The organism is Duganella sp. GW822-FHT06D06 (genome assembly GCF_058799615.1).
In genome coordinates, this window is sequence record NZ_JBXALQ010000021.1 from 57,000 (window position 1) to 112,498 (window position 55,499).

General features: G+C 64.2%; 51 protein-coding genes, 2 tRNA genes and 3 pseudogenes (1 of these 56 only partly in view). 20 read left to right on the top strand and 36 right to left on the bottom strand.

What is annotated here, in order from left to right; genetic code table 11:
- Both AC1RMD_RS27360 and AC1RMD_RS27365 read right to left on the bottom strand, forming a co-directional pair.
- Positions 1 to 138, bottom strand: the 5' portion of a protein-coding gene (locus AC1RMD_RS27360; protein ID WP_492931351.1) for a hypothetical protein. The gene continues 1,422 nt to the left of window position 1, outside the view; the window shows 138 of its 1,560 coding nt (coding positions 1-138); the start codon lies at positions 136 to 138; its stop codon lies beyond the left edge, outside the window.
- 100 nt (positions 139 to 238) lie between these two features.
- A complete protein-coding gene (locus tag AC1RMD_RS27365) occupies positions 239 to 736 on the bottom strand; it encodes an Lrp/AsnC ligand binding domain-containing protein (protein ID WP_492931353.1) in 498 nt (165 codons plus the stop codon).
- A gap of 101 nt (positions 737 to 837) precedes the next feature.
- Between AC1RMD_RS27365 and AC1RMD_RS27370 the strand changes: the two genes are divergently transcribed.
- The 4 genes from AC1RMD_RS27370 to AC1RMD_RS27385 all read left to right on the top strand — a co-directional run bounded on the left by AC1RMD_RS27370 (position 838) and on the right by AC1RMD_RS27385 (position 4,820).
- Positions 838 to 2,121, top strand: coding sequence for a D-amino acid dehydrogenase (locus AC1RMD_RS27370; protein ID WP_492931355.1), 1,284 nt, complete (start codon positions 838 to 840; stop codon positions 2,119 to 2,121).
- A gap of 172 nt (positions 2,122 to 2,293) precedes the next feature.
- Entirely contained in the window at positions 2,294 to 3,133 is an 840-nt protein-coding gene (locus AC1RMD_RS27375; RefSeq protein ID WP_492931357.1) for an HDOD domain-containing protein, read from the top strand.
- A 130-nt stretch (positions 3,134 to 3,263) separates the two neighbouring features.
- The gene (locus AC1RMD_RS27380; protein WP_492931359.1) at positions 3,264 to 4,289 is read left to right on the top strand and encodes a transporter; all 1,026 of its coding nucleotides are present in this window, start codon (positions 3,264 to 3,266) and stop codon (positions 4,287 to 4,289) included.
- Between the two features lie 12 nt (positions 4,290 to 4,301).
- Positions 4,302 to 4,820: a hypothetical protein gene (locus AC1RMD_RS27385; RefSeq protein WP_492931361.1), complete on the top strand. Its 519-nt coding sequence runs from the start codon at positions 4,302 to 4,304 to the stop codon at positions 4,818 to 4,820.
- Positions 4,821 to 4,834: 14 nt separating this feature from the next.
- Here the strand turns inward: AC1RMD_RS27385 and AC1RMD_RS27390 are convergent, their stop codons facing one another.
- From AC1RMD_RS27390 to AC1RMD_RS27400, 3 genes are all read right to left on the bottom strand, one after another.
- Positions 4,835 to 5,905: a S41 family peptidase gene (locus tag AC1RMD_RS27390; RefSeq protein ID WP_492931363.1), complete on the bottom strand. Its 1,071-nt coding sequence runs from the start codon at positions 5,903 to 5,905 to the stop codon at positions 4,835 to 4,837.
- A gap of 89 nt (positions 5,906 to 5,994) precedes the next feature.
- Positions 5,995 to 6,747, bottom strand: coding sequence for a LytR/AlgR family response regulator transcription factor (locus AC1RMD_RS27395; protein ID WP_492931365.1), 753 nt, complete (start codon positions 6,745 to 6,747; stop codon positions 5,995 to 5,997).
- Positions 6,747 to 8,078, bottom strand: a complete 1,332-nt coding sequence (locus AC1RMD_RS27400) for a sensor histidine kinase (RefSeq protein WP_492931367.1) — start codon at positions 8,076 to 8,078, stop codon at positions 6,747 to 6,749. The genes AC1RMD_RS27395 and AC1RMD_RS27400 overlap by 1 nt, the downstream gene beginning before the upstream one ends.
- Before the next feature lie 346 nt (positions 8,079 to 8,424).
- On the opposite strand from AC1RMD_RS27400, the gene AC1RMD_RS27405 reads away from it, so the two are divergent.
- On the top strand, positions 8,425 to 8,826 hold the full coding sequence (locus AC1RMD_RS27405) for a DUF2750 domain-containing protein (RefSeq protein WP_492931478.1): 402 nt from the start codon (positions 8,425 to 8,427) through the stop codon (positions 8,824 to 8,826).
- Positions 8,827 to 9,133: 307 nt separating this feature from the next.
- On the top strand, positions 9,134 to 9,643 hold the full coding sequence (locus AC1RMD_RS27410) for a hypothetical protein (protein ID WP_492931369.1): 510 nt from the start codon (positions 9,134 to 9,136) through the stop codon (positions 9,641 to 9,643).
- Positions 9,644 to 10,090: 447 nt separating this feature from the next.
- Here the strand turns inward: AC1RMD_RS27410 and AC1RMD_RS27415 are convergent, their stop codons facing one another.
- Positions 10,091 to 10,612: a hypothetical protein gene (locus AC1RMD_RS27415; protein WP_492931371.1), complete on the bottom strand. Its 522-nt coding sequence runs from the start codon at positions 10,610 to 10,612 to the stop codon at positions 10,091 to 10,093.
- 81 nt (positions 10,613 to 10,693) lie between these two features.
- Here AC1RMD_RS27415 and AC1RMD_RS27420 point away from each other — a divergent pair, with 81 nt between their 5' ends.
- The 4 genes from AC1RMD_RS27420 (at position 10,694) to AC1RMD_RS27435 (ending at position 13,491) form a co-directional block, all read left to right on the top strand.
- Positions 10,694 to 10,912, top strand: coding sequence for a DUF6500 family protein (locus tag AC1RMD_RS27420; RefSeq protein WP_492931373.1), 219 nt, complete (start codon positions 10,694 to 10,696; stop codon positions 10,910 to 10,912).
- A gap of 5 nt (positions 10,913 to 10,917) precedes the next feature.
- A complete protein-coding gene (locus AC1RMD_RS27425; RefSeq protein WP_492931375.1) occupies positions 10,918 to 11,571 on the top strand; it encodes a VOC family protein in 654 nt (217 codons plus the stop codon).
- 76 nt (positions 11,572 to 11,647) lie between these two features.
- The gene (locus AC1RMD_RS27430) at positions 11,648 to 12,874 is read left to right on the top strand and encodes an MFS transporter (protein ID WP_492931377.1); all 1,227 of its coding nucleotides are present in this window, start codon (positions 11,648 to 11,650) and stop codon (positions 12,872 to 12,874) included.
- Positions 12,871 to 13,491 (top strand): helix-turn-helix transcriptional regulator, encoded by a 621-nt coding sequence (locus AC1RMD_RS27435; protein WP_492931379.1) that lies wholly within the window; start codon positions 12,871 to 12,873, stop codon positions 13,489 to 13,491. The genes AC1RMD_RS27430 and AC1RMD_RS27435 overlap by 4 nt, the downstream gene beginning before the upstream one ends.
- On the opposite strand, the gene AC1RMD_RS27440 is transcribed toward AC1RMD_RS27435, so the two are convergent.
- Genes AC1RMD_RS27440 through AC1RMD_RS27450 form a run of 3 tightly spaced genes read right to left on the bottom strand, consistent with a single transcriptional unit; the run spans position 13,478 to position 17,833 of the window.
- Positions 13,478 to 16,138, bottom strand: coding sequence for a bifunctional diguanylate cyclase/phosphodiesterase (locus AC1RMD_RS27440; protein WP_492931381.1), 2,661 nt, complete (start codon positions 16,136 to 16,138; stop codon positions 13,478 to 13,480). The two genes, AC1RMD_RS27435 and AC1RMD_RS27440, sit on opposite strands and share 14 nt — an antisense overlap.
- Positions 16,135 to 16,560, bottom strand: coding sequence for a type 2 periplasmic-binding domain-containing protein (locus AC1RMD_RS27445; RefSeq protein ID WP_492931383.1), 426 nt, complete (start codon positions 16,558 to 16,560; stop codon positions 16,135 to 16,137). Before AC1RMD_RS27445 ends, AC1RMD_RS27440 begins: the two co-directional genes overlap by 4 nt.
- A 10-nt stretch (positions 16,561 to 16,570) precedes the next feature.
- The gene (locus AC1RMD_RS27450) at positions 16,571 to 17,833 is read right to left on the bottom strand and encodes a porin (protein ID WP_492931385.1); all 1,263 of its coding nucleotides are present in this window, start codon (positions 17,831 to 17,833) and stop codon (positions 16,571 to 16,573) included.
- 411 nt (positions 17,834 to 18,244) lie between these two features.
- Between AC1RMD_RS27450 and fur the strand changes: the two genes are divergently transcribed.
- On the top strand, positions 18,245 to 18,697 hold the full coding sequence (gene fur / locus AC1RMD_RS27455) for a ferric iron uptake transcriptional regulator (RefSeq protein ID WP_492931387.1): 453 nt from the start codon (positions 18,245 to 18,247) through the stop codon (positions 18,695 to 18,697).
- Here the strand turns inward: fur and AC1RMD_RS27460 are convergent.
- Positions 18,660 to 19,577 (bottom strand): LysR family transcriptional regulator, encoded by a 918-nt coding sequence (locus AC1RMD_RS27460; RefSeq protein WP_492931389.1) that lies wholly within the window; start codon positions 19,575 to 19,577, stop codon positions 18,660 to 18,662. The two genes, fur and AC1RMD_RS27460, sit on opposite strands and share 38 nt — an antisense overlap.
- 125 nt (positions 19,578 to 19,702) lie before the next feature.
- Between AC1RMD_RS27460 and AC1RMD_RS27465 the strand changes: the two genes are divergently transcribed.
- The gene (locus tag AC1RMD_RS27465) at positions 19,703 to 20,707 is read left to right on the top strand and encodes a zinc-dependent alcohol dehydrogenase family protein (RefSeq protein ID WP_492931391.1); all 1,005 of its coding nucleotides are present in this window, start codon (positions 19,703 to 19,705) and stop codon (positions 20,705 to 20,707) included.
- On the opposite strand, the gene AC1RMD_RS27470 is transcribed toward AC1RMD_RS27465, so the two are convergent.
- Positions 20,704 to 21,375: a FecR family protein gene (locus tag AC1RMD_RS27470; RefSeq protein ID WP_492931393.1), complete on the bottom strand. Its 672-nt coding sequence runs from the start codon at positions 21,373 to 21,375 to the stop codon at positions 20,704 to 20,706. The genes AC1RMD_RS27465 and AC1RMD_RS27470 overlap by 4 nt on opposite strands.
- A 131-nt stretch (positions 21,376 to 21,506) precedes the next feature.
- Here AC1RMD_RS27470 and AC1RMD_RS27475 point away from each other — a divergent pair, with 131 nt between their 5' ends.
- The 3 genes from AC1RMD_RS27475 to AC1RMD_RS27485 all read left to right on the top strand — a co-directional run bounded on the left by AC1RMD_RS27475 (position 21,507) and on the right by AC1RMD_RS27485 (position 28,103).
- The gene (locus AC1RMD_RS27475; protein ID WP_492931395.1) at positions 21,507 to 22,391 is read left to right on the top strand and encodes a LysR family transcriptional regulator; all 885 of its coding nucleotides are present in this window, start codon (positions 21,507 to 21,509) and stop codon (positions 22,389 to 22,391) included.
- Between the two features lie 113 nt (positions 22,392 to 22,504).
- Positions 22,505 to 23,596: a Gfo/Idh/MocA family protein gene (locus tag AC1RMD_RS27480; protein ID WP_492931397.1), complete on the top strand. Its 1,092-nt coding sequence runs from the start codon at positions 22,505 to 22,507 to the stop codon at positions 23,594 to 23,596.
- Between the two features lie 70 nt (positions 23,597 to 23,666).
- The gene (locus AC1RMD_RS27485) at positions 23,667 to 28,103 is read left to right on the top strand and encodes a DEAD/DEAH box helicase (protein ID WP_492931399.1); all 4,437 of its coding nucleotides are present in this window, start codon (positions 23,667 to 23,669) and stop codon (positions 28,101 to 28,103) included.
- 1 nt (position 28,104) lies between these two features.
- Here AC1RMD_RS27485 and AC1RMD_RS27490 read toward each other — a convergent pair whose 3' ends face one another.
- The gene (locus tag AC1RMD_RS27490; protein WP_492931401.1) at positions 28,105 to 28,677 is read right to left on the bottom strand and encodes a type 1 glutamine amidotransferase family protein; all 573 of its coding nucleotides are present in this window, start codon (positions 28,675 to 28,677) and stop codon (positions 28,105 to 28,107) included.
- Positions 28,678 to 28,840: 163 nt separating this feature from the next.
- Here AC1RMD_RS27490 and AC1RMD_RS27495 point away from each other — a divergent pair, with 163 nt between their 5' ends.
- Positions 28,841 to 29,053 carry a ParD-like family protein gene (locus tag AC1RMD_RS27495; protein ID WP_116989873.1) on the top strand — a complete coding sequence of 71 codons (213 nt, stop codon included), beginning with the start codon at positions 28,841 to 28,843 and terminating at the stop codon, positions 29,051 to 29,053.
- Complete coding sequence (gene map / locus AC1RMD_RS27500) at positions 29,050 to 29,817, top strand: type I methionyl aminopeptidase (RefSeq protein ID WP_492931403.1); 768 nt, start codon at positions 29,050 to 29,052, stop codon at positions 29,815 to 29,817. The genes AC1RMD_RS27495 and map overlap by 4 nt, the downstream gene beginning before the upstream one ends.
- 3 nt (positions 29,818 to 29,820) lie before the next feature.
- Here map and AC1RMD_RS27505 read toward each other — a convergent pair whose 3' ends face one another.
- From AC1RMD_RS27505 to AC1RMD_RS27560, 12 genes are all read right to left on the bottom strand, one after another.
- Positions 29,821 to 31,152 (bottom strand): sigma-54-dependent transcriptional regulator, encoded by a 1,332-nt coding sequence (locus tag AC1RMD_RS27505; protein ID WP_492931405.1) that lies wholly within the window; start codon positions 31,150 to 31,152, stop codon positions 29,821 to 29,823.
- Positions 31,149 to 33,023: a sensor histidine kinase gene (locus tag AC1RMD_RS27510; RefSeq protein ID WP_492931406.1), complete on the bottom strand. Its 1,875-nt coding sequence runs from the start codon at positions 33,021 to 33,023 to the stop codon at positions 31,149 to 31,151. Before AC1RMD_RS27510 ends, AC1RMD_RS27505 begins: the two co-directional genes overlap by 4 nt.
- A gap of 38 nt (positions 33,024 to 33,061) precedes the next feature.
- Positions 33,062 to 34,054 carry a porin gene (locus tag AC1RMD_RS27515; protein WP_492931408.1) on the bottom strand — a complete coding sequence of 331 codons (993 nt, stop codon included), beginning with the start codon at positions 34,052 to 34,054 and terminating at the stop codon, positions 33,062 to 33,064.
- 22 nt (positions 34,055 to 34,076) lie between these two features.
- Positions 34,077 to 35,348 carry a dicarboxylate/amino acid:cation symporter gene (locus tag AC1RMD_RS27520; RefSeq protein ID WP_492931410.1) on the bottom strand — a complete coding sequence of 424 codons (1,272 nt, stop codon included), beginning with the start codon at positions 35,346 to 35,348 and terminating at the stop codon, positions 34,077 to 34,079.
- Between the two features lie 215 nt (positions 35,349 to 35,563).
- Positions 35,564 to 36,463, bottom strand: a complete 900-nt coding sequence (locus AC1RMD_RS27525) for a sulfurtransferase (protein WP_492931412.1) — start codon at positions 36,461 to 36,463, stop codon at positions 35,564 to 35,566.
- A 62-nt stretch (positions 36,464 to 36,525) separates the two neighbouring features.
- On the bottom strand, positions 36,526 to 36,684 hold the full coding sequence (locus AC1RMD_RS27530) for a hypothetical protein (RefSeq protein WP_492931414.1): 159 nt from the start codon (positions 36,682 to 36,684) through the stop codon (positions 36,526 to 36,528).
- Between the two features lie 128 nt (positions 36,685 to 36,812).
- Positions 36,813 to 37,724 carry an alcohol dehydrogenase catalytic domain-containing protein gene (locus AC1RMD_RS27535; RefSeq protein WP_492931416.1) on the bottom strand — a complete coding sequence of 304 codons (912 nt, stop codon included), beginning with the start codon at positions 37,722 to 37,724 and terminating at the stop codon, positions 36,813 to 36,815.
- A gap of 173 nt (positions 37,725 to 37,897) precedes the next feature.
- Entirely contained in the window at positions 37,898 to 38,254 is a 357-nt protein-coding gene (locus AC1RMD_RS27540; protein ID WP_492931418.1) for a carboxymuconolactone decarboxylase family protein, read from the bottom strand.
- 20 nt (positions 38,255 to 38,274) lie between these two features.
- Positions 38,275 to 38,466, bottom strand: coding sequence for a YgaP family membrane protein (locus AC1RMD_RS27545; RefSeq protein ID WP_492931420.1), 192 nt, complete (start codon positions 38,464 to 38,466; stop codon positions 38,275 to 38,277).
- Positions 38,467 to 38,555: 89 nt separating this feature from the next.
- Complete coding sequence (locus AC1RMD_RS27550; protein ID WP_492931422.1) at positions 38,556 to 39,350, bottom strand: sulfite exporter TauE/SafE family protein; 795 nt, start codon at positions 39,348 to 39,350, stop codon at positions 38,556 to 38,558.
- A 17-nt stretch (positions 39,351 to 39,367) separates the two neighbouring features.
- Entirely contained in the window at positions 39,368 to 41,032 is a 1,665-nt protein-coding gene (locus AC1RMD_RS27555) for a bifunctional protein tyrosine phosphatase family protein/NAD(P)/FAD-dependent oxidoreductase (protein ID WP_492931424.1), read from the bottom strand.
- 28 nt (positions 41,033 to 41,060) lie between these two features.
- Entirely contained in the window at positions 41,061 to 41,936 is an 876-nt protein-coding gene (locus AC1RMD_RS27560; protein WP_492931426.1) for an MBL fold metallo-hydrolase, read from the bottom strand.
- Positions 41,937 to 42,117: 181 nt separating this feature from the next.
- Here AC1RMD_RS27560 and AC1RMD_RS27565 point away from each other — a divergent pair, with 181 nt between their 5' ends.
- The 3 genes from AC1RMD_RS27565 (at position 42,118) to AC1RMD_RS27575 (ending at position 47,519) form a co-directional block, all read left to right on the top strand.
- Complete coding sequence (locus AC1RMD_RS27565; protein ID WP_492931428.1) at positions 42,118 to 43,413, top strand: sigma-54 interaction domain-containing protein; 1,296 nt, start codon at positions 42,118 to 42,120, stop codon at positions 43,411 to 43,413.
- Positions 43,414 to 43,812: 399 nt separating this feature from the next.
- Positions 43,813 to 46,215: a TonB-dependent receptor plug domain-containing protein gene (locus AC1RMD_RS27570; RefSeq protein WP_492931430.1), complete on the top strand. Its 2,403-nt coding sequence runs from the start codon at positions 43,813 to 43,815 to the stop codon at positions 46,213 to 46,215.
- Positions 46,212 to 47,519, top strand: coding sequence for an aminotransferase class V-fold PLP-dependent enzyme (locus tag AC1RMD_RS27575; RefSeq protein WP_492931432.1), 1,308 nt, complete (start codon positions 46,212 to 46,214; stop codon positions 47,517 to 47,519). Before AC1RMD_RS27570 ends, AC1RMD_RS27575 begins: the two co-directional genes overlap by 4 nt.
- A gap of 89 nt (positions 47,520 to 47,608) precedes the next feature.
- Here AC1RMD_RS27575 and AC1RMD_RS27580 read toward each other — a convergent pair.
- From AC1RMD_RS27580 to cysS, 12 genes and pseudogenes are all read right to left on the bottom strand, one after another.
- Positions 47,609 to 47,698: pseudogene (locus tag AC1RMD_RS27580) on the bottom strand (DUF4172 domain-containing protein); the annotation flags it as partial.
- Positions 47,679 to 47,981, bottom strand: coding sequence for a hypothetical protein (locus tag AC1RMD_RS27585; RefSeq protein WP_492931484.1), 303 nt, complete (start codon positions 47,979 to 47,981; stop codon positions 47,679 to 47,681). The pseudogene AC1RMD_RS27580 and the gene AC1RMD_RS27585, both read right to left, overlap by 20 nt.
- Positions 47,884 to 48,444 (bottom strand): tyrosine-type recombinase/integrase, encoded by a 561-nt coding sequence (locus AC1RMD_RS27590; RefSeq protein WP_492931480.1) that lies wholly within the window; start codon positions 48,442 to 48,444, stop codon positions 47,884 to 47,886. The genes AC1RMD_RS27585 and AC1RMD_RS27590 overlap by 98 nt, the downstream gene beginning before the upstream one ends.
- Positions 48,350 to 48,607, bottom strand: a pseudogene (locus AC1RMD_RS27595) (phage integrase central domain-containing protein); the annotation flags it as partial. The gene AC1RMD_RS27590 and the pseudogene AC1RMD_RS27595, both read right to left, overlap by 95 nt.
- Positions 48,608 to 48,611: 4 nt before the next feature.
- A pseudogene (locus AC1RMD_RS27600) lies at positions 48,612 to 48,794 on the bottom strand (Arm DNA-binding domain-containing protein); the annotation flags it as partial.
- An 88-nt stretch (positions 48,795 to 48,882) separates the two neighbouring features.
- Positions 48,883 to 48,975 (bottom strand) — tRNA-Ser (locus AC1RMD_RS27605).
- A 267-nt stretch (positions 48,976 to 49,242) separates the two neighbouring features.
- Positions 49,243 to 49,335: transfer RNA gene (locus AC1RMD_RS27610), tRNA-Ser, on the bottom strand.
- Between the two features lie 114 nt (positions 49,336 to 49,449).
- The gene (locus AC1RMD_RS27615; protein ID WP_492931434.1) at positions 49,450 to 50,697 is read right to left on the bottom strand and encodes an aspartate kinase; all 1,248 of its coding nucleotides are present in this window, start codon (positions 50,695 to 50,697) and stop codon (positions 49,450 to 49,452) included.
- Between the two features lie 143 nt (positions 50,698 to 50,840).
- A complete protein-coding gene (gene tilS, locus AC1RMD_RS27620; RefSeq protein ID WP_492931436.1) occupies positions 50,841 to 52,250 on the bottom strand; it encodes a tRNA lysidine(34) synthetase TilS in 1,410 nt (469 codons plus the stop codon).
- A gap of 61 nt (positions 52,251 to 52,311) precedes the next feature.
- Positions 52,312 to 53,286, bottom strand: coding sequence for an acetyl-CoA carboxylase carboxyltransferase subunit alpha (locus tag AC1RMD_RS27625; RefSeq protein ID WP_020706147.1), 975 nt, complete (start codon positions 53,284 to 53,286; stop codon positions 52,312 to 52,314).
- Between the two features lie 64 nt (positions 53,287 to 53,350).
- Positions 53,351 to 54,010 carry a DNA-3-methyladenine glycosylase family protein gene (locus AC1RMD_RS27630; RefSeq protein ID WP_492931438.1) on the bottom strand — a complete coding sequence of 220 codons (660 nt, stop codon included), beginning with the start codon at positions 54,008 to 54,010 and terminating at the stop codon, positions 53,351 to 53,353.
- Positions 54,010 to 55,401, bottom strand: coding sequence for a cysteine--tRNA ligase (gene cysS, locus AC1RMD_RS27635; RefSeq protein ID WP_492931440.1), 1,392 nt, complete (start codon positions 55,399 to 55,401; stop codon positions 54,010 to 54,012). Before cysS ends, AC1RMD_RS27630 begins: the two co-directional genes overlap by 1 nt.
- Positions 55,402 to 55,499 lie beyond the last annotated feature (98 nt).

Consider the following 55,499-nt stretch of genomic DNA (forward strand, 5'->3'; position numbering starts at 1 on the left):
GCTGCCTTCGTTGCCCGCGATGGCGCCCACGGCGCGCGCGTAGGCCGAGCTGAAACTCTGGTCGGAGGACATATGCTCGTCCAGCGAGCGCACGCTGACCACATGGGTATCGCCTGGAGTACCGTGCTGATTGTTCACACTTGCTCCGCTTCGTAAATAATGCTGTTATTGCATTTTAACTGAAGCGGCGCGATCACTGCGTTAGCTGGCGAACGGCCAGGAGCGGTTCTTGTCCAGCTCAACCCGGCACCACCTCGGTAGACAAGATCAACGTCTCCTTGATCTCCTCCATCACGACATAACTTTTCGACTGCGCCGCCCCCGGCAAACTGAGCAGCATGTCGCCCAGCAGCTTGCGGTACTCGGCCATCTCATGAATGCGCGCCTTGATCAGGTAATCGAAATCGCCCGACACCAGATGACACTCCTGCACCTCCGGTATGCGCAGCACCTCGCGCCGGAATTGCTCGAACACCGGCCCCGACTTCTGGTTCAGCGTGATCTCCACGAACACCAGCAACTTCGCCCCCAAGGCCTGCGGATCGATGCGCGCGTGGTAGCCGGTGATCACCCCATCCCGCTCCATGCGCTTGACCCGCTCGATGGCCGGCGTGATCGACAAGCCGACCTGCTCGCTCAGATCCTTCATCGAGATCCGCCCATCCTCCTGGAGGATGCGCATTATCTTTCTGTCCAGTTTGTCGAGGCTGCGGACTGATTCTTTTTGAATTCTCATGAAAATCCACTGAATATATCAAGTTATACAGTAACAAATGCTAGTGATACAAGCATACCATAGCGGAATATCTGGTATGACTAAATAATCGGGAGACTGTAATGCGGGTTGTGATCTTGGGTAGCGGTGTAATCGGCGTCACCAGCGCCTACTATCTGGCGCAAGCCGGCCACGACGTGACCGTGCTCGACCGCCAGCCCGGTCCCGCGCTGGAAACCAGCTTCGCCAACGCCGGCCAGATCTCCCCCGGCTACGCCTCCCCCTGGGCCGCGCCCGGCATCCCGCTCAAGGCGATGAAATGGATGCTGCAACGCCACGCCCCGCTGTCGATCACCCCGGACGGCACGCTGTTCCAGCTGCAATGGATGTGGCAGATGCTGCAGAACTGCAGCGCCGAACGCTACGCCGTCAACAAGGAACGCATGGTGCGCCTGGCCGAATACAGCCGCGACTGCTTCAAAGCCCTGCGCGCCGCCACCGGCATCGAATACGAAGGCCGCCAGCAAGGCACGACCCAGCTGTTCCGCACCCAGAAACAACTGGACGACGCCGCCAAGGACATCCAGGTGCTGCAGGAAACCGGCGTGCCCTACGAGCTGCTGAACCGCGAACAACTGGTCGCCGCCGAACCCGGCCTGGACCAGAACAAGCTGGTCGGCGGCCTGCGCCTGCCCAACGATGAAACCGGCGATTGCCAGCTGTTCACCACCCGCCTGACCGCGATGGCCGAGCAACTGGGCGTGAAGTTCCGCTACGGCGTCGACATCAGCGGCCTGGTCACGGCCGGCGAGGAAATCAAAGGCGTGCAGTGCGGCACCGAGCTGGTGACGGCCGACTCCTACGTGGTCGCGCTGGGCGCCTACTCGACCACGCTGCTGAAGGACCTGGTCAAGATCCCGGTCTACCCGCTGAAGGGCTACTCGATCACCGTGCCGATCGTGGACGCCGCCTCCGCGCCGGTCTCGACCATTCTGGACGAAACCTACAAGATCGCCGTGACCCGCTTCGACGACCGCATCCGCGTCGGCGGCATGGCCGAAATCGCCGGCTTCAACCTGGCGCTGAACCCGCGCCGCCGCGAAACGCTGGAAATGGTGGTCAACGACCTGTTCCCCGGCGCCGGCGACACCGCCTCCGCCACCTTCTGGACCGGCCTGCGTCCGATGACGCCGGACGGCACGCCGGTGGTGGGCCGCACCGGCCTGCGCAACCTGTTCGTCAACACCGGCCACGGCACGCTGGGCTGGACCATGTCGTGCGGCTCGGCCCAGCTGCTGTCCGACCTGATATCGGCCCGCCGCCCGGCCATCCTGTCGGACGACCTGTCGGTCAGCCGCTACCACCGCGACAGCGCCACCCGCCGTCCGCAGTTCGCCAACGCTTGATTCCAAGCTCAGCTTTACCCCGCGTGCGACGCCTGTGACGGCGCCGCACGCGGCTCCCGCCCACCGTCCGATCCCCGCCGAACGCCCCACAGTGTGGCATTGCCGCCTCCTCCGGGCCCCGCAAGCCAAGATGGCGTTGAGATTGGGGCCGCGCATGCGTATAATTTTGATCATGAATAAACTAGAAGCATTTGGCCATATCGCGGCGCTGGCCATCCGTGGTGAACTGGTCTTTCCGACCAGTGTAAATGCGGCACTCCGCGTTCAACTCGCGCTCGACGATCCGGAATGCCCGGTCGACAAGGCCATCAGCCTGGTGCTGGCGGAGCCCATCCTGGCCGCGCGCACCGTGGCCATCGCCAATTCCGCGATGTTCAACCGCTCCGGCGCGCCGATGATCACCAACGTGCGCGGCGCCATCATGCGCATCGGCTACCAGAACCTGTTCGCGCTGGCCGCCGCCATGGTGGTGCGCCAGTTCGGCGCCAAGATCGCCGACCCGGAACTGCGCTACAAGGCGGAAAAGCTGTGGGACCACACCATCGCCGTGGCGGCGCTGTCGCGCATCATCGCGCGCCAGGTCACCGGCGTGAATCCGGACACCGCGCTGTTCGCCGCCATCGTGCACGAAGTGGGCGGCTTCTACCTGCTGTCGCGCGCCGACGAATTCCCCGGCCTGTTGGAAGAAGACCCCGAGAACTGGCATTCGGCCAGCGAGGAAATCATCACCCGTGAAGTGATGCGCAAGCTGTGCATCCCCGAGCCGGTGGCCGAAGCCATCGAAGGCCTGCGCGACAGCTTCATGTCGATCCCGCCGGACACGCTGCTCGACACCCTGCTGCTGGCCAACCACCTGACGCCGGTGAAGTCGCCGTTGCAGGAAGCCCAGCGCGACCTGCCGCCGCACTCCGATTCGGCCATCGACCTGTTCATCGACGAAGACAAGCTCGAAGCCATGCTGGCCGAAGCCAAGATCGACGCCATCGAGATGAACAACGCGCTGCTGGTCTGACGTTCAGATCAACGGTTAGCGTAGCCGGAGTGGAACGGCTTGCGGCGTGCCTTCTCCGGCCGAGGATATATCACCCTACCGTAGCGTAATTTGCTATCCTGATGCCCGCGACCATCACGGAGAATCTTGAATGCAGAATGCGCCACTGTCCTACGGTTCCGACTCATCGGGTCTGGTCTGCGGCTACCTGTTCGGCCGCGCTCCTGACTGCAAGGGCCTGCCGCTGGACGCCGACGCCGCATGCCGCTGGCTGGCCGAGCGCGAACAGCATCCGCAGGAATTCATCTGGCTGCACTACAACCTGGCCAACACCGCCAGCGAAAAATGGCTGCACGAGCACACCGCGCTGCCGGAAGAATTCTACGAAAGCCTGCACGAAGGCCCGCGCTCAACCCGCATCGAGATGGCCGACAACACGCTGATCGCCGTGGTCAACGACGTGCTGCACGATTTTTCGTTCGAACCGTCCGACATCTCCACGCTGTGGTTGAGCGTCGACCAGCAGATCGTCATCAGCGCGCGGCGCAAGCCGTTGAAGGCGGTCGATGGATTGCGCAACGCCGTGCGCAACGGCGAGCCGATACGCTCGTCGGTGGAGCTGCTGATCCACCTGCTGCGCGACCAGGCCGATGCGCTGATCAAGATCGTCCGCAACGCCATCAGCACCGTCGACGAGATCGAAGACAATCTGCTGGCCGGCAAACTGAAGACCAAGCGCGCCAGCCTGGGCGCGCTGCGGCGCGTGCTGGTGCGCTTGCAGCGCCTGCTGGCGCCGGAACCGGCGGCGCTGTTCCGATTGCTGCAACGGCCGCCGGCCTGGGTGGCCGAACTGGACGCCCAGGAACTGCGCGAGTCGACCGAGGAATTCTCGATGGTGCTGGCGGACATGGCGTCGCTGCAGGAGCGCATCAAGCTGATCCAGGAAGAGATTGCGGCGCTGGTCAACGAAGGCAATAACCGCAGCCTGTTCGTGCTGACCATCGTCACCGTGCTGGCCCTGCCAATCAACATCATCGCCGGCCTGATGGGCATGAACGTCGGCGGCGTGCCGCTGGCGCAGGACCCGGAAGGCTTCTGGGTGGTGGTGATGATCGTCGCCAGCTTCACAGTGATCGCCGGCTGGCTGGCATTCCGCCGCCAGCGCGACGTGTTATAAGGTGTAAATTCCATGCATAGACTCAACAATCGCTTCAACTACCTGCGCAGAATGGAAGCCCTGGCTGCCGTCGTGCTGCCGATTATTTTCATCCTGGATTGGCGCAAGTCTGCAACGGGTGTGCATTGGCCGCTGGGGCTGGCAGCGCTGCTCTCGGTCAGCTATCTGCTGGCGCAAGGCTCCCTGTATTGGCTGCTGAAACACCGCGCCCTGTCGGCGTCGGCACCATTGCCGAGCTATTTTGACAGGCTGTTCAACGCATTCAAGGCATCCAATCTTGTGCTGTTTGGCGGCGTCGCGCTCGGATTCACTGTCCAGATCGTGGGCGCCGGGTGGAGCGTGCAATTGGCATGGCCCCTCGGGATTTTCCTGTTCGCCGTGCTTGAGCACATCAACTATTACCACTATCAGCTCATGTACGACACTACCGCGTCGGTGCGCTATGTGCTGCGCAACCGCCGCCTTCGCAAAGCCGCACTCGGTGTCGACTTGAATCGGCGCGCCGGCCGCAGCGTCGCGTTGGCCGATTGAATCCACACAGAGTTTTATAAAGCCGTTTCCAACTCGGCGAGCTTTTTCTCAAGCATAGCCCGCTCCTTCGGGTTGCTGGTTTTTGGCAGCAGCTGCCGCAGGGCCAGTGCATTTGCTTTAGTCAGAGCCTTATCCGAAGCGACGGCGACATCAGGTTTAACGCCAGTCCCTTCCCAATCGCCTTTAGTGATCAGGTTGATCGAGCGTCCTACCGGTATCACGGCGACCAGGTTCGGATCGATACGGAACGGTTGGATCGGATGGGCACCGCCTCCGGTGGTTTCACCAACCACAGTGATGCGCTTGATAACTTGGAGGTTGTACGTAAAGTCTTCGGCTGCCGAGAAAGTTTCGCCGCTGGTTAATACATAGACCGGCTTGTCTGCGCCAAAGCGCGCTCCGGGAACGGCTGGATCGCTCCAGAAAGAAGTGGTTTCATTCTCAGCCCGGAAGTATATGTCCGACAGATGAACCTTCTTATCGCCCAGCAGGTAACTTGCCACATGCGCGACCATGCGCGGGTCGCCGCCCCGGTTGTCACGCAGGTCAATGATCATCGCGTTGCCATTGGCCGCCAAACTCATGGCGGCTGTAGCGGCTGCCTTGCCGATATCCGCTTCAAAGAACCCGTTGAACTTGACGTACATAATATTGCCGGGCAGGCGTTCTACCTTTTCAAAGGAGAAATTCAGGTATTGCCCCACTTCGGTCATGCGCTGTCGCATCTCGGCAGGCATGGATTGGTTGAGAGAGGGTCGAGGGCGATCCGGTTGCGCATTGGGGACGTAGCGGATGCTCAGGTGTTTGTCCGGGTGGGAAGCCTGGATATGGGTCGTCAGCAAGCCTGCGAATTCCGCATCCGTCGCAACCTTCTCGTAGTCGCCCTTGAGCAAATGATCGCGGACGGCGGCGGCCATCTTGTTGCCTTCGTCAGCGTAGACATATTTGTCGGACAGGCGTTGGGCTAACAGGTCTACGGCAGCGGCCTTGTCTGCCGCGCTCAACGACCGCGACTGTTGCGCCGTTGCGGCGGGCCGCTGTTCTTGTGCGCCTGCGGTGGGGAGGGCGATGACGCTGAGGACCAAGACTGCTGCGGGAAGGAGGTGTCGCATGAGGATGTGGCTCCATAAAAAAGAATAAATCACAAGGTGCAAACGCAGCGTAGCCAGCCCAACTACATCTGGCGGAACTGCCTGGTAAAAGCTTCACTGACAGTCAAGCGTTCGGTCCGGCCTCGCATGATCACCTCCAGGCCGGCGCCGCCGCGCCCCCCGTTTTCACTGCGTTCGATCCGGTCGACAGCCTGGAGGTTGACGATGGCGCTGCGGTGGATTTGCGCGAACAGCTGCGGGTCCAGCTGCTCGAGCAGGGACTTGATAGGCAGCCGAATCAGCGCATCGCCTTTCTCCGTCACCACCCGTGTGTACTTTTCGTCCGACTGGAAGTACAGCACTTCGCTCACCATCACCAGCCGTACCGTATTGCCGCTCGAAGCCTTGATCCACTTGAGGTACACCGGCGCGCTCTCCTGCTCGAACAGCTTTTCCCACACGGCCGGCGGCGGGCTTGCGGTCGCGCGCGACTTCAGGCGGCGGATCGTCTGCAGCAGGCGTGCGGTCGTCAAAGGCTTGACCAGGTAGTCGGACGCGCCGGCATCGAAAGCGGCCAGGGCATAGTCCGCGTAGGCCGTAACGAACACCACCTGGCAGGACTCGGGGATATGGCGCGCCACCTCCATGCCGTTCAGGCCGGGCATCTGGATGTCCAGGAACACGATGTCCGGTTTCAGTGCATCGATGCCCGCTATCGCGTCGATGCCGTTGGCGGCTTGGCCTGCGATCTCCAGCTCGGGCCACAGGACGCACAGCTGGTCCGTCAACTCCGCCCGCAGCAGAGGCTCGTCTTCGACGATCAGGGCGCGCGGCATCAGGCGCGGTTTCCTGCCACAGGCACCGTCAGCACGGCGCGCACTCCTTGTCCGTCGCCGGGCTCCACGAACAGGCTGGCCTCGCGCCCGTACAGCAACAGCAGGCGCTCTGTGATATTCGCCAGCCCCGTGCCCTGCCCGGCCTGTTCGGTCAAGCCGACACCGTCGTCGACCACGGACACGCTCAGCAGCTCCCCCTCCCCCTTGCTCTTAGACCTTGCGCCGATGGTGATCAGGCCCGGTCGGCTGGCCCGCTCCAAGCCGTGTTTGACGGCGTTTTCCACCAGCGAGATCAGCATCGCCGGCGGGAACGGCAGGCTGCGCAAGTCCTCGTCCACGTCAACTGCGAAGCGCAGGCGCACGCCCATGCGGATGCGCATCACCGCCAGGTAGTCGCTAACAAGATCCATTTCTCGTCCCAGGGTCGAGGACACCGAGCGCATATCCGGCAGCGCGTTCTGCAGGTAGCCGACCAGGTGGTCGAGCATGTCCTGCGCGGCATGCTGGTCGGTGCGGATCAGGTACTTCAGATTGGCCAGGGTATTGAACAGGAAGTGCGGCTCGACCTGGGCCTGCAAGGCCGACAGGCGCGCCTGCAGCGAGGTGCGTTCCAGCTCGCGTTCACGCCGAGCCGCATCCAGTGCGTTTGCATGGCGTGCGAGGTGCTGACGCAGCTGGACGCAAACCATCTCTGCGGCCTTCAGCGACTCGCCCTGCTGGATCGCGAACCAGGCCAGGCCCGGGCGGCAGCGCAGCTCGACGCGGCAGCTGGGACCCAAATCGGGCGACACCCTCACCTCGACATGGCGCCCCAACGCCAGCGGGCGCCAACGGGCCAGCACGATCCGGCCCTTGAAAGGGTCGTGGAAGAACGCCGGCGGGCCGGAGTAGCCGAGCGCCGTGCCGAGCGCGAGTCCCGACAAGGATTCGGTGCACAGGTCGAAGGTCGTATAGGGATTGAACGGCGCATCGATGCGGCGCGTCACCGAGGAAGCCATCGCCTCGGCGCACAACGCCTTGCCCTCCTCGCCCAGCCGGGCAAGAAAGCTGCGGGCGATTCCGCTCGACGTCAGCGCGAACCAGGCCATCACCGCCAGCACGCCGCCGCCGACCATGTACGGATTCAGCTTGCGAACCTCGAATTCGCCCGACGCAGCCGTGCCGAAGTTCAGCCAGAGCGGCAGCAGCGCGATCGCCAGCGACAGGAACAGCAGCGAACCGGCGTTGAAGCGCAGCGCCGATTGCAGCAGGTAGCGGCGCACTAGGCGGCGGTCATGCTTGACTTCCGGTACGGGAGGAGCGTTGAATGGCAGAAATGCGGGAGAGCTCATTAAATTCCTCGGATTGAATTTGTCCCGCCATTCTAGCGGCTCGGGTGCGCGTGTTTTCGCCCATGCGACGAATGCCCGCAAATCGGGGAGGAAACCGGCGCCGGCGGGATGAGTGCCGACCGAATCGCTGCTTAGGCTTAGCGGTCTGGACGGACATATGCGTGTGCCCCAGTTCGGCTGAAGGGCCGCGACTCGCACGCGCATGGAAAACCGCACTAGTGCCGTCGAGCCCGCGCCATGCCCGTTCTGGCGTGACAGTCTGTGACTATTTCGACTTAGCAACATGATATCCTGTGCACAAGGACTGCGTTCGGCCAATTGCAGACGGACACATAAATTGAAACCTATGTTGAAAACAGGCCATCCTTCACCAGAACAGTACGCCGCACTTATTTCTGCAGACGGGCCAAAATGTCTCAAGCATTTGGTATCGCAAGCCGCTGATAGAGAAGTGCTTTGGGGGCTGCGTGACGAATCTGGATGGGTTAGTCTAGCCGACGATTCAGGTGCTCCTGGGTTTCCGCTATGGCCGCATCCTGATTATGCGCAGGATTGTGCAACTGGCCCCTGGGCCGGATGTTCGCCAGCGGAGATTGATGTCCACGAATTTGTTGACGATTGGCTGCCGGATATGTCGGCACAGGGCGTTTCGATTGCGGCGTTTCCGACACCCTCGATGCGAGGCGTTTGGACTTCTCCTGGTGAGCTAAAGCTACGCCTAGAGGAAGAATTATCAAAATACGAGTAGCTGCTCAGTTGCATGACCGTCTGCGGCCAATACCGGACGTTGAAAGCGACGGCTAAATTTTTAATTAGGTACCAGTTAGGCTCTATATTTTGCAGCGTTGAAATAGGGAAGAAAAATGAAAAAACAGTTATCGCGGAAATTTTCCTCTTAGTCACATATATACTGGATATCGCGCTCACCAAATGGCGTTCGGTAGGGAATAAGTACTAATCTGCACTAACGTCATTTCGGTACGGACTGGACTGCGTCCGGTCAAATTCAGAAATTTTAAAATTTTTCAAAGACAAATTAAATTTAATAGAAATTTATGACAAAAATCTCAAAGATGATCGCTTTACTATTAATTATATTTATCGTTTCTGGATGTGCAACAAGAGAGAAAATTAATGCTTCTTCTCGGCTTGCAGATGGTATTTTGGTTGGTACCATGAACTTTGAATCAACCAAGAAAAACAGTGAAAAATCTCAACTTAGCCACGATCTTCTTATCGCTTCGTGCAAGGGATCGATAAGGGTCTGGATTAGCAAAGAAAAGAATGGGAGCTATGAAATGATCAATGAAAAATACTCCATCCAATCGTATCCTGATACGCACCTAATTTATTTCTTGGATGCGGATCCACGACAGCCAGACTGGGTAGAAATCCAATCTTATTTGTTGATGGAAATAGATGCAGATAACGCAGTGGTTCAATATGGTCGTGTTATAAATAATCGTGACCTTGATCCATTGAATGAGAAACGTTATTTCGCCAATCAAGGTGTGGCAAATCTTAGGCGAGCGGGAAGTAACTGCGATAGTCGATTTAATCCATAACAAATCGTCCGCTTTTGGGGGCAGGCTAGGTGAAAACGCAAAAACACGAAATTTCTATAGGTAGAGTGACCATTCCCCACGCCGAGAAAATCGCATAGCGGGCGGTTTAAGAGGCTGTTTTTTGCTGGTCCAAAATCGTTCTGCGTTTTCACACAGACTCGGGCGCTCTCGGCCTTGCGTGAGAATTCGTGCGTTTTGCAGATGGGTAAGCTGCTATGCTAAACGCGGTAGGCCGAGTTCGTTAAGGGTTGTCCGATGCCGGCCGCCGCCACAGGCCAGAACTAATGCGCGCAGCCGCTCTCGGCCGGCGTCGGACAACCCTTAACGGAAGCCGACTGTCATCTGCCAGGCAGATAAAGGAGCGCTTTGCGCCCGAGGTGGCGGCGCGTTTGCAGGCGATCGCCTGGTGGGACTGGCCGGTCGAACATATCACCGCCAACCTGGCCTTTATCGTGGCCGGCGATGTCGAACTGCTGGCGCGTCTACAACCGCACCCCTGAAGTTCCAGACGCGGGTCCCGCCGTAGACCGCGAACAGCACGCCCATCGCCAGCGCGATCAGGTTGTCGCGCCGGTAGCTGCCCCGCACCGCGGCCAGGCTGGATACTTCCTTGCCGCCGACCGTCACGCCGTAGACCGCATGGAACCGCCCCGGCAAAAAACTCGGACTGCTGACCTGCCCCGGATGAAAGCGCACCTTGATCGGATAGGCCTCGGCATCGCGAATCGCCGCTTGCAGCCGTTGGTCCGAATCGCCTTTGACGAACAATACGAACTGGCGCTGCTCGCCGCCCAGCATGAAATACAGGCCGCCCTGCGCCGACCGCGACCAGGCCACGCGGCCGCTCGCCGTCTCCAGCTGATCGGCATTGGGGAAGTTGCGCTCCAGCGCTACGAACAGCATCATCAGGCCTATGCCGAGCAGCAGAAAAAAATACGCGCCACGCTGGCTGGCAAACCAATTCTTCATCGTGATTCTGTCCAAGAGTGATGCCGCATCATAGCGCAACGATGTATAGTTAAGGTTCTTGCAACCAACAAAACCGATAACGTGCGTATTCAACTGAGAGAAAAAATCATCCGCGTCTGCAACGACAAGATCGCGCAAAAAGGCGAGACGGTCGGCCTGTCCTTCTACGCCTTCTTCGCCAACAAGAATGACGACCCGGCGCTGCTGATGGAAGCGGCCGAATGGTGGATACGCACCCACGAACTCGATCACTTCGAGAAGGCCGTCAAGATCCGCAAGATGATCGAGCAACAGCAATAGCCGCCATGCAGATCGATCACCTGTTTGTCCGCGCCCGCGCTGGCGCACCGGAAGCGGCGCTGCTGCGATCCTTCGGCCTGAGCGAAGGATCGGGCAACCGCCACCCGGGCCAGGGCACCGAGAACCGCCGCTTCTTCTTTCACAACGCCTTCCTCGAACTGCTGTGGATCGCCGACGACGATGAAGTGCGCAGCGCGCAGACCAGCCCCACCCTGCTGGCCGAACGCCTGGCCGACGGCAGCCCGGCCTGCCCGTTCGGCGTATGCTGGCGGCCATCCGGCGACGATGCCGCCGCGCCTTTCCCATGCTGGAACTACGCACCGTCCTATCTGCCGCCCGGCATGCGGATCGGCATAGGTGCGGACGTGCCGGCGTCGGAGCCGATGTGGTTCTTCCTGCCCAAGGGCGTGGCGCCGTCGGCCTATCCGGAAGCGCGCCGCCAGCCGCTGGACCATGCGGCCGGCGTGAACACGATCACTTCGGTCACGCTGACCTTGCCGCCGCAAGCCTTGTCGGCGCCGGCGAAAACCAGCAGCAGCGGCACCCAACTGACACTGCTCGAAGGCGACGCCTATCTGATGGAAATCTGCTTCGACCACGGCGCGCAAGGCCATACCCACGATTGCCGTCCCGCCCTGCCACTGGTGCTGCACTACTGAGTTAATAAACATTTTTGTTTACTTATTAGCGGAGGCCGCTTACAGTGTCGGTACTCGCTACCTTTGATTGCCGCCGATGAAAACACCTCTGCTGATAGGCGCCGCCTGCCTGCTGGCCCTACTCTCGACGATAGGCGCGTCGCTGCCCTACCCCATCCTGCCGCCGCTGTTCGCGGCCGGCGTCAGCAATGGTCTGAACCAGTTCCTCGGCCTGCCGCCCAAGCTGCTGTTCGGCCTGGCGCTGACCATCAATCCGCTCGGCCTGCTGATCGGCTCCGCGCTGCTCGGGCCGATGTCGGATCGCTACGGCCGCCGCCCGGTGCTGCTGATCACCGCGGTCGGCGCCGCCATCGGCCACGCCGCCACGGCTTGCGCGCTGCTGCTGGAATCCTACCCGCTGTTCATCGTCGCCCGCTTCGTCACCGGCCTGCTGGAAGGCAACGGCTCGGTGGCGCGCGCCATGCTGGCCGACCGCCTGGACGGCGACCTGCGCCGCAAGGCCCTGTCGTGGCTGAACGGCGCCTTCTACATGGGCTGGCTGGCCGGGCCGCTGCTGGCCGGCATGACGCTGGTTTGGGGGATCACGGTGCCGTTCTGGATCGCCGTGGCGGCGCTGCTGCTGGTGGCGTTGCTGGTGGCCGTGGTGCTGCCGAACGAGGCGCCGTCGTTGGCGACCACCTCGTGGTGGCAGGTGGCGCGCGACCGCCACTCGCTCAACCTGCTGCGCGAGCCGGACCTGCGCAACCTGTTCATCGTCACGCTGGCCTACACCTGCGGCGTGACCGCCTTCTACGAATTCTATCCACTGTGGCTGGTCGAAGTGCCCGGCTTCGGCGCGCGCGGCATCGCCTGGACCACCGCCGCCATGTGTGCGGTCATGACCACCACCACCATGTTCGCCGGCCGTCCGTTCCAGGGCGAGCCGCTGCTGCGGGCGCGCCGCTTCGCGCTGGTCACGGCCTCGCTGATCGCGCTACTCGCGGCCAGCAATGCATGGATCGGCATCGCCGCCATCATCCTGTACGGCATACCCCATTCGATCTACAACGCCATCGTCCCCAACTGGTGCGCCGAGCGCTTCGGCGCGCACGGACAAGGCGCCGTCATGGGCCTGATCTCCACCACCTTCTGCCTGGCCAATATCATCATGGCCTTGATCGGCGCGGTGCTGACCCTGATCGACACGCGCCTGATCCTGGTGCTGGGCGCGGCGTTGACGGCGTGGTCGGCCTGGCGCATGCAGTCCTGGCACGCCAGCATGGCCCGCGATGACCGCGACAAGCTGGAAGGCGCGCTGCAATGAACACCGCCGAACACACGCTGTTCCTGTTGAAGACGCGCGGCCCGCAAACCGCGCAACAGCTGGCCGGCCTGCTCAACCTGACCTCGATGGGCGCGCGCAAGCAGCTCGAATCGTGGCAGGAAAAAGGCATGGTCACGTATGAGGAAGTGGCCGACAAGCCGGGGCGCCCATCGCGCCGCTGGTTGTTGACCGAGGCTGGCCACGCGCGCTTCCCCGACCGCCACGCCGACCTGACGCTGCAACTGATCGACCAGGTGCGCGGCCTGTTCGGCGAAGCCGGTCTCGATAAGCTGATCGGCGCGCGCGAGGCGGCCAGCGAGCAGCAGTACCGCCAGCATCTGCAAGCATCCGGCACGCTGCCGCAGCGGGTGCAGGCGCTGGTGCAGGCGCGCAGCACCGAAGGTTATATGGCCGAAGTCGAAACCCGCGACGACGGCAGCATGCTGCTGATCGAGAACCACTGCCCGATCTGCGCGGCCGCGCGCCAGTGCCAGAAGTTCTGCCGCTCGGAGCTGGACGTATTCCAGCGCGTGCTCGGCCCCGAATGCACAGTAGGCCGCGTCGAGCACATGCTCAACGGCGCGCGCCGCTGCGTCTATGTGATCAAGCCGCTGTAGTCTCCAACGCGGGCGCGGGCTGCGCAAAGGCACAAGTCAACAGCAATTGCCGCAACTGCTCCGGCGGCAGCGGACGGCTGAACAGATAGCCCTGCATCTCGTCGCAGCCGTTCCGGCGCAGGAAAGCTTGCTGCTGCTCGGTCTCCACGCCCTCGGCGATAACACGCAGGCGCAGGCGGTGCGCCAGGTCGATGATCGAGCTGGCGATGGCTTCATCGCCCTCGCTCACGCCCAGGTCGCGCACAAACGATTTATCGATTTTCAAGGTGCTGATCGGGAACGACTTCAGCGCCGACAGGCTCGAATAGCCGGTGCCGAAATCGTCGATCGCCAGCGACACGCCCATCGCCCGCACCTCCGCCATCTTGTCCACGGCCTGCTGCAGGTCGCGCATGATGACGCCTTCGGTCACTTCCAGTTCCAGCCATTCGGCGGCCATGCCGCTGTCGGACAGCGCCTGCGCCACGCGCTGCACCAGGCCCTGCTCCTCGAACTGGCGCGGCGAGACGTTAACGGCCACCCGCAGCGGCGGCAAGCCGGCGTCCTGCCAGGCGCGGTTCTGGCGGCAGGCTGTCTGCAACACCCACTCGCCCAGCGCGATGATCATGCCGCTTTCCTCGGCCAGCGGGATGAAGCGGTCCGGCCCGATGCAGCCCTGCTCAGGATGTTCCCAGCGCACCAGCGCTTCCACGCCGAAGATGCGGCCCGTGTGCAGGTCGACCTTGGGCTGGTACTCCAGCCGGAACTGGCCTTCGTCCAACGCGCCGCGCAGGCCTTCCAGCAGCACCAGTTTCTCTTCGATGCAGGCGTTCATTTCGCGGGTGTAGAACTGGCAGTTGTTCTTGCCCAGGTCCTTGGCGCGGTACATGGCGGCGTCGGCGTGCATCAGCAGCGTTTCGGCGTCGGCGCCGTCGTGGGGATAGACCGCCACGCCGATACTGCAACTGACCTGGACATCCTGCCCGCTCAGCGTGATCGACTTGAGCACCGCCTCGCGCACCCGTTCCAGCACCGGTGCCGCAAGCTCGCTGTGACGCGGCTCGTTCAGCACCAGCACGAATTCGTCGCCGCCGAAACGGCCGACCGTGTCGCCGGCGCGCAGGCAGGCGCTCATGCGCGCGGCCACCACTTTCAACAGCTCGTCGCCGGCGTTGTGTCCCAGGCCGTCGTTGACCAGCTTGAAGCCGTCAAGGTCGATGAAGGCCACCAGCACCGCGCCGCCGTTGCGGCTGGCCTGGGCGATGGTCAGATCGAGACGGCTGGCGATCAGGCTGCGGTTCGGCAGCCCGGTCAGCGTATCGTGATGGGCCAGGTGTAGCATGCGCTCCTCGGCCAGCTTGCGTTCGCTGATGTCGCGCACGATGGCCACCAGACCACCCTCCACCGGCACCACCTGCTGGTGCAGCCAGCGCGCCCGCAGTTGCGGGATATTGCTCTCCCATTCCTGTTCATGCACGCCGCCTACCTGCGTCACATGCACCAGATGGTCGAACATGCCATTGCTGCGCGCCTGCGGCATCAGGCCGCACAGCGTCATCAGCCGCAGTTTTTCCTTGCTGTAGCCGGTCATCTTTTCGGCCCGCGAGTTGGCGTCGACGAAGACGAAATCGATGATCTCGCCGCCGGTGTCGCGCACTTCGCGCATGACGAAGAAGGCGTCCAGGCTGGCCGCCGAAGCCGCAGCATAGGTTTCCTGCGCGCGCCGCACGCGGGCGCGGTTGCGCGCGCCCTGCCAGGACCACAGCCACAGCAAGGCGGTGCTCACTACCAGCACCACGCTGGCGACCGACGCCTCCCAGATTTTCTCGCGGCGCTGGCGCTCGAAGCCCGCCATTTGCTCGCGTTCCGACAGGCCGACCAGCACGTTCAGCGCGACGCCATGCAGCTCGCGCATGCCGCTGAAGCGATGCACGCCGTCCGCAATGCCGACCTTTTCCGCCGCCGCGTCCATGTGCTGGCCGAAGGACAGCTTGTCGCCGATGCGCAGCGAGCGCACCACGCCATCGTTGCCCACCAGTCCCAACATGCCGTGTTCGCCGAGCCGGCTGCGCTCGTAGCTGCTGGTGAAATAGGCGGGATCGGTTTCGACGATGACGATGCCGGCGAAATTGCCCGTGGCGTCGTCCAGCCGGCGCGTGAAGTGCAAATGCCACTCGGTGTTGGCGGCGTCGCGCGTGGCCTGGCTGACGAAGGTGACGCCGCTATCGCGCTCCTGGTGAAACTTGAAGTAATTTTGATCGGCCACCGAAATCGGTAACGCCTTCGGATTACTGGCAACGGTGAGGCCGTTGCGATCGACGATGCTGACCACAAACACCACGCCCGGCGGCAGCAGGCCCTCGCGGCCCAGCTCCGGCAGCGCGCCCAGCGCGCCCTTGCGTTCGACCGCGTATTTGAGCACGCGCAGCGTCTGGTCGATGCCATCCAGGCTACGCGCCACTTGCGCCTCGTAGGTGCCCATCAACTCGCGCAGCGAATCGGTGGCGACTTCGCGCGCGTGGGCGCGCTCGGCGTCGATCTCGTGGAACGTCACCACCCAGATCGCCACCAGCAGCAGCATGGCGAACAGCGGCAGCGAGAAGTGGGTGTCCAGTCCGCGCCGCAGCCAGCGCTTGCGCAGGGTGTCGCTGCCGGCGCGCGCTGTCATCGCGTCACCAACACGGCCTTGACGCTGGCATCCAGGGCCGCGCGGTCGATATAGCCGATCATCGAAGGATTGTCCGCCACCATCTTGCGCACGGCGATGCTGTTGGTCAGTTCGCGCGGCGGTTGGCCGCGGCCGGTGAACACCATCTTGGTCCAGTAAGCCTTCATCAGCGCCGGCGACTTGGCCGCCACTTTGCTGTAGAACTCATCGCGCAGCGGGCTGCCGAGCGGCAGGTCCAGCGCCATCGCTTCGTCGCCGCCGGGGAAGCGGCCGGTCTGCGCCAGGAAGATGTCGGCCACCTGTTCTGGACGCAGCGCCGACAAGGGATTCCTGGCCGAGACGATGACCACCAGTTCGGCCCCACCGGCGCCGGCGCAGGCCAGCACCAGCAGTAGCAAGGAGATTAAGCGGAGGATAGACATGTCATCCCCTTCAGAACACAAAATCGATCGAAGCGCTGATCACGCTGATCGGGCGGCCGGACTGGAAGCCCGGTTGCACGTTGATGAAGGTACCGTTCGAGCCGTGCTGCGGCGTCAGGCGATCGTATTGCAGCTTGAACGCGTAGTTGGTGCGCAGGTCCCAGCGGACGCCGGCGGTGATGCTGCGCTGCTGCGGCATCGTGTCCAGCATCTGGTTCAAACCGCGGTTCAACTGGGCGCCGGCGGCGGCCAGTTGCGGCGGCAGGCCGCTCAGGTCCAGGCCCGCAATGCGCGTCTGCATATTGGCGCGCGACACGGCATACGAGAGGTATGGGGTCAGGTCGCCGAAGCGATAGCCGCCGCTGATATAGGCGGCGGTCTTGTCGCCCAGGTAGGAGCGGGCGTTCATGCGCCCCACTTCACCCATCAGGAACCATGCGCCCGGATCGTAGCTGGCGCCCAGCGAGATCACGTCGGCGCGTTTGGCGTCGACATCGTAGCGCGCGACCAGCGCCGCGCCCTGCGGGCCGAACTGGTTCAAGCCGGCGAACAGTTCACGCGCCAGCTTGAGCGTCAGCTCGGTGCTCATCACGCTGGCGCGCACGGTCAGCGCGCCGCTGGTGGTAGTGTTGGACAAACCCGTCATCGCGCGCGCCGTGGCATGCGCCTGCGGCGTGACGGTGACATCGGTGTGGCCGAAAAAGAATTGGGTGACGTTGTTGACGCCGGCCGCGCTCCAGCGGTAGCTGGCGTCGACGCCGTCGCTATTGCTGATCGGGATGGCGCCGTACACCTCGACCGGCGGCCGTACCCACGGCAGGGCATAGCCGGCCTTGCGATAGTCGCCGGCCAGGAACAGCGGCAGCGCGATGCGTCCCACACGCAGGCTCAGGTCCGGCGTGGCCTGGTATTTGACGTTGGCCCATTCGACCTTCGGCGCATAACCGCTTTGCAGCGTGCGCTCGGACACCACCTGCAGCACCGCCGACCAGCGGCTGTCCAGGTTCAGGCCCAGTTGCATGCCCACGCGGCTATCCACGGTGGCGCTCCATTCGTGGCTGGCGCCGGCGTTGCCGGGATTAAGGACGTTGCCGGTGAAGTCGGACTGGCTGTCGTTACTGTGCGCAAAACCCAGCGTGCCATAACCACCGAAGGTCCAGCGCGGCGCGGCGGCGCCTTCGTCGGCCTGCGCCACGGCACAGCACAGCATCGTCAAGGTGAAGGCCAACGACGCCGGGGTGGCGGCGCGCAGCGGTGAAAAATCAAACGTCATTCGTGGTTCCTGTCTATCGTTACATGCGGCGTGTTCTGCCAAGTGCACCGTGTTCAGGACGCGCGAAGACGCGGACGCCGTCCGCAAGCGCGGGCGGTCATGCTCAACAAGGTGGGAAAGTCGCGGGTGGCGCGAGGCTAAGGCGCCGCTCCGAAGAACTGATTCGGATATAAGTACTCTATACTTCCGTGCGGCAACTGTCGATGCATTAGAGTACAACACCAAAAAATCTATCGAAAAACCACGTATTTTGATAATTAAACACTAATTAAAATAGCATTTCACTACCAAATATATTGCGTCGCCGACCACCTTGCGGATGAGACTACGTGCACGGTTGCCGGCCTTAGTTGCCAATAAAATAAATTGCGGCTATCATGAGAATAAGAATCATTATCATCATGGAGCCATATGGATATCCCCCAGGAGCTGCGCAAGCTCGGACTGAAAGCCACCCTGCCCCGCCTGCGGATTTTGCAGCTGTTCCAGGAATCGAAAAGCAAGCACCTGAACGCCGACGACGTCTATCGTCTGCTGCATGAAGAGCATATCGACATGGGCCTGGCCACGGTCTACCGCGTGTTGATGCAGTTCGCCGATGCGCGCATTCTAATCCGCCGTCACTTCGAAGGCGTGGCTTCGGTGTTCGAGCTGAATGAAGGCAGCCACCACGACCACCTGATCTGCACCAACTGCGGCCGCATGGAGGAATTCCTCGACGCCGAGATCGAACAGCGCCAGGAAGTCGTCGCGCGCGAGCGCAACTTCGTGCTGCACGAGCATTCGCTGTCGCTGTATGGATTCTGCGGCGAGTGCGCCGGCACCATCAACCCGCTGGCGGGCAGGAAGCTGCGGCGTTCTTGAACAAGGCGTCGACAAAGTCGACGAACACCTTGACGCGGGCGGCGCGCTGGTGCCGCTGCGGATACAGCACCGATACATCCGGCCCCGGCGCCTGCCATTGCGCCAGCAGCGGCACCAGCGCGCCGCTGCGCAACGGCTCGATCAGCGACACCGACAGATGCTGCACCACGCCCCCGCCGCTTAGTGCCATCTCGATCAGCGATTCCACATGGTCCATCGCCACGGCGCCGCGCGGCGTGGTGGTGAAGGGCTGGCCATCCTGCTGAAAGACCCACGGCCGCAGCTGGCGGGCCTTGGGATAAACGAAGTTCAGGCAAGGGATATCGTTCAGCTCATCGGGATGCCGCGGCCGGCCGTGGCGCGCGACGAACTCCGGCGAAGCGCAGCAGATATAGCGGTTCTTGAAAACGCTGCGCGCCACCAGGCCGGAATCGGGCAGCTCGCCGATACGCAGCATCACGTCCACGCCCTCGTCCACCATGTCGATCAGGCGGTCATTGGCGGTCACGCGCACACTCAGCTCGGGATACGCAGCCAGGAAGCCCGGCAACGCCGGCGCCACGAACTGGCGCGCCAGGATGCCCGGCATGTCGACCCGCAGGCTGCCGCGCGGCGCCTGGTGGGCGTCGCTCATGCTGCTTTCCAGCTCCTCCATTTCCTCCAGCAGCCGGCGCGCCTGCTCGATGCAGCGGCGGCCCTCGTCGGTCAGCGACATGCTGCGCGTGGTGCGGTTCAGCAGCTTGACGCCGAAATGTGTCTCCAGCACGCCGACCTGGTGGGTCACCGACGATGTCGAAATCCCCAGCTTGGCGGCCGCCCGGCTGAAGCCACCGGCATCGACGACGGCGCAAAAAACCTTGAGGGCATCCAGACGGTCCACGTTTTCTCCTTGTTCTGGCCTGATTATCCACGATTCCGGGATAGTGAATGCGGCGTAGCCCACTTTTTCCAGCCGCCGCCCGGCCGCAGAATAGCTCCATCAACTCATCGCCAAGGAGCAACACCATGAACACCATGCAAGCCGTCGTACTGAACGCCTTTGGCGCACCACTGTCGGACCAACGGATCGCCCGCCCTGTGGCCGCCGCCGGCCAGGTGCTGGTGCGCGTGATCGCCAGCGGCGTCAACCCGCTCGACACCAAGATCGCCGCCGGCAAGGCCGACCACGCCAAGGTCCAACTGCCCGCCGTGCTGGGCATCGACCTCGCCGGCATCGTTGACAGCGTCGGCGATGACGTGGAAGGCTTTGCCGCCGGCGACCGCGTCTTCGGCATGACCGGCGGCATAGGCTATGTACAAGGCTCGCTGGCGCAGTATGCGGCGGTGGATGCCCTGCTGCTGGCGCACATGCCGCCGCAGCTGACGATGCGCGAGGCGGCCGCCCTGCCGCTGATCTTCATCACGGCATGGGAAGGCCTGGTCGACCGCGCCCGCGTCGGCGAGGGAATGAAAGTGCTGGTGCACGGCGGCGCCGGCGGCGTCGGCCACATGGCGGTGCAGCTGGCAAAGGCGCGCGGCGCGCAGGTCTATGCCACCGGCAGCGCCAACCAGCGCGAGATCATCGAGAAAATGGGCGCGACCTTCATCGACTACCAGGCCACCGGCGTCGAACAGTACGTTCAGCAGTACACCGACGGCGAAGGATACGACGTGGTCTACGACACCGTGGGCGGCGCCACGCTGGACGCCTCGTTCCGCGCCGTGCGCCAGTACGGCGGCCACGTGGTAAGTTGCCTGGGCTGGGGCACGCATGCGCTGGCGCCGCTGTCGTTCCGCGCCGCGACCTATTCCGGCGTGTTCACGCTGCTGCCGCTGTTGTCCGGCAAGGGCCGCGCGAATCACGGCGCCATCATGAAGGAAGCCGGCGCGTTGACCGCCGCCGGCAAGTTGAAGGTAGCGCTGGATGCCGGCGTCTACACGCTGGATGCAGCCAGCGTCACCGCCGCCCACACCGCGCTGGCCGCAGGCACGGCGCGCGGCAAGGTGGTGGTGCAGGTCGCCGACATTTAAGGCTTGAGCGTATCGGCCTCGCCGAACGAGGCCGGCGGCGCGAACTGCATGCCCGGATTGGCGAACATCTTCACCGGCCGGGTGCTGGTGTTCTTGATGAAGCCAAACTGGCCGGGGTCATACTGGAACTGGCCTGCTTCGTTGACGATGGAAATACCGCCGGCGCTGACGTGGACATGCAGGCCCGGCTCCAGCCCCGGCGACGGCTCGGCATCCCCCTTGCCGGTCAGGTATTCGAGGAAGAAGGTGGTGCCGCGTATGCCGATGGTGGCGCTGGGCGTCTTCATCGCGAACTTGTCCTTGTTACGCTTGCCGAGGATGCCGGTCAGCGAACGCAGCCCGCCCTTGACCAGTGTGAAGGCGGCGCGGTCGCTGTCCGGCTGCTCGCCGTCGAAGGTGAACTGGTCGACAACGACGGTGGTGGCGGGCTTCAGGGTCAACTCGCTGTTGTCGATGAAGCGCACCAGCGCCCAGGCGCCGGCGGCGGTGGCCAGCGTGTCGCCGCTCTCCACTTCCGATTGCGCCTTGAGCGGTTTTACCGCGCCGGACGGCGAACGCGCCGTCATCGGGCCGCTGGCCTGCACCACCACGCCCGCCACCTGCGCCGCCGCAGCCAGCGCCGCGCAACTCCACAACAGCAGTGCCGCCAATGCATTCCTGATCGACATGAATCACCCATCCAGAATTTGAACAGGTCTTTTATACCATGCCAGGCACTCCGCAAGCGGAAAAATAGCTTGCAATCATACGGATATCGGACAGATACTTCCGCAATAATTCCTTAGATGGGCGTAGCAATATGGACAGCCTGAGCGGCATTTCGATGTTTGTCACCGTCGCCGAGACGCGCAGTTTCACCAAGGCCGGCGCGCAGCTGGGGGTATCCTCGTCCGCCGTCGGCAAGGGCATCGCCCGCATGGAAGAACGGCTGGCGGTGCGGCTGTTCCACCGCAGCACCCGCAGCATCACGTTGACCGCCGAAGGCGCGCTGTTCCTGGAACGGTGCCGGCGCATCCTCAGCGAAGTGGAAGCGGCCGAAGCGGAACTGTCGGAGCTGTCCGGCAAACCCAGCGGCCGCCTGCGCGTCAGCACCCCGCAGCTCACCGGCCTGGTGATGCCGACGCTGACGGGCTTCATGCGCCGTTATCCCGACATCACGCTGGAAATCGACCTGTCCGAGCGCATGGTCGACATCATCGAAGAAGGTTTCGACGCCGTGATCCGCACCGGCACCCATCACGATTCGCGCCTGGCCTCGCGCCGCATCGGCGCCTGCCCGCAGGTGGTGGTGGCCTCGCCCGCTTACCTGGCGCGGCATGGAACGCCATCGCATCCGCGCGAACTGGCGCGGCACCACTGCCTGCTGCACAAGTTCGCCGCCACCGGCCGCATCGAGCGTTGGCCCTTCAAGCTGGGGGCGGACGAGCCGGAGCCGCAACTGACGGAGCGCATGACGTGCAGCACCATCGAAGCGATCACCTATGCGCTGCTACAGGGCGAAGGCATCGCCTTCCTGCCCGCCTTCATCATCGAGGATGAGCTGAAGGACGGCCGTCTGCAGATCATCCTGGCCGACCACATGGAGCAGACGGTGACGTTTTCGATGCTGTGGCCAGCCAGCCGCTACGCCTCGCCCAAGCTGCGGGTGTTCATCGACTACGTGGTGCAGAACCTGCGTATCTAGCGGCGCCCTGAAGATATCGGAACAATCGGTCCGATATCTTCGGAACCGCACCCCATTTATCTTCGAAACCGATGCCGTCAGACTGGCTCTCCACACATTTTGAAGGAGCCAGCATGAACAGCAAAATCCGCGTAGGCATCGTCGGCGTCGGCACCTGGGCTGAATATGGCCACATCCCATCCCTGAAACTGCTGCCGCAATACGAGATCACTGCGATATTTAGCCGCAGCCAGGAAAAGGCCGACGCGGTCGCCGCGCAGCACGGCATCAGGTACGCATTGAACTCGCTGGAGGCGCTGGTCGCCCATCCGGAAGTCGACCTGGTGCTGGTGCTCAATCCCGCGCCCAGCCACGAGCAGGCGATACGCGCCGCCATCGCCGCCGGCAAGGACGTCTACAGCGAATGGCCGCTCACCCCGAGCCAGGCCGTGTCGCGGGAATTGATGGAGCTGGCCGAGCGCGCCGGCGTGCGCCACATCGTCGGCCTGCAACGCCGCCTCGGCCCGGACTACCGCTATGTGCACGACCTGCTGCGCGACGGCTACATCGGCGAGCTGCGCTCGGTGCGGCTGCACGTCAGCGTCGAATACTTCCAGAGGGAGCGCCTGCAATCGCTGTACTTCACCGTCCCGGCCGAGAATTTTTCCAGCCTGTTGTCGATCTACGGCGGCCACTTCTTCGACGCCGTCTTCACCATGCTGGGCCACCCGGACAGCATCCATGCGCTGACGGTCAACCAGTTCAAGCAAGTGACGCTGATCGAATCCGGCGACATCCTGCCGCACACGTTGGCGGACCAGGTGGTGGTGAGCGGCGGCTTCGCCAACGGCGCGGTGCTGGCGGCTCACCTGGAAGCGGGCAAGCGCAATAACTTCGGCTGGCAGCTGGACCTGACCGGCTCCGCCGGCGACCTGAAAATATCCAACCACACCAGCTTCGGCAACGCCTTCAACGTCATCGAAGGCGCACAAGGCGATGCCCAGCCGATGCGCGTGCTGCCCGTCCCTGAGCTGTACAACTGGCTGCCGGACAGCGACCTGGGTGGCAGCCAGCTGGAGCTGACCAACCTGTATGCGGCCTATGCGCGCGATGTGCAGGACGGCACCCGACTGGCGCCCACCTTTGCCGATGCGCTGGTGATGCACGACCTGATCGACAAGATCGAAGCCTCCAGCGCCAGCGGCCAGCGGGTACAGCTCAAATAGGCGCACCCGGGCGGTGCAGTCATCGCCGCCGGCGATTGACTTCCAACGCGACATCCCCAACTATAGCGGGATGCGCAAACCGCCCACCGCCGCCGACCTGTGGCAAGACTTCCACCCCGCCGTGGCGGCATGGTTTCGCTCGGCCTTTGCCTCGGCAACCGAGGCGCAGCGGCGCGCCTGGCCGCTGATCCAGGGCGGCCGGCCGACGCTGATCGCCGCCCCCACCGGCTCGGGCAAGACGCTGACCGCCTTCCTGGCCGCCATCGACGCGCTGGTGGCCGAAAGCGCCGGCGCTCCGCTGCCCGACGAATTGCGGGTGCTGTACGTGTCGCCGTTGAAGGCGCTGTCCAACGATATCCGCCTCAATTTGCTGGCGCCGCTGGAAGGCATCAGCCGCGAGCTGGCCGCGATGGGGCTGGCCGATCACGGCATCCGCAGCGCCGTGCGCACCGGCGATACCACCCAGACGGAGCGCAACGCCATGCGCCGCCGTGCGCCGCACATCCTGGTGTCGACGCCGGAGTCGCTGTACGTGTTGCTGGGCTCCGACAGCGGCCGCGCCATGCTGTCGACCGTGCGCACGGTGATCGTCGATGAAATCCACGCGGTGGCCGGCAGCAAGCGTGGCAGCCACCTGGCACTGAGCCTGGAGCGGCTCGACGCCTTGTGCGCGCAGCCGCCGGTGCGGGTGGGTTTGTCGGCCACGCAGAAGCCGCTGTCGCTGGTGGCGCAGTTCCTGGTCGGCGCCGGCGGCGATTGCGCGGTGGTCGATGTCGGCCACGTGCGGGCGCGCGACCTGGGTCTGGAACTGCCGCCGGTGCCGCTGGAGGCGGTCATGGCCAACGAGGTGTGGGAACGCGTCTACGACCGCCTGGCCGAACTGTCGGTGCTGCACAAGACCACGCTGGTGTTCGTCAACACGCGGCGCATGGCCGAGCGCATGGCGCGCCACCTGGGCGAGCGGCTCGGCGTGGAACTGGTGGCGGCGCACCACGGCAGCCTGGCCAAGGAATACCGGCTCGACGCCGAACAGCGCCTCAAGCGCGGCGAGCTGCGCGTGCTGATCGCCACCGCCTCGCTGGAACTGGGCATCGATATCGGCGACGTCGATCTGGTGTGCCAGATCGGCTCACCGCGGAATATCGCCTCGCTGTTGCAACGCGTGGGTCGCTCCGGTCACCAGGTGGGAGGCCTGCCCAAGGGCCGCCTGTTCCCCACGTCGCGCGATGACCTGATCGAATGCGCGGCGCTGCTGGACTGCGTGCGCCGCGATGAGCTGGACCTGCTGCACATCCCGGTCGCGCCGCTGGACGTGCTGGCGCAGCAGATCGTCGCCGAAGTGGCCAGCCGCGAATGGCGCGAGGACGAACTGTTCGACATGGTACGCCGCGCCTCTCCCTACGCGCAGCTGGAACGCGGCAGCTACGACGCCGTGATCCGCATGCTGTCCGAGGGTTACACCGGCCGCAACGGCGTGCGCGGCGCCTACCTGCACCGAGATACGGTGGCCGGCGCGCTGCGCGGCCGGCGTGGCGGCAAGCTGACCGCCGTCACCTCCGGCGGCACCATACCGGACAACGCCGACTACACGGTGGTGCTGGAACCGCAGGGCCAGATGGTCGGCACGGTGCACGAAGACTTCGCCGTCGAGAGCCTGGCCGGCGATGTTTTCCAGCTTGGGAATACGTCGTACCGCATCCAGCGCATCGAAGCGGGCAAGGTGCGGGTGGAGGATGCGCATGGCGCGGCGCCCAACATCCCCTTCTGGCTGGGCGAGGCGCCGGGCCGCAGCGACGAACTGTCGATGGGCGTGGCGCGCCTGCGCGGCGAGATCGAGCGGCAGCTGGCGGCCGTCTCGGACGGCGCGGCCGCCATCGAGCGCGCCGTCGACTGGTTGTTCGAGCATCTCGGCCTGGCCGATGACGCCGCGCGCCAGATCGTCGAATACCTGGCCCGTTCGCGCGCGGCGCTGGGCGCCCTGCCCACCCGCGACACGCTGGTGATGGAGCGCTTCTTCGACGAATCGGGCGGCATGCAGCTGGTGCTGCACTCTCCCTTCGGCAGCCGCATCAACCGCGCCTGGGGACTGGCGCTGCGCAAGCGCTTCTGCCGCAGCTTCAACTTCGAATTGCAGGCAGCGGCCACCGAGGACGCCATCGTGCTGTCGCTGTCGACCGCGCACAGTTTTCCGCTGGACGAGGTGTGGCGCTACCTGCGCTCGGCCACCGCCGAGCACATACTGATCCAGGCGCTGCTGGACGCGCCGCTGTTCAACGTGCGGTGGCGCTGGAACGCCACCACCGCGCTGGCCCTGCCTCGCTACGCCGGCGGCCGCAAAGTCGCGCCGCAACTACAGCGCATGAAGAGCGACGACCTGCTGGCCTCCGTCTTCCCCGACCAGGCGGCGTGCCTGGAAAATATCGTCGGCGAGCGCGAGCTGCCCAGCCATCCGCTGGTCGACCAGACCTTGGACGACTGCCTGCACGAGGCCATGGACTGCGAGGGTTGGCTGGCCCTGTTGCGCCGCATGGAAGCGGGCGAAGTGACCTTGATCGCGCGTGACTTGCCGGCACCCTCGCCGCTGGCGATGGAGATCCTCAACGCCCGCCCCTACGCCTTCCTCGACGACGCGCCGCTGGAGGAGCGCCGCACGCAGGCCGTCATCAACCGGCGCTGGACCGATCCCGCCTCCACCGACGACCTGGGCGCGCTCGACGCCAGCGCCATCGCCAGCGTGGCGGAGGAAGCCTGGCCGAGCGTGCGCAACGCCGACGAGATGCACGAGGCCTTGATGTCGCTGGCCTGCATCACGCAGGCGGAGGCGTCTTCCAACGACGGCTGGACAGGATGGCTGGACGCGCTGGCGGCCAGCGGACGAGCGACGCGCATGCGCGCCGACGCGGAGGCGGCCGGCAACATCGACTTCTGGGTAGCGCTGGAGCGCTTGCCTTGCGTGCAGGCTGCCTATCCACAGGCGCACGCCATGCCGACGCTGACCGCCGCCGCCGATGCAAACCTCGATGCCGATGGCGGCTGGACCTCCGATGCCGCGCTGGTCGAAATCCTGCGCGCGCGCCTAAGCGGATTCGGCCCGCTTCCGGTCGTCGCCATCGCCAGCGCGCTGGGCCTGACGGCCGGCACCGCCATCATCGCCCTCACGCAGCTGGAAGGCGAAGGCTATGTGATGCGCGGCCGCTTCTCGCCCGGCGTCAAGGTGGAGGAATGGTGCGAACGGCATCTGCTGGCGCGCATCCACCGCTACACCATCAAGAGCCTGCGGCGCGAAATCGAACCGGTGGAGTGCCAGGACTTCATGCGCTTCCTGTTCGACTGGCAGCACCTGTCGCCGGACACCCAGCTGCAAGGCGAGGAATCGCTGCCGCTGCTGCTGGCCCAGCTGGAAGGCTACGAAGCCGGCGCCGGCGCATGGGAAAGCGATCTGCTGTCGCTGCGCATGAGGGACTATTCGAAGTCCTGGCTCGATGACCTGTGCCGCAACGGCAAACTGGTTTGGACACGCATCGGCGCACCGTCCAGCGCCGCCGGAGGGCCGGTGCGCAATACGCCGCTGGTGCTGCTGCCGCGCCGTCAACTGGCCTTGTGGCACGCGCTGCCGGCGGTGGCCGGCGAGATAGAAGTATCGCCGCGCGCCGCGCGCGTGCTCGACGCGTTGCGGCGCGACGGCGCCATGTTCTTCGACGAACTTGTGCACGACGCGCGCCTGCTGCCGGTGGAACTGGAAAATACGCTGGGCGAGCTGGTGGCGACGGGGCTGGTCAACGCCGACAGCTTTGCCGGCCTGCGCGCCATGCTGCTACCGGCGAACAAGAAGTCCAGCAACGACAAGCGCCGCCACCGTGGCGCGGGCGCGGCACCGAGCATGGAGGAAGCCGGACGCTGGGCGCTGGTGCGGCGCGGCGACGGCGTGACGATCCGCGAGCGGGTCAGCGAGATCGCCGTCGCTATCGACGGCATCAACGGCAGGCCCGCGCCCGCCGACGCCAAGGCCGTCGCCACCCGCGCCGCGCCGCCGGCCCGCAGACCGCGCACCGATCCCGAATCGCTGGAGCACATCGCCATGACGCTGCTGCGCCGCTACGGCGTGATGTTCTGGCGATTGCTGGAACGCGAGGCCGCGTGGATGCCGTCATGGCGCGAGCTGCTGCCGGTCTACCACCGCCTGGAAGCGCGCGGCGAGATACGCGGCGGCCGCTTCATCGCCGGCCTGTCGGGCGAACAGTTCGCCCTGCCCGAAGCCATCCCGCTGCTGCGCGACGTGCGCCGCCGCCAGCACAGCGGCAGCCTGGCATGCGTCTCCGGCATCGACCCGCTCAACCTGTGCGGCACGCTGCTACCGGGCGACAAAATCCCCGCGCTGGCCGGCAACCGCATCCTGTTCCGCGACGGCCTGCCGGTGGCGACCATGGTGGCCGGCAAATTCAACTACCTGTACCAGTCGTCCGCCGACGACCGCGAAGCGCTGCATACCGCGCTGGTACATGCCTGAACTAGCCGGCCCGGCTGTGCTCAGCCGCGTGCATCGCCAGGTAGGCCTTCAGGTTGTCATCGTCGATTCCCACGGCGCCAAAAATTTCCGCCATAAAGCTGACCGGCGCGCTGCCAGGCGCCGTGACCACGCGTTGATCGGCAACGGCATAGGGCACGTCCTGGTAGTGAGCGGCACCGGCATAATTCAGTTGCGACAGGTTCTGCGCCGAGTTGGATGTATGGCGGACATGATCCAGCACGCCCGCACGCGCCAACGCCAGGGTGCCGTCGCAGATGCCGGCAACGACGACGTTACGGTGGTGGGCGGCGGCCAGCAGCGCGCTGATCTCGGGCGCCCGGTCGGTCTGCCAGATGGTCCCGCCACAGACGATCAGCAGGTCCAGCCCGTCGAGCTCGATGGCGTCGATCGCCAGCTGCGGTGTGACCTTCATCCCGCCGGACGAGGTGACCGGATTGCCATCGGGGCTGGCGAAGCGCGTGTCGAAGCCGTAGTAGGCGCGCGCGGCTGAATTGATCAGGGCGGTTTCCCAATCGGAAAAATCTTCTGTGAGTATGGTGATGGAGCGTTTCATGGGGGCGTCCTTTGTCGGAAAACCAGAGCGTAACCGAACCCCCTGTCAATTTGTGTCAGTAGTCCCCGGCCGGCCATCGTGCGGACTTGAGCAAGCTCGATACTTGACCTTCACGCCGATGCGAATATATACTTCATATACGTTTCGTATATAAGGATTAAAAATGGGCATTGTGAACATCGACGAGGACCTGCACGACCAGATCCGCAAAGCGAGTGCGGTCGTATGCAGGTCCATCAACGCGCAAGCGGCCTTCTGGATCAAGATGGGCATGTTGAGCGAAATGAATCCTACGTTGACTTTCAACGAGATCATTGCGCGCGAGCTCCGGGCTGCGGGGGTCGAGACGCAGGTTGGCCGGAGCGTGGCGACATGACCAAACGCCCGGAGGAAATCGCATTGATGGCGGAATCGGGCAAGCTGCTGGCCAGTGTATTCGGCCGCCTGGACCAGTTGGACCTGATCGGCATGTCCACCATGCAGGTCAACGATCTGGTCGACCGCTTCATCGTCAATGAACTCAATGCGCGGCCAGCCAGCAAGGGCCAGTATGGCTATGCCTATGCGCTGAACTCCTCCCGCAACAGCGTGGTGTGCCACGGCGTTCCTTCCGCGACCGAAATCCTACAGAGCGGCGATATCGTGAACTTCGATATCACGTTGGAGAAGAACGGCTACATCGCCGATTCCAGCAAAACCTATCTGGTCGGCGATGTGCCGCCATTGGCCAAGCGGCTGGTGCAGGCGACGTATGAAGCCATGTGGATGGGAATCAACAGTGTCCGCCCGGGCGCCAGGCTGGGTGACGTCGGCCATGCGATCCAACGTCACGCCCGGCGCAGCGGCTATTCGGTCGTCAGGGAATACTGCGGACATGGCATAGGCCGCGAGATGCACGAACCGCCGCAAGTACTCCATTGGGGCAAGCCCAAAACCGGCCTGGTACTGCGGGAAGGCATGGTGTTCACCATCGAGCCTATGCTGAACCAGGGTGGCCGCGCCGTGCACACCGAGGACGATGGCTGGACGGTCGTGACGACAGACGGCAAATTGTCCGCGCAGTTCGAACATACGGTGGCCGTGACACGCAACGGGGTCCAGGTCTTGACGCTGCGCCCCGGCGAAAGCTCGTTGAACTAAGGCCTACTTATAATCGTCCGGCGTCAGCGTGTACTTCTGCATTTTGTAGTACAGCGTTTGCTTCGGCACGCCCAGCGCGGTGCTCACTTCGGTGACGCTGCCGCTGGCCCGGCGCAATTCCTGTTCGATGACGGCGCGCTCGAAGCAGCCCACCTGATCGGCCAGCGGCAGCGGCGCCATGCTGCGCGCCGACAGCAGGCCGTCGGCGCCGCTCGACAAGCCCAGCACGAAGCGTTCGGCGATGTTGCGCAGCTCGCGCACATTGCCCGGCCAGTCGTGCGCCATCAGCGCCTGCATCAGCGGTCCCGGCACCGGCGGCGCGCTGCGCTTGTAGCGCGCGGCGGCACCTAGCAGGAAGTGCTCGAACAGCAGCGGGATGTCTTCGCGCCGCTCGCGCAGCGGCGGCAGGTTCAGCACGATCAGGTTCAGGCGATAGTACAGATCGCTGCGGAACTTCTGCTGGTCCGACCATTCCTTCAGGTCGACCTTGGCCGCCGCGATCACCCGCACGTCCACCGGCACCGGGCTGTTGGAACCGAGCCGCTCCACATAGCGCTCCTGCAGCACGCGCAGCATCTTCACTTGCAGCGCCATCGGCAGGCTTTCGATCTCGTCGAGGAACAGCGAACCGCCGTCCGCGTGTTCGATCTTGCCGATCTGGCGCTTGCCGGCGCCGGTGAAGGAGCCCGACTCGTGGCCGAATACTTCGCTCTCGAAGATGGTCTCCGGGATCGCGCCGCAATTGAGCGCGACGAAATTGCGCTGGTGGCGGCGGCTGAACTGGTGCAGGCAGCGCGCCACCATCTCCTTGCCGGTCCCGGTCTCGCCGTAGATCAGCACATCGGCCGGTTCGTCGGCCAGGTCCAGGATCAGGCGGCGCAGGTCGCGCATCGCGGCCGAATCGCCCAGCAGCGTCGCTTCGATGCCTTCGCCGTGTTCGATGCGGTGGCGCAGCGCGGCCACTTCCAGCACCAGCCGCCGGGTTTCCATCGCGCGCTGCACCACGTCGGTCAACTGCTCCGACGAATACGGCTTGGCGATGAAGTCGTAGGCGCCGTCGCGCATGGCGCCGACGGCCATGGTGATGTCGCCGTGGCCGGTCACCAGCACCACCGGCAGCTGCGCGTCGATGGCTTTGACGGCGGCCATGAATTCCAGGCCGCTCATGCCGGGCAGGCGCACGTCGCTCACCACCACGCCGTCGAAGCCGGGGGTGATCAGGGCCAGCGCCTGCTCGGCGGTGTGAAAGGCTTGCACCTCGATGCCCGCCAGGTCCAGCGCCTGGGCACTGCCGGCGCGCACGGTGGCGTCGTCTTCAATCAATAATACTTTCATGCTGTCTCCTGCTCCGCAATGGGCAACTCAATGATAAACCGGGCGCCGCCCGCGGTTGTGGATTCGGCCAGTAGCTGGCCGCCAAACTCGCGGATGATCTGCTCGGATATCGCCAGTCCAAGGCCGAGGCCCTGCCCTTGCGGTTTTGTTGTGAAAAATGGTTCGAATAAATGACTGCGGACCGATTCCGGTATGCCCGGCCCCGTGTCCGAGACGGCGATCAGCGCTTTGTTGAAAGTGCGGGTCACGCTGACGGTGAGCTGGCGCATGTCGCGGCCGGCCATCGCGTCGAGCGCATTGGTGAACAGGTTGACCAGCACCTGCTCCAGCCGGTTGCTGTCGCACAGCGCGTACACGTCCTGGCTCAGCATCGACATGCGGAAGTTGACCCGCTCCTGCTCCACCCGCCGCTCCACCAGGAACAGCGCGGCGGTGATCGCGGCCGCCACCGGCACCGGCCTGAGGCTGGCGTCGGACTTGCGCGCGAACTGGCGCAACTGGCCGGTCAGCGCGCCCATGCGACCGACCAGTTCCGAGATGGTGGCCAGGTTGTCCTTGGCTTCGTCCAGGCGGCCGCGCTCGATCAGCACGCGGGCGTTGTCGGACATGGTGCGCAGCGCCGTCAGCGGCTGGTTCAATTCGTGCGTGATGCCGGCCGACATCTGCCCCAGCACCGCCATCTTGCCCGCCTGGACCAGCTCGCTCTGCGCCTGCCGCAGCTTTTGCTCGGCCTGGCGGCGCACGACGTTTTCCTCGCTCAGGTTGTGCGTCATCTGCTGCAGGCTGGCGGTGCGCTCGGCCACCATGGTTTCCAGATGGTCGTAGGCGCGCTGCAAATCCACGCGCGCGCGCTGGCGTTGCCGTCCCAGCCGGCGGCGCTGGCGGGCGTACAGCACCAGCATCAGCAGCAGTGCCTCCGACAGCAGCGTGAAGATGAAGGCGTTGCGGGCGCTGGCCTCGGCCGGCGCCAGGTCGGACAGGTAGACGAACTGCCACTTGCGCGGCGCCAGCGAACGGGTCTGGCTCAGCATGCGCGGATGGCCGGCCGGCGACGGCGTGACGACGATCGCGGCGCCGCTGTCGAGCTTGCGCAGTTCGCGCATGCCCAGCGGCAGCAAGGCGTGCGAGAAATACTGGCGCGATACTTCCAGCTCCTGCAACACCTCCGGCGCCAGCGGCGCCAGCGTGCGGTATTTCCAGTCCTGCACCGAGCTGAGGAAGACGACCCCGTGCGCATCGGTCAGCATCACCTTGTCGGCGCCCTGCACCCAGCCGTTTTCCAGCGTCTCGATGTTGACCTTGACGGTGGCCACGCCCAGCATGCGGCCGTTGTGATAAATGCCGTGCGCGAAGAAGTAGCCCGGCTCGCCGCGGGTGGTGCCGACGCCGTAGAAGCCGCCCGGCGTGCGCCGCAGCGCATCGCGCACGTAGGGACGGAAGGCGACGTTGTCGCCGACGAAGCTGTCCGGCTGGCGCCAGTTGCTGGAGGCCTGGGTCAGGCCTTGCAGGTTGACGATGTAGATGGTGGTGGAGCGGGACAGGCGGTTGACCTGCTCCAGGTAGGCGTTGACCTCGGCGCGCAGGGTTTCATCGGCCGGCCGTTGCAGCAGGGCGATGACGTCCTTGTTGAGCTCCAGCGTGCCGGGCAGGAAGTCATATTTGGACAGCAGGTTCTCCAGGCTGACGGCATAGCTGTCGAGCCGCTGCGCACCGGCCAGGCGCAGCTTTTCGGTGGCGGCGTTCTCGGTCCAGCGCCAGGCCAGCACCGCCACCGCCAGGCAGCACAGCAGCACCAGCACCCACGGCGCGATCCGGCGCAACAGCCGGCGGGCCGGCCGTGACGGCAAATCGGTCTGCGCTGCTGCTGCCATAAACTCCCCTGTTGTTATTGTAGTTTCATCCGCTCACATTAAAACACATGGCGCACGCCGAGGTTGAATCCGCTGGTGCCGGCGCCGCTGTCGGTTGCCGTGCCGACATGGAAATTGGCGCCGTTGCGGTTGATGATGCGGCCATATGCAGTGTACAGGTCGGTACGCACCGACAGCGGATGCAGATAGCCGATCGCCGCCTGGCGCGAACGCTGGTGCGCGATCGAATCGTCGCGATGGTCGATGTAGGACGCCAGCAACTTGCCCGCGCCCACCGCCACGCTCACGCCCAGCAACGCATCGCGGCTGGTGTTGCCGAGCAGATCCCGGTTGCGCGAGTAGGCCGCGTGGCCGGTCACGCCGTCGACGCGGTAGCGGCCGGCCAGCATGGTGTAGCGGGTGTGCGCGGTGGCCAGCGCGTTGTCGCGCTGATGGTGCGCCAGCACCAGGCTCAGCGGACCGTTGTCGTAGCTGGCGGAGCCGCCGATGCTGCGGTTCTTGGCGCTGTCGCCGGCCGTCTCGCCGAAGCCGTACATCACGTCGGCCGAGAAGCCTCGATAGCGCGGCGTGATGTACTCGACCGAGTTGTCGACCCGGGTGCTGGGGAAGAACAGGTTCTGCGCATTGCCGGCGAAACCGGTGACGAAGGGATCGGCCACATCGCGCAGGGCCTTGTAGTACGGCATGTACTGGCGCCCCATGCTGACTGAACCGGCCTTGCCTGACAGGCAGACATAGGCCTGGCGGCCGAACAGCAGGCCGCCCTGCCCGGCGGCGCCGGTGTCGATGGTAAAGCCGTTTTCCAGCACGAAGCCGGCGGCCAGGCCGCCGCCCAGGTCTTCCTTGCCCTTGAAGCCGATGCGCGAGCCGGAGCCCACGCCGCTGCTGATGTTTTGCGTGTTGCCGGCGGCGCCGCCGCGCTCCAGCACCAGGCCGGCGTCGGCCACGCCATACACGGTCACGCTCGATTGCGCTTGCGCTACCGCCGACACCAATCCCAGCGCCAACGCGCTCATGACATGCTTTTGCATCGTTCAGTCTCCCCTAATTATTTCAAGCCGCACGCATCGTGGCGACGACAGGTTGTTCCACTTCTTCGTTCAACGCACCTTCCCACTTGGCGACCACGGCGGTCGCGACGGCGTTGCCGACCGCGTTGGTGGCGGAGCGGCCCATGTCCAGGAACTGGTCGATGCCCATCAGCAGCAGCAGGCCCGCTTCCGGAATATGGAACTGGTTCAGCGTGGCGGCGATCACCACCAGCGAGGCGCGCGGCACGCCGGCGATGCCCTTGGAGGTCACCATCAGCAACAGCAGCATGGTGATCTGGGTGCCCAGCGACAGGTCGATGCCGTAGGCCTGGGTGATGAACAGCACGGCGAAGGTGCAGTACATCATCGAGCCGTCCAGGTTGAAGGAATAGCCCATCGGCAGCACGAAGCTGGAAATCTTGCGCTGCACGCCGAACTGGTCCAGCGCCACCAGCAGTTTGGGATAGGCCGCTTCCGAGCTCGCGGTCGAGAACGCCAGCAGGAAAGGTTCGCGGATCAGCACCATCAGGCGGAACACGCGCTTGCCGATGAAGGCGAAGCCGCCCAGGATCAGCAGCGCCCACAGGCACACCAGGCCCAGGTAGAAGCCGCCCATGAATTTGGCGAAGGTGGCCAGGATGCCCAGGCCGTTGGTGGTGATGACCGAGGCCATCGCGGCGAACACGGCCAGCGGGGCCAGGTTCATGATGGCGCCGGTGATGCGCAACATCACCTGGGCCAGCTGGTCGATCACGGCGGTCAGCTTGGCGCCGGCTTCACCCATGGCGCTCAGCGCGCTGCCGAAGAAGATGGCGAACACCAGCACTTGCAGGATCTCGTTGTTGGCCATCGCCTCGATCGGCGACTTCGGCACCATGTGGCTGACGAAGTCCTTCAGCGTGAAGGCCGAGGTTTTCAGGCCGGTGGCGGCGTCGATCGCCGGCAGCGGCAGGCCCAGGTTGGAACCCAGCTGCATGAAGTTCGACAGCACCATGCCCAAGGTCAGCGACACCAGCGACGCGATCACGAACCAGCCCATGGCCTTGATGCCGACCCGGCTCGCCGCCTGGGCGTCGCCCATGTGGGCAATGCCGACCGCCAGCGTGGAGAACACCAGCAGCGAAATGATCATCTTGATCAGACGGAGGAACACGTCGGTGACGATCGAGATGTGGCTGGCGATGTCGGCGCTGAGTGCCTTGTCAGGGAAGGTGTAGTGGCAGGCGTAGCCGACCAGCACGCCGAGTACCATGGCGATCAGGATGTAGAGCGTTAAGGGGCGTTTCTTTTTCACTTGTCTTCTCCAGTTTTTGTTGTCATCACCGCTCAGCATGCGCCGGCGGGTGTGGGCTACTTAGCAATGGCTGTGCCAGCCTTTGACAGACATAAATTCGGAAGCAAGTCCTTGATTCTAAATATAATTCATTTTGGAAACATTCAACGGGGCGCGGCAAGCGTCCCGAAATCCAAACGCCCGGAGAGGGCTTTGTATGGAAAGTTGGACGACGCTCAGGCCGATGGCGGGGTCTGGCTCCACTCGAACCAGCCGCCGTCGTAGACGCTGATCTCGGGCCAGCCCATCAGCCAGGCATAGAAGAAGGCCATCGAGGCGCGCCAGCCGGTGCCGCAGTAGAAGGTGGTCGGCGTGCCGTGCCCGATGCCGTGCTCGGCCCATGGCGCGACGATGTCCGCCGCCGGCTTCATGCTGCCGTCGGCGCGGTGGTAGGCGCTCATGCTGTTGACGTCGCCATCCTCGCCGGCCCGGCCCCAGCGCGCGCCGGGGATGTCGCCGGCGGCGATGTAGCTGTAGCCGGAGACCTGGCCCAGGAATTCGGCCCTGGTGCGGATGCTGGCCAGCACGCCGTCGCCGCCGTCCAGCAAGGCCCGCACCTCGGCGGTGCCGGCCAGGTATTCGGGATGCGCGGGGAAGGCGCTGCCGAAGTCAGGCGCGGCGATGCAGGCCATCGAAGGTCCGCGCGCGCAAGGATGGCCGCCGGCCAGCCAGCGCGCGTAACCGCCGTCGAGCAGGCGCACGTCGGCCACGCCGGCGTACAGCAGCAGATGCGCCAGCCGGGCGGCGGCCAGGTTGTTGCGGCCGTAGAGGATGACGGTGGTGTCGTGGCGTACGCCGCGCGCCAGCAGCAGCGCCAGCAGGGCCTGGTCGGACACCTTGTTCCATAGGGGTTGCTGCTCGATGTCGCAGGTATCGAGGTAGGCGGCGCCCGGAATATGGGCTTGCTCGAACAGCGCGCTCCCACCACAGCCGACGTCGAACAGGCGCCAGCCCGGCGCCGGCGGCGCGTCCACCTCGGCGCCCGCCGTCAGCGCCGCCAACCATGCGGGCGTGACGAGCTGGCGCCAGCGGACCAGGTCCGGGCGGAAGTCGGGGGCGATATCGGAGGCAATCATGGGGGGAGCGGCGCTGCGTACATGTAAGGGCCGCTATTTTACGTGATCGCCACACCGGCCCCTCACCCGGCCCGGTAAGCGCCCGGTGTTTGTTGCAACATCCGCCAGCCCAGCATTTCGCGAATGCGTTCCGGGCTGGGCGCGCTCGCCCGCGGCGAGTTACGACTTGGGGACGACGGGCCAGAATGGCCATGGCGCGGCGCGGTGAACTTGTTTTCCATGATATTCCCCTCGATAAAGGATGTTCACCGACAGTATTGTTCGGGGCAAGCACGCGCGCCATCGGCGATTCCATCATTCCCTTGTAGGGGATTGCCGCTTTCCACGCCAGACGCCGGCGGCAGCCGACTCAGCGAGATTCCGGATCGAGCGCGGCCAGTTCGGCGCGCAGGGCCTGCAATTCGGCGCGATAGGCCGCGGCGTTGCCATAGTCGACGAAGCCGTGATAGCGCTCGTGCGGCTGCAGCGTGCGGCGGGCGTGCTTGATCGGACACCAATACTGCTCGGTACGGGCGACGACTTCGCGCACATAGGCCACCAGGCCGTTGGCGTAGGAGCAGTACAGACAGTTGAGTTTTTCCAGCAGATTCAAATACGCCAGGGCGCCGCGGTCGTAGACCAGGTAGTCGCGCCGGCGCACCCGCGCGATCCGGTATAGCGGAAAGCAGACCCGCTGATACAGGCTGACGAACAGGTCCAGCAGCAGCAACGGTATGATCACCGCATACACAAACGGCGCCGAGACCAGGTGACGCCATTCGGCATGCAGCAGATACGTGAGCAGGCCGGTCTTGAAGCGCCGCTGCTGTTGCCTGATCTCGCGGGCAAAGAACACGCGCCGCTGTTCAAAGTCGGCATTCAGCTCACCGCGGCGGCGCTTGACCTCGCGCTCCAGTTCCTCTTCGATCTGGCGGATACGGTCGAGCAATTCCTGAATGCGTGGGTTCATCGGCGCGGCTTTCGAAAGGTAAGGACTCAGGGCACCACCACGGCGCCGCCGCCGACGGCGCCGGAACGCAACGCGGCCAGCGCCAGCCGCATAGCCGCGCACTTCACGGCCACATCGCTGCACAGAGCCGACCACCGCATGGCCGGGTATCAGCGGCGACCTGTGCGGCGCCAGGTCGCCATCAACGATGTGCAGGCGGCATACGCCACAGGCACTGACGCGCAACAGCAGTTGCTGCCCATCGGGCACGGGGATAGGCATGCGCGTGGCGCGCAGCGGCTGCCCTGGCCACTCAAGCAGCATGGCCAGCATTTGCCCGTCCGGCGTCATGGCATCGCCCTAGCGTTAGCACCAGACGACTGTAGCGACGAACTTCAGTCCTGTCAGTAACGTGATTTGATGCAAATCAAGAAAGGCGGAGATACGCCCCTCCCCAGCGCAGACATGAAAAACCCCGCCCTACCGGATAGCGTCTCTTGCGGACGTCATTCCCCGGTCGTAAATTCCGCGTACGCCGCCAGCGCATTGGCGCTATACATCGCCGACGGACCGCCCCCCATGTAGATGGCCATGCCGAGCGCCTCCTCAAGTTCGGCCTTGCTGGTCCCAAGCCGCACCAATGCCTGCACATGAAAACCGATGCAGGCGTCGCAATGGGCGGCGACGCCCAGCGCCAGCGCGATCAGCTCCTTGGTCTTGCGGTCGAGCGCACCGTCGCGGGTCGCCGCCCGGGCCAGATCGCCAAAGCCTTTCATCACATCCGGCAAGTCCTCGCGCAACGTTGCCAGTTGTTTCGACACCGACTGCGTCAGCTCCAGATAGCCGTTTCCTTTGTTCGTCATCGCCACTCCTCCACCGGTGCTCATTTTTTGGCCGCACAAGTGCGGATGCCGAACGGCAAATACGCCGGACAGAAACGGAACAGGCCGGTGGCCAGCGGCACGACGCCGAGCCAACCCCAGGCGCCGATGACCCCGGCCAGCACCGCGCCGATCAGCGCCAGTCCGATTGCGATGCGAATGGCCCGGTCAATATTTCCCACGTTTGCGTTCATGATTACTCTCCTCAAGGATACGGTTTTACTGCACAAATTAAATCCAGGCGGCCAGTCCCCGCGCCGCCAGGCAAGCACACGCTCTTACCTCACATCAACGTCTTCCCAAGCAAGCCGCACGCCACTGCCAGACATATCAGGGAAAACGCCAGTTTCAGATATTCCGGTTTCAAGCTGGCCGAAAACCTCCCGGCCAACAACATCCCCGCCGTGGCGCCGGCGGCGAACGGGATGCCCTGCGCCACGTCGAAATGCCCGCCGTGGATGCTGCCGGCGACGCTGACCAGCGAAATCAGCGCAATCACCGCCAGCGAGGTGGCAACAATGGATCGCATGGCCAGATCCGAAAAGTGTTGCAACGCGGGAACGATGACAAAACCGCCACCGACCCCGAGCAGGCCGGACAACATGCCGGCGCCGGCGCCCATCAGGGAAAGCCGGGTGGCGCAACGCAGGTTCCAGTCCAGCCTGCCGCTGCCGCTATCGAGACGGCAAGGATATGCGCTGGCGTGGCGGACCTGCCGGCCAGTCAGCCATACCTCGCGCGCACCTTTCGCGGCGACCCCGATCAGCACCACGGCGAACAGCATGGTCAGGTAGCGCACCGGCATCCGCAGCGCCAGCCACAGGCCAAGCGGATTGCAGACGATGCCGATGAGCGCGATCAACAGCGCCGCGCGATAACGCACGACGCCGGCACGCAGGCCATGCGCAGCGCCCATGGCGGCCGCGATGCCGACCGCCAGCAGTCCGATCGGCGCCGCGCTGGCAACCGTCATATGCAGCCCGAACACCAGCAACGGTACGGCCAAAATACCGCCACCGGCCCCGGTCAAGCCCATGATGATGCCGACCGCGGCACCGAGTATCAGGCTCACGCCCATGCTTGACTCCTTTCCGCCTAGCCCACCAGTTCCGGCTGGGCCATCCACTCGCGCCCCTTGAGCATGCCTTGCCAGTACAGTGGCGGCAGCAGGCGTTCCTTGAGCAGCCAGGCCAGGCGCGATGGCCGCGTACCGTCGAGCAGCCACGACGGAAAGCTGGGCGCGAGCTTTCCGCCATAGGTGAATTCCGCCAGCACGATCTTGCCGCGCGCAACCGTCAACGGACAGGAACCATAGCCGTCATAGCGCGCCTCGCGCGCCCCGGCGCCCAGATTGACCAGCAGGTTATGCGCCACCACCGGCGCCTGCTTGCGCGCCGCCGCCGCCGTCTTGGCATTGGGCGCATTGACGGCGTCGCCCAGGCCGAAGATATTGCGATGGATTTTGTGGCGCAAGGTCGCCTGATCGACGTCGATCCAGCCGGCCGTATCGGCCAGCGGACTGGCGCGGATGAAATCCGGCGCGATCTGCGGCGGCACCACGTGCAACAAGTCAAATGGAAGTTGCTCGGTGACGCAGCCGCCCTCCGGGGTCGTGCTGCGGAAGGTGGCCAGCCGGGCCGGGCCGTCAACGGCGACCAGGGTACGGCCGAAATTGAGTTCTATGCCGTACGCCCGCACGTAGTCCATCAACGCCGGCACGTAAGCGGCGACGCCAAACAACACGGCGCCGGCCGTCATGAAACGGACCTTGGCTTGCCCGAGCACCCCGTTGCGGCGCCATCTGTCGCAGGACAAATACATCGCCTTCTGTGGCGCACCGGCGCACTTGATCGGCATGGGCGGCTGGGTGAACAAGGCCTGGCCGCCGCGAAACTGCCGCACCAGTTCCCATGTGTAGGCGGCCAGGTCGTAGCGGTAGTTGGAGGTGACGCCGTGGCGGCCCAGCGTGTCGCTCAGGCCGGCAATGCCGTCCCAGTCCAGCTTCAGGCCGGGACACACCACCAGTTGTTCGTAGCGCACCGTGCGGCAGCCTTCGAGCAGCACCACGTTATGCGCGGGGACGAAGCCGGCAACGGCCGCCTTGATCCAGCGCACGCCGCGCGGGATCAGCGCGCCCATGACGCGGGCCGTCTGCGCCGGCTCGAAGACGCCGCCGCCGACCAGGGTCCAGCCCGGCTGGTAATAGTGCACGTCGGCCGGGTCGACGATGGCGATATCGAGCGCGGGCTCACGCGCCAGCAGGCTGGCCGCCACCGCGATGCCGGCGGCGCCGGCGCCGACAATGACGATCTGGTGGCGGGCGTCGTTGACCGCATACGGATCGACGCTGCCGGCCAGGCGCCGCACCAGGGCGTTCAGGTCGTAGCCACAGGCGGCGGCGCGATTGACGATCTGCTCGGGCGGCAGGCGGCCGGCATGGGCCAGGCCCCACAATGTCGCGCTGCGCATGCCGCTGCGGCAATACGCCAGCACTGGCTTGGGCAGCACCTGCATCAGGCGGTCGAACTCGGCGGCCTGCTGCACCGACGCCGGCCCCGGCGTCACCGGCAGATAGTGCGCTTCCAGCCCCGCAAGTTCCGCCGCGGCGGCGACTTCGCGGAAGCCCGGCTGATCGCCGCCCTCGCCGTCCGGACGGTTGCAAATGATGGCGCGCACGCCCGCCGCCGCAATATCGGCCATGTCGCCCGGGCCGATCTGCGGCGCGATGTAGAGTTGCTCTGTCAGCTGCTGCATTTTCACAATGGTCTCCTGGTTCGCCGGTGCAGCGTCAAACAGCGTTCAGCGGTATTTTCAGGTAGCGCACGCCGTTGGCTTCGGCCGGCGGCAGCTGACCGGCGCGCATATTCACCTGGACCGACGGCATGAGCAGCACCGGCATGTCGAGGGTGGCGTCGCGGGCGGTGCGCATGGCCACGAACTCTTCCTCGCTGATGCCGTCGCGCACATGGATGTTGGCGGCGCGCTGCTCGGCCACCGTGGTGACAAACGCCAGCGGACGACCGTTGGGGCGGTAGTCGTGGCACATGTAGAGTTTCGTTTCCGGCTGCAGGCTCAGCACGCGATTGATCGAACGGAACAGGACGCGCGGGTCGCCACCGGGGAAGTCGCAGCGCGCGCTACCGTAATCCGGCATGAACAAGGTATCGCCGACAAACGCCGCCGGCGTGTCGCCCCCCTCGACCACATAGGTCATACAGGCCGGCGTATGGCCCGGAGTATGCATCGCATGCGCCTTGAGCATACCGATATGAAACACCTCGTCATCCTCGAACAGGTGGTCGAACTGGCTGCCGTCGTGGGCGAACTCAGGCCCGGCATTGAACAGCTTGCCGAACACCTCCTGCACCTGGCGAATATGGCTGCCGATGGCGATGCGGCCGCCAAGGTGTTGCTTCAGATAGGGCGCGGCCGACAGGTGGTCGGCGTGGGCATGCGTTTCCAGTATCCATTCGACTTCGGCGCCGAGGGCGCGCACCCGCTCGATGAGCTGGTCGGCGCTGCCGGTGTGGGTGCGCCCCGACTTGGGGTCGTAATCGAGCACACTGTCAATCAGCGCGCAGGCGCGGCTCCGGCGGTCCATGACGATGTAACTGATCGTGCTGGTGACGGCGTCAAACAAGCCTTCGACGTACAGTTGTTCCATCTCCTACTCCCTGTCAGTGTGATCACCTGCTGATCTATACAAAACCCGTGCCAGCTGCGCGCCGACCGCAAGTACCTGATTTTATGGGGTTTCCCGCAATCCACTATATCAGCGTGACAGCCACGCGTGGCAGTGGCATACTGCCATTGGCAGTTTGGCAGTCACCTTGAGGAAAACGCTTATGACGGATCACCATCTTCTCCAGGCGCCCGAAGTGCGCGCACTGATTTCCTACCTGGACCACGAAACCGCGCCGATGATCGTGATGAACACGGCGTATGAAATCCTGGCGGCCAACACCGCCTACAAACGCCAGTTCGCCGTGGCCGGCAAGCCTTACCTGGGCCACAAGTGCTATGCGATCTCCCATCAATTTGCGGTGCCCTGCGACCAGGCCGGCGAACACTGCCCGCTGCAAAGCGCCCTGGCGTCCAAGGCACCCGACCGCGTGCTGCATATCCACCACACGCCACGCGGCCCGGAACATGTGGATGTAGAATTGCGACCGATCATCGACGCCAGCCACCGGGTGATCGGTTTCGTCGAGCGCTTGCAGACGGTACGCCAAGCCTCCGCCAGGGCCCGTGGAGCGGGACTGGTCGGGCAGTCGCCGGCGTTCAACCGCGCGCTGGGCGAACTGCAGCGCGTGGCGAAGTCAGAATTGCCGGTGCTGCTGCTGGGCGAATCGGGGACCGGCAAAGAACTGTTCGCGCGTGCCCTGCACGAAACCAGCTTGCGCGCCAGCGGGCCCTTCGTGGTCATGGACTGCTCGGGACTGACCGAGACGCTGTTCGAGAGCGAAGTGTTCGGCTACGAAAAAGGCGCGTTCACCGGCGCGCTGGCGCGCAAGGCCGGCCTGGCCGAAACGGCAAACGGCGGCACCCTGTTCCTCGATGAAATCGGCGACGTGCCGCTCAGCATGCAGGTCAAGTTGCTGCGGCTGATCGAATCGGGAACCTATCGCCGCGTCGGCGGACTGGAAACGCTGCAGACCAACTTCCGCCTGGTGACGGCGACCCACAAGCCGCTCGAACGCATGGTCGCCGACGGCCAATTCCGTCAGGACCTGTACTACCGGATCGCCGCCTTCCCGTTGCGCCTGCCGCCACTGCGTGAGCGCAGCGGCGACATTGCGCTGCTCGTGGAGTCCTTGCTGCAACGCAGTGGCGGCAATGCCACCCAGCGCATCTCGTCCGAGGCGCTGGCGGCGCTGGGCCGGTATCCATGGCCCGGCAATATACGGGAGCTGCGCAACGTCATTGAGCGCGCGCGGCTATTTGCCGACGATGGCGAAATCAAGGTGGCCCACCTGGGCCTGGTCGCACCTGCCGTGCCGCCCAGCGCAGCGCCATTGGATGAAGCAGGTTTCGCCGAGTTCGCGCGCAACTTTGCCGGCTCGCGCAAAGCGCTGGCGGCCGCCTTGGGCATGAGCGAGCGCACCTTGTATCGCCGGCTCAAACAGGCCGGTCTCGCCTGATATCCCCTTTGGCAAGCCTGCGGCCCGCATTGCCCGACGGCATGTTGATCGGCCTACCAGCTTGTGACCGCAAGTCATTTACTGCACTTGAATTCCATGGCACTGCGGGTCCGAGACGGCACGTCCTGCGATGCGCGGGAGGCCGAACGCCGCCATCGCCCTGCTCGCCTGCGCACCTTGCCGGCGCTCTCCCCGTCCTCAATATTCCATTGAAATAAACCAATTCGTGTCATCTTGAGGAAACATGAATTGCATAGAATATCGCCGTTGATACGAACTGTTAGTTATTGAAGATAGTTCAAATTTTCAAAAGAGATTTTCTCCAAAGCAGATACAGGGACGCCTGCACTTGCACAAAATTCCGTGGCTGATGGCCCTACATTTGCAAAGAACTCACCGATGAATTTCCACCCACATCAAATCGCCGCCGCCGTGGCGCTGCTCGCGCTGCAGGCTTTCCAACACGCCCAGGCGCAAGCCGCCGATACTGCCACCCCGCCGCCTGCCGCGCAGGACCAGGCCCAGCAAAACGCCGTGATCGTCACCGGCACCCGTGGCGCAAACCGCACCCAGTTCGACACCATGGCGCCGGTGGACGTGTTCACCCGCCAGGACATCGCCGCCGTCGCGGCCACCGACCTCAACGACGTACTGGCCCAACTGGTGCCATCCTACGTGGTGCAGCGCCTGCCGATGGCCGACGGCCAGGTATTCGTCCGTCCCGCCACCCTACGCGGCCTGTCGCCGGACCAGACGCTGGTTCTGGTCAACGGCAAGCGCTTCCATCGCAGCGCCCTGCTGGGCACACGCGGCGCGCAATCGGCCGACCTGGCGCAAATTCCCGCCAGCGCCATTAAGCGCATCGAAGTCCTGCGCGACGGTGCGTCGGCGCAGTACGGCTCCGACGCCATCGCCGGCGTCATCAACATCATTCTCGACGACAGCGTCGGCAGCGAGATTTCGGCGCGCCATGCACAGTATTCGGAAGGCGACGGCAGGAGCAACGAGCTCAGCGCGCGCAGCGGCTTCGCCTTCGGCGACAACGGCCGCCTGGTGCTGTTCGCGGAGTTGGCCCAGTCCGATCCCACCTCACGCACGCGCCAGCGTCCCGACGCCATCGCCTTTCAGGCCGCGCATCCGGACTTGTCCGTGCCGAATCCGGTGCAGCGTTGGGGCCAGCCTGAACTCGACAATCAACGCGCAGGCTACAACGGCACATATGCGCTGAACGATGATCTGGTGCTCTACAGCTACGGCCTGTTTGGGCTGAGCGACGGCACGTCCGACTTCAACTGGCGTAATCCAGACACCACCAGCGGCGCTTTCGGGGCCAGCAAAATCTTCCCGGGCTGGAACTTGCGCAGCATCTATCCGACCGGCTTCAGCCCGCAATATCGCAACAAGCAAAACGACCTGCAATTGGCGGCCGGCCTGCGCGGCAGCATCAACGACCACTTCAGCTGGGACATCGGCAGCTCGTTCGGACGCAACCGCATCGACTATTATTTGTCGAACTCGATCAACGCCTCGCTCGGCCCCGCCAGTCCGACCGCCTTTTACCTCGGCCAGTTGTCGCAGGAAGAAAAGAACGTCAACGCCAACTTCAATTACGCATGGCGGCTCGCCGAATTGGCCGAGCCCGTCAACGTGGCCTTCGGCGCAGAATGGCGCAACGAAACCTACGGCGTGAGCGCCGGCGACCCGGCCTCGTATGCGGTGGGCGCGGGCGCGGCCACCGGACTGGAGGCCAATTCGAACGGCGCACCGGGCTTCAGCGCGCGCCAGGCAGGACGCTGGACCGAAAACGTGTACGCCGCCTACCTGGACGTGGAAGCTCCACTGAGCCGCGCCCTGAGCGTGGGCGCCGCCGCCCGCTACGAGCATTTCTCGGAATTCGGCAGCACCAGCAATGGCAAGCTGTCGGCCCGTTACGCCATCACCCCGGGCTTCGCCGCACGCAGCTCGTTCTCGACCGGATTCCGCGCGCCGACCCCGGGCCAGCTCAACACCAGCAGCACCAACCAGGGCCTGGACACCAAGACCTTGCAGATTTTCACCAGCGGCCGCCTGGCCAACAGCGCCCCGCTTGCGGTGCTGCTGGGAGCCAAGCCGCTGAAGCCCGAGAAGTCGAAAAACCTGTCGCTCGGCGTCACCTGGAAAAACGACCATGGCTTCTCCGGTTCGGTAGACATATATTCCATCAAGGTCACGGACCGCTTCAGCACCTCTGCGTCGCTCGCCATTCCCGCCGGTGTCGCCAATCCACTCGGCTACAGCTCGGTCACGTATTTCACCAACGATTTCGACACCAGCACACGCGGCATCGACATCGTCGGCAGTTACCAGCGCCGCCTCGGAAAAGGCAAACTGAACCTGACTACCGCCTACAACTACAACAGCACCGAGATCGATGGCGGCAACTCCAGCGTCGCCACCAACGCCACGCAGCGCACCATCTTTGAACAGCGCCTGCCGCGCCAGAAGGCCACCTTCAGCAGCACCTACGATCTCGGCAAATGGGGTGGCCTGGCACGCCTGCGCTATTACGGCGCCTGGACCGACAGCACCGGCAACGCCAGCGGCGACGTGTTCCAGCGTTTCGCCGCCATGCGCTTCATCGACCTGGCCGGCACCTACCAGATCAGCAAGCTGCACTCCTTGCGCTTTGGCATGGACAACGTTTTCAATTCGTATCCGGACGAAGCCACGTTCCAGGCCAGCCGCGGCTTGATCTACTCCCGTAACGCGCCGTACGACACGGACGGACGCAAGCTGTTCGTCGAATACCGGGTGAAGTTTTGAGGGTTGATCAACAACGCCGGGGCTGGTTGCGGGCTGCCACCGTGCTGCCCTGGGCACCGGCCGGCGCCTTGGCGGCGCTAACCGTGTCGGCGGCGGCCGCGCCGCCGCCGCCCCCCGGCCTGACGCCCGATGCGCTCGCCAAAGACGAAGGCTATTGGTCGCAGGTGGCCGGGCTGTACGACATGAGCGATGAGGTCGTGTTGCTCGACAACGGCTACTGGGGTTCCATGGCGCGGCCAGTGCTGGAAACATACGCCCGGCACACCGTCGAGGTCAACCGCGGCAACGCCTGGTACGGCCGGACGCGCTTTCCGGCCCAGTTCAGGGTGGCGCACGAGCGCGCCGCCGCCGCGCTCGGCGTGCACCCCGATGAAATAGTCCTCACGCGCGGCGCCACAGAAGCGCTGATGACCTTGATCGGCGGCTACAACCGCCTGCGTGAAGGCGATGTGGTGCTGTATGCCGACATCGACTACGACTGCAGCATCGACGCCTTGCGCGGCCTGCAGCGACGACGCAATATCAAGGCGGTCGCCATCGCGATGCCGGAGCCGGCCACGCACGACATGTTGATCGAGCGCTATCGACAAGCCATGGACGCCCAGCCGCGCCTCAAGCTGATGTTGCTCACCCACGTCAACCATCGCAACGGCATGGTGCTGCCGGTGGCCGAAATCAGCCGCATGGCGCGCCAACGCGGCATCGACGTCATCGTCGACACGGCGCACGGGTTCGGCCAGTTGGACATGCGCATCCCTGACTTGGAAGCCGACTTCGCCGCCATCAACCTGCACAAATGGATCGGTGCGCCGGTGGGCGTGGGTGCGGTTTACATCAAGCGCGGCCGGGTTCCAGACATCGACACCGCGCTGGGCTCGGGCGATGGGGACGACATCCGCCTGCGGCTGCATACGGGCACCGTCAACTTCGCGGCATTCCTGGCCTTGCCGCCGGCCCTGGATTTGCACGAACGGATAGGCGTCGCCAACAAGCAAGCTCGCCTGCGCAGGTTGCGCAACCTGTGGGTGGAGCCGGCGCGCGGGATAAGCGGCATCGAGCTGCTGGCCTCTCCGGATCCGCGTCTGAGCAGCGCCATCGCCTCGTTCCGCTTAGCCGGCCGCACCTCACTGGCCGACAACGTAGCCGTCGCCAAACGATTGCTGAACGACGCTGGCGTGTTCACGGTGCACCGCGATGGACTTGCTTCAGGAGCTTGCGTAAGGGTCACGCCATCTGTGTTCACATCAGAAGCGCAGATGGCGCGACTGGTGAAGGGACTCCACGACCTTGCCCGCACCAGCTGATTCAAGGGTCTTTATGGGCCCCGGGGCGGCTTACGTCGCTCCGGGGCCAACGACCGCATTAGTCAGAAGCGAATTGGCGTCCGCCGCTAAATGGGCACCGGGCCGCGGCCGGCGAGCGACGAACGTACCGATGCGACATTGAGTCTTTCCCCCTCAATTTCAGCGGTCTTGACGACATCCCGATTTCCCAGCCATCGGCGGTTCTCGTGCTGGAACAATAAAAGGAGTCATGTCCCATTTTCCCGGCGCCGTCCGCCCGCAATCATCCGCCCAGGCCTGCATGAGCAGGATGCGCTTATCCAACTGGTCGCCGCGCCGATAGGCCGCCTCCACCCGTTCGGGCAGGCTGTGGGCAAGCGCATGCTCACAGACCTCGCGCGTAAAGGCGTTGCCGGCCGCCTCGGCGCACCAGTCGCGGAAGGTGGAGCGGAAGCCGTGGATCGTGATACCGGTGCGCCGCATACGCCTCAGCACAGCCGTCAGTCAGGCTCATATCGGACAATGGCTGGTCTTTCATCCCCGGGAACAGCAACGCGCACTGGTGCGGCAAGGCGCCCAGGAGCGCCAGGGCGGCGTCCGAGAGCGGCACCCTGCGCTCCGTGCCCGCTTTCATCCGCGACGCCGGTACGGTCCATAGGCGGGCCTCCAGATCGACCTCGTCCCAACTGGCGCCGCGCACCTCGCCCGACCGCGCCGCCGTCAGGATGGCGAACTCCACGGCGCGCGGCGATCCCCTCTCGGCGGCGCAGCTCCACCATGAAGGCGGAGGTCTCGCGCCAGCGCGCCGGATTCTCGCCCTGCCGGAAGCTGCTGACCGTCGCCCAGTCGAGGATGCTCTCGATGCGTCCGCGCTGGCGGGTCGCCGTTTCGTTTTTGGTGTTCCAGATCGGCGCGAGTACCTTGACCACCATGGCGGTGTCGACATCGGTCACCGGCAGCGCGCCGATCACCGGCGACGCGTAGGTTGCCAGAGTGCTTTTCCGTTGCGCTACATGCTTGGGATTGCGGCAGCCGCCCTCGTGGGCCTGAATGTAGCCGGCGGCGCACTGGTCGAAGGTCATGCGCCTGGCTTGCTGGGCGGCCTGCATGGCGCGCGCGCGCAAGCCCCACGATCTGGCACGATCCTAGTCCCATCTCGTGGCGTTTTCCGGCGCGCCGGTAGCGGAATACCCAGCTCTGCGTGCCGGTCGCGGACACCTGCAACTGCAAGCCGCCGCCGTCGGCATAGTAGCCCGCCCGCCTACCCCTCCAGCGAAACTGGATTGGGGCGGACAACGGCGGACGTCACTGGACAGAAAAAAGGCCGTTTCTCCTATGAGAACGCACCAATAAAAAAACCGCCGAAGCGGGTTTCTAAAAATACTGGCGGAGACGGTGGGATTCGAACCCACGATACAGGTATAAGCCGTATGCATCCTTAGCAGGGATGTGCCTTCGGCCACTCGGCCACGTCTCCTAGTCGATCGCTCAACTTTTCCTTCTCTACGATGTTGCTATGGAGTAGGCGATCGATATCGTATAGGTCGTTCTACGTTTGGTCAAGGGACGCGCTCGGGTGACGCATGCGTCGCGCGCCCTCGGCGCGCGGGGCTGGCGCGCAGCGCCAGCAGTTGGGCGATTCGGAGAGCCTTCGCGCCCTCAGGGCGCTCCGTCTTCGAATCCCACCGCCTCCGTCCGGAACTAATAAAAAAGCCTCCCGCAGGGGAGGCTTTTTTATTAGTTCTGGCGGAGACGGTGGGATTCGAACCCACGATACAGGTATAAGCCGTATGCATCCTTAGCAGGGATGTGCCTTCGGCCACTCGGCCACGTCTCCTAGTCGATCACTCAACTATGTCTTTTCTACCAAACTGCGCTAGAGCAGACGACCGTCATAGTATAGAGCGAGACCGGATTGGTCAAGGCTAGCCGACGATATTTTTTGAAAATTTTATGCCTTCTCCAACTCGAACGCTTTGTGCAGCGCGCGCACGGCCAGTTCCATGTATTTTTCGTCGATCAGCACGGAGATTTTAATTTCCGAGGTCGAGATCATCATGATGTTGATGCCCTCTTCCGACAGCGTGCGGAACATCTGCGACGCCACGCCCACGTGCGAGCGCATGCCGACGCCCACCACCGAGATCTTCGACACTTTGGCGTCGCCGGTGACGCTGGCGGCGCCCAGCTGTTCCTTGGTGCCGTTGAGCACGTCCACGGCGCGCTGGTAGTCGTTGCGCGACACGGTGAAGGTGAAGTCCGTCTTGCCGTCGACCGACTGGTTCTGGATGATCATGTCGACTTCGATGTTGGCGTCGGCCACCGGGCCCAGGATGTGGTACGCCACGCCTGGACGGTCGGGCACGCCCAGCACGGTGATTTTGGCCTCGTCGCGGTTAAACGCGATACCGGAGATGACTGCTTGTTCCATGTGTGTATCTTCCTCAAACGAAATCAGGGTGCCCGAGTTGGCTTCTACTTCCAGGTCCAGCATCGGGTCGGTCAGCGACGACAGAACGCGGGTCGGCACGCGATAGTTGCCGGCGAATTCCACCGAGCGGGTTTGCAGCACTTTCGAGCCCAGCGACGCCAGTTCCAGCATTTCTTCAAACGTGATCGCCTTGAGCCGGCGCGCGTCCGACACCACGCGTGGATCGGTCGTGTACACACCGTCTACGTCGGTGAAGATCAGGCATTCGTCGGCCTTCATCGCGGCGGCGATCGCCACGGCGGAAGTGTCCGAACCGCCGCGTCCGAGCGTCGAGATGTTGCCGCCATCGTCCACGCCCTGGAAGCCGGTGATGATGACGATCTTGCCGTCATCGAGGTCGCGGTTCACTTTTTCATTGTCGATCGATTGGATGCGGGCTTTGGTGAAAGCGGAATCGGTTTTAATCGCGACTTGCCAGCCGGCGTAGGACACGGCTTTTTTGCCGATCGCCAGCAGCGCCATCGACAGCAGGCCAACCGACACCTGCTCGCCGGTGGAGGCGATCATGTCCAGTTCACGCGGGTCGGGCTGGGCCTGGATTTCCTTGGCCAGCGAAATCAGGCGGTTGGTCTCGCCGGACATGGCCGATGGGACGACGACGATGCGGTGCCCGGCGTCATGCCACTTGGCGACACGCCGCGCCACGTTCTTGATACGGTCCGTCGAACCCATCGACGTACCGCCATATTTGTGCACGATTAAAGCCATAACAGAGAGTTTTCCGCTCAAATAAAGGTAAATGGAACCCTTAACTCTACATGCCGCACTGCAAAATAACAAGTCAAAAAACTCATAAAGTCATACCGTATAGACATATCTACATACAAAATTCGGCAGATAGGGGTGATTGTCTATACAGCCTGCCAACGCAGGCGCCAGCGTGAAACACCCTCACCCACCAGGTGGTTGCAATCCATGCCGACCCCGGCCGCGAACAGCACCTGGCGGCCGGCGCTGACCACCGGCAGGCGCGAGCGCTCCCAGGCAGGAATGTTCAACGCCTGGTAATGATACTTGAGTCCGCGTGTCGGACGGTTGTGGGCCGGCTTGAGGCGCTCGCCGCCCTTGCGGAATTCAATCAGCAAGGACTGGCCGCGCAGCCAATCGGCATCCAGCCCGCCTTCGCTCTCGCCGGCCGGCTCGAAGTGCAGCACGCCGCCGTAGGCCGGGAACGCCATAGCGGTTTCGCCGTTCCAGCGGAACGAGGTGCCCGGCGTTTTGTCGAACTCGTCTTCGCGCGTGCCTTCCAGGTCTTGCAGTTTGGGCGTGATGTGCAGGCGGTCGCGATGGCGTCTTACGTGACAATCCGGGTGGGTTACCAGCGGTTGCGCACCGTCGCGTGCTTCCAACAACTGCACCAGCATTTCGGACAGCCAGGCCGCGCTCGGCATGCGCAGATTGCGGGTGGCGAACCAGCGGCGCAGCATGTTGTAGCTGCGATCCAGGCTCAGCAGGCGCAGCTGGGCAATATCGATGCAGTCGTCGACCAGGCACAGGGCCAGGTCCTGCTCCGCCAGCTCGGTCAGCAGGCGCTGGGCCGACTGCGCGTGCTGGGCGCTGCGCGCAAAGCGTTCCTGGAAGCCGGGAAAGGCTGCATCCAGCGCCGGCATCACCTTGTGGCGCAGCGCGTTGCGGGCGAAGCGCGGGTCGTCGTTGGATTCGTCGTTGATGTGGGCGATGCCGTGCTCGGCCACGTAAGCGGCCAGTTGCTTGCGCGAGGCCGGCAGCAGCGGCCGCACCATCACCAGCTCGGGATTGGCCAACAGCTCGGGCGCGGCGTTGGCGGCGTCCATGCCGGACAGGCCGGCGGGGCCGGAGCCGCGCAGCAGTTGCAGCAGCACGGTCTCGGCCTGGTCGTCCAGATGGTGCGCGGTCAGCAGCAGCTTGACGTCGTGCCCGGCGCACAGCGCGCCCAGCGCGGCGTAGCGCACCTTGCGGGCCGCCGCTTCGGTGCCGCTCTTCTGCAGGTTCGCCAGCTGCACGCGGCGCGCTTCAAAGGCGACGCCCAGCGCGGCGCAGGCTTGTTCGCAGTGCGCCAGCCAGGCGTCGGCGTTGGCGCTGAGGCCGTGGTGGACGTGGAAGGCGTACAGGGCCACACCATGCGCTTGCGCGTAGGCGTGCGCGAGGTGGAGCAGCGCCGACGAGTCGAGGCCGCCGCTGAGGGCTACCGCCATGCGCGGCGCACCCGGCTGCTGCGCCAGCGCGGCGGCGACGGCTTGTGCGAAGGTTGAGGACAAGGTCGGGATCTGTTGCTTCTTCAATTGCTGCTCCAAAATGCAAACCGGGGGCATGCGCCCCCGGTCGTTGTGTCATGCCGCGCGCTTACTCTTGCGGCGTGGTTTCTTTGAACTTACCGTAGCTCATCAGTTTCTCGTGGCGGGCTTCCAGCAGGTCCTTGGTCTTCATGCCGTGGAACTGGCGCAGCGAATCAGCCAGCGCGCGCTTGAGCAGCGTGGCCATCTGTTTCGGATCGCGATGCGCGCCGCCCAGCGGCTCGGTGACGATCTTGTCGATCAGGCCCATCGCCTTCAGGCGGTGCGCGGTCAGGCCCAGCGCTTCGGCCGCGTCGGCGGCGCGCTCGGAGGTCTTCCACAGGATCGAGGCGCAGCCTTCCGGCGAGATCACCGAGTAGGTCGCGTATTGCAGCATCAGCACCGCGTCGCCCACGGCGATCGCCAGCGCGCCGCCGGAGCCGCCTTCGCCGATGATGGTGGCGATCAGCGGCACTTTCAGTTCCGCCATCACGTACAGGTTGTGGCCGATCGCTTCCGACTGGCCGCGCTCTTCCGCGTCGATGCCCGGGAACGCGCCCGGCGTGTCGACGAAGGTGAAGATCGGAATGCCGAACTTCTCGGCCAGCTTCATCAGGCGCATGGCCTTGCGATAGCCTTCCGGCTTCGGCATGCCGAAGTTGCGCAGCGCGCGTTCCTTGGTGTCGCGGCCCTTTTGATGGCCGATCACCATGCAAGCCTGGCCATTGAAGCGCGCCAGGCCGCCCACCACCGACAGGTCGTCCGCATAGCTGCGATCGCCGTGCAGTTCGTGGAAGTCGGTGAAGATTTCGTTCACATAGTCCATCGTGTATGGACGCTGTGGGTGGCGCGCGATCTGCGCAACCTGCCAGGGGGTCAGCTTGGCGTAGATGTCTTTGGTCAGTTGCTGGCTCTTTTTGGCCAGACGGTCGATCTCCTCAGAGATGTCGACAGCCGAATCGTCCTGGACGAAACGCAGCTCTTCGATTTTGCCATCGAGTTCGGCGATCGGTTGCTCAAAGTTGAGGAAAGTCGTTTTGGTCATTGTACCTCCGTGATTATTCTCAGCCATGCGGACACAAAAACGCCTCGCACAGCGATTAGAGCATCTATTCTACAGCAACCGGGTCCAGGCTACGCCATAAGTACCAGGTCGCCACCGTGCGCCACGGCTCCCAGTTGGCCGAAACCTCGCGCGCGTCGCTACGGGACACAGGTTCGCCGGAAAAATAATTCTGGCTGATGCCCTGGATCAAACCGGGGTCATCGAGCGGCAAAACATTCGGCCGCAGCAGATTAAATATCAAAAACATCTCGGCTGTCCAGCGGCCGATGCCGCGGATCTGCACCAGTTCGGCGATGACGGCTTCGTCATCCATCTGGTCCCACTGGCTGGTGTGGACGCGCTTGTTCTTGAAGTGGTCGGCCAGGTCGAGGATGTATTCGGTCTTGCGCTTGGACAGGCCGCAGGCCGACAATTGCTCGGCGCCGGCCTTGATGATCTGCGCCGGCGAGCATTTCGGGCTGACCAGCAGCAGCTTCTTCCAGGCGGTGTCGGCCGCCTTGGTGGTCACTTGCTGGCCGACGATGGAGCGCGCCAAGGTGGTAAACGGGTCGTCGTGGCCGACCAGGTGCAGGTCGCCAAATTGCGGGATCAGCTTTTTCATGATGCGGTCCCGCTTCATGAGCTCGATCTTGGCCTGTTCCCAGTACGGCGGCACGGCCGATACCGGGCCGGCTGCGCCCTCGTTATCCTTGGCGGTGACCATTATGCGCGGCGCCAGTTGGTCGTGCCGTCAGGCTTGTCTTCGAGGATGACGCCGGCCGCCAGCAGATCGGCGCGGATCTTGTCCGATTCGGCGAAGTTGCGCGCCTTCTTGGCTTCGATGCGTTTGGCGATCTGTGCCGCGATGGCGGCGTCGCCGGAGGCGTCGGACGCGCCGACCGCGGCCTGGCGGAATTCCTGCGGCGTGCGGCCCAGCAGGCCGATCACGCCGGCCAGGGCCTTGAGCTGGCGCGCCACGGCGGGCGACTTCGACTTGTTCAGTTCGCTCACCAGCTCGAACAGCACGGCCAGCGCGACCGGCGTGTTGAAGTCGTCGTCCATCGCCTCGGCGAAGCGCACCGCGTACGGTTCGCTCCAGTCCAACGCCAGGCCGTCGCCGTCCATGCCGTCCAGCGCGGTGTACAGGCGGGTCAGCGCGACGCGGGCGTCGTCCAGGTGCACGTCCGAATAGTTCAGCGGGCTGCGGTAGTGGGCGCGCAGGATGAAGAAGCGCACCACTTCGGCGTCGTACTTCTTCAGCACGTCGCGGATGGTGAAGAAGTTGCCCAGCGATTTGGACATCTTCTCGTTATCCACGCGCACGAAACCGTTGTGCACCCAGTAGTTGACCATCGTGTGGCCGAACGCGCCTTCCGACTGCGCGATTTCGTTTTCGTGGTGCGGGAACTGCAGATCCGCGCCGCCGCCGTGGATGTCGAAGTGTTCGCCCAGCAGCGCCGAGCACATGGCGGAGCACTCGATGTGCCAGCCCGGACGGCCCTTGCCCCACTTGGAGTCCCACTTGACCTCGTCCGGCTCGGCGTCCTTGGACGCCTTCCACAGCACGAAGTCCAGCGGATCGCGCTTGCCGGTGTTGACGTCGACGCGTTCGCCGGCGCGCAGGTCGTCCAGCGACTTGCCGGACAGCTTGCCGTAGTTGGGGAAGTTGCGCACCGCGTAGTTGACGTCGCCGTCCTCGCCCTGGTAGGCCAGGTCCTTGGCTTCCAGCGTCTCGATCAGCGCCAGCATCTGCGGCACGTATTCGGTGGCGCGCGGCACCAGCGTGGCCGGCAGGATGCCCAGCGCGCCGGTGTCTTCGTCCATGTACCGCGTGAAACGGGTGGTCAACTGCGAGATGGTCTCGCCGTTCTCGACCGCGCGCTTGATGATCTTGTCGTCGATGTCGGTGATGTTGCGGGCATAGGTGACCTGGTAGCCGGAGGCCAGCAGCCAGCGGTACATGACGTCGAACGCCATCATCATGCGGGCGTGGCCGATGTGGCAGTAATCGTAGATGGTCATGCCGCAGACGTACATGCGCACTTTGCCTGCCTCGATGGGAACGAATGTCTGCTTGTCACGCGCCAGCGTGTTGTAAATCTTTAAATTGCTCATCGGGCTCTTGCGGTTTCTTTGCTTGTTCTTTGTATAGCGCGCGCCGCGGTCCCGGGCAATACGAGGACCGGGCGCGGCGCAGTGGGCGCGCACCTGGT

Coding starts and splice junctions, on each gene's coding strand:
- AC1RMD_RS27630 (WP_492931438.1), bottom strand. CDS start 54,010: ATGGTCACCGCCAAGGATAACGAGGGCGCAGCCGGCCCGGTATCGGCC.
- AC1RMD_RS27480 (WP_492931397.1), top strand. CDS start 22,505: ATGAACAGCAAAATCCGCGTAGGCATCGTCGGCGTCGGCACCTGGGCT.
- AC1RMD_RS27400 (WP_492931367.1), bottom strand. CDS start 8,078: ATGAGCTCTCCCGCATTTCTGCCATTCAACGCTCCTCCCGTACCGGAA.
- AC1RMD_RS27465 (WP_492931391.1), top strand. CDS start 19,703: ATGAACACCATGCAAGCCGTCGTACTGAACGCCTTTGGCGCACCACTG.
- AC1RMD_RS27395 (WP_492931365.1), bottom strand. CDS start 6,747: ATGCCGCGCGCCCTGATCGTCGAAGACGAGCCTCTGCTGCGGGCGGAG.
- AC1RMD_RS27565 (WP_492931428.1), top strand. CDS start 42,118: ATGACGGATCACCATCTTCTCCAGGCGCCCGAAGTGCGCGCACTGATT.
- AC1RMD_RS27485 (WP_492931399.1), top strand. CDS start 23,667: ATGCGCAAACCGCCCACCGCCGCCGACCTGTGGCAAGACTTCCACCCC.
- AC1RMD_RS27370 (WP_492931355.1), top strand. CDS start 838: ATGCGGGTTGTGATCTTGGGTAGCGGTGTAATCGGCGTCACCAGCGCC.
- AC1RMD_RS27385 (WP_492931361.1), top strand. CDS start 4,302: ATGCATAGACTCAACAATCGCTTCAACTACCTGCGCAGAATGGAAGCC.
- AC1RMD_RS27375 (WP_492931357.1), top strand. CDS start 2,294: ATGAATAAACTAGAAGCATTTGGCCATATCGCGGCGCTGGCCATCCGT.
- AC1RMD_RS27415 (WP_492931371.1), bottom strand. CDS start 10,612: ATGAAGAATTGGTTTGCCAGCCAGCGTGGCGCGTATTTTTTTCTGCTG.
- AC1RMD_RS27525 (WP_492931412.1), bottom strand. CDS start 36,463: ATGATTGCCTCCGATATCGCCCCCGACTTCCGCCCGGACCTGGTCCGC.
- AC1RMD_RS27590 (WP_492931480.1), bottom strand. CDS start 48,444: ATGTCGACACCGCCATGGTGGTCAAGGTACTCGCGCCGATCTGGAACA.
- AC1RMD_RS27540 (WP_492931418.1), bottom strand. CDS start 38,254: ATGACGAACAAAGGAAACGGCTATCTGGAGCTGACGCAGTCGGTGTCG.
- AC1RMD_RS27470 (WP_492931393.1), bottom strand. CDS start 21,375: ATGTCGATCAGGAATGCATTGGCGGCACTGCTGTTGTGGAGTTGCGCG.
- AC1RMD_RS27550 (WP_492931422.1), bottom strand. CDS start 39,350: ATGGGCGTGAGCCTGATACTCGGTGCCGCGGTCGGCATCATCATGGGC.
- AC1RMD_RS27405 (WP_492931478.1), top strand. CDS start 8,425: ATGTTGAAAACAGGCCATCCTTCACCAGAACAGTACGCCGCACTTATT.
- AC1RMD_RS27380 (WP_492931359.1), top strand. CDS start 3,264: ATGCAGAATGCGCCACTGTCCTACGGTTCCGACTCATCGGGTCTGGTC.
- AC1RMD_RS27615 (WP_492931434.1), bottom strand. CDS start 50,697: ATGGCTTTAATCGTGCACAAATATGGCGGTACGTCGATGGGTTCGACG.
- AC1RMD_RS27475 (WP_492931395.1), top strand. CDS start 21,507: ATGGACAGCCTGAGCGGCATTTCGATGTTTGTCACCGTCGCCGAGACG.
- AC1RMD_RS27530 (WP_492931414.1), bottom strand. CDS start 36,684: ATGGAAAACAAGTTCACCGCGCCGCGCCATGGCCATTCTGGCCCGTCG.
- AC1RMD_RS27495 (WP_116989873.1), top strand. CDS start 28,841: ATGGGCATTGTGAACATCGACGAGGACCTGCACGACCAGATCCGCAAA.
- AC1RMD_RS27450 (WP_492931385.1), bottom strand. CDS start 17,833: ATGACGTTTGATTTTTCACCGCTGCGCGCCGCCACCCCGGCGTCGTTG.
- AC1RMD_RS27445 (WP_492931383.1), bottom strand. CDS start 16,560: ATGTCTATCCTCCGCTTAATCTCCTTGCTACTGCTGGTGCTGGCCTGC.
- AC1RMD_RS27410 (WP_492931369.1), top strand. CDS start 9,134: ATGACAAAAATCTCAAAGATGATCGCTTTACTATTAATTATATTTATC.
- AC1RMD_RS27425 (WP_492931375.1), top strand. CDS start 10,918: ATGCAGATCGATCACCTGTTTGTCCGCGCCCGCGCTGGCGCACCGGAA.
- AC1RMD_RS27515 (WP_492931408.1), bottom strand. CDS start 34,054: ATGCAAAAGCATGTCATGAGCGCGTTGGCGCTGGGATTGGTGTCGGCG.
- AC1RMD_RS27570 (WP_492931430.1), top strand. CDS start 43,813: ATGAATTTCCACCCACATCAAATCGCCGCCGCCGTGGCGCTGCTCGCG.
- AC1RMD_RS27505 (WP_492931405.1), bottom strand. CDS start 31,152: ATGAAAGTATTATTGATTGAAGACGACGCCACCGTGCGCGCCGGCAGT.
- AC1RMD_RS27435 (WP_492931379.1), top strand. CDS start 12,871: ATGAACACCGCCGAACACACGCTGTTCCTGTTGAAGACGCGCGGCCCG.
- AC1RMD_RS27365 (WP_492931353.1), bottom strand. CDS start 736: ATGAGAATTCAAAAAGAATCAGTCCGCAGCCTCGACAAACTGGACAGA.
- AC1RMD_RS27625 (WP_020706147.1), bottom strand. CDS start 53,286: ATGACCAAAACGACTTTCCTCAACTTTGAGCAACCGATCGCCGAACTC.
- AC1RMD_RS27510 (WP_492931406.1), bottom strand. CDS start 33,023: ATGGCAGCAGCAGCGCAGACCGATTTGCCGTCACGGCCGGCCCGCCGG.
- AC1RMD_RS27560 (WP_492931426.1), bottom strand. CDS start 41,936: ATGGAACAACTGTACGTCGAAGGCTTGTTTGACGCCGTCACCAGCACG.
- AC1RMD_RS27585 (WP_492931484.1), bottom strand. CDS start 47,981: ATGCGGCGCACCGGTATCACGATCCACGGCTTCCGCTCCACCTTCCGC.
- cysS (WP_492931440.1), bottom strand. CDS start 55,401: ATGAGCAATTTAAAGATTTACAACACGCTGGCGCGTGACAAGCAGACA.
- AC1RMD_RS27430 (WP_492931377.1), top strand. CDS start 11,648: ATGAAAACACCTCTGCTGATAGGCGCCGCCTGCCTGCTGGCCCTACTC.
- AC1RMD_RS27535 (WP_492931416.1), bottom strand. CDS start 37,724: ATGCTGGCCATGCTGCTTGAGTGGCCAGGGCAGCCGCTGCGCGCCACG.
- AC1RMD_RS27440 (WP_492931381.1), bottom strand. CDS start 16,138: ATGACAGCGCGCGCCGGCAGCGACACCCTGCGCAAGCGCTGGCTGCGG.
- AC1RMD_RS27545 (WP_492931420.1), bottom strand. CDS start 38,466: ATGAACGCAAACGTGGGAAATATTGACCGGGCCATTCGCATCGCAATC.
- map (WP_492931403.1), top strand. CDS start 29,050: ATGACCAAACGCCCGGAGGAAATCGCATTGATGGCGGAATCGGGCAAG.
- AC1RMD_RS27490 (WP_492931401.1), bottom strand. CDS start 28,677: ATGAAACGCTCCATCACCATACTCACAGAAGATTTTTCCGATTGGGAA.
- fur (WP_492931387.1), top strand. CDS start 18,245: ATGGATATCCCCCAGGAGCTGCGCAAGCTCGGACTGAAAGCCACCCTG.